The following is a 55,798-nucleotide window of genomic DNA, read 5'->3' as shown; positions in this document are numbered from 1 at the left end:
CGGATAGTCGCCGAATTTCCAGCCCTCGTCGGAAAGGGCGGGCTCGACAACGGAGACCGAAATCACCTCTTCCAGCTTCTTCAACTTCCGGCCAATCAGCGTGCGCGATGCCCAGGGGCAAATCAGCGCGACGTAAAGATGATAGCGGCCGGGCTCAGCGGCAAAACCGCCCTCACCCGTTGGTCCAGCCGAACCGTCAGGTGTCACCCAGTTGCGGAAGCCCGAGGTCTGGCGGACAAAGCCGCCTTTCTTGTCGGTCGCCTGCACCGGATGCCAGTCAGCGGTCCATTTTCCATCCACGAGCATTTGCGGCTCCCCGTTCATCTAAAGATGAAAGCCTTATGGGCCGGGTCACCACCGCTTCACAAGCCGCGCTTCGGTTGACGCACTGTTTCCGATCGGCGGATGGACTCAAAGGCGATTGCGGAAAAACGGGTTCCAGCGCACGGTGCCCAGCCTCACCTTTTCGCGGATCATCGTGAGCAGCCCCGATGCGGCGATGACGCTCAATCCCAGCACCGCCATGGCGTCAGGATATTCGTGGAAGAAGGCCATGCCGATCGCCACGGCCCAGAGGATTTGCGAATAATGCGACGGCGCAATCTGGCTCGCCGGCGCGATACGGGTTGCGACCAGAAGCGTGACCTGCCCCGTTGCCGTGCAAAGCCCGATGAAGGCGAAGGCCAGAAGCTGGTGCAGATCGGGCATGACAAAATCGGGGATGGAGGCAATACCGTTGAAGGTGAGGCCATAGATCAACAGCACGCCCATGATCGAAGTCCGCTTTTCCTTGCCCGCAAGTGAGCGCAAAAGCACGATGGTCATGGCCGCCAGGAACGCGACGCCGATGGCGGCGATATGCCCAAGTTCCAGCGTCTTGAAGCCCGGCCGCACGACGAGGATGACACCGACGATGCCGGCCAGAACCGCCGCCCAGCGCCAGGGGCCGATATTCTCCTTCAGCACGACGGCGGAAAGGACGGTCACGAAGAGCGGTGACAGGAAGATCAGCGCATAGGCTTCCGCCAGCGGAATGGTGGTGAAGGCATAGATGCCTAACATACCAGCGAAGAGGCCGGAAATGGCCCGGCCATGCACGGCGAAAGGCCGGCTCATGCGCCAGAATTCACGCCATCTTTCCTCGCGCGGCTTGCTGAAGAAGATGAAGATGCCGGAAAAGAGGATGCTGAAGAAGCCGATTTCGAAAACGCTGATCTGCGATCCAAGCGACTTGATGGTGGCATCGCCCAAGGAAAAGGTCGCATAAGCGAACAGGCCGAGCAGAAAACCCTTTTGCATTTGAACGTCCCCGAACACCGACCGCAACGCAAAGCTTCCCCCGGTCGCGTGAAGCAACCCGGACGCCCCTTCAAGGGGCAGACAGTCTGGCAGATTTGATCCTCACCCTATGGCTAGACCCGGCTACCTATGAGTGCAAGCCGCAAAACAGGCAAAAATGCGCGATCTCACCGCATCGATGCAATCGGCTGCAAGGTGCGGCAAATTTGTCCCGCCGCGGCCATCACATCACCGTCATGGAAAGAGGTTAGCCGGTGTTGATCGTGGCGCTTGGCGACGGGCATGAAGGCGGCTAAGTATGTCATGGTATTTTTCACCCGCCGATTTCCCCGGCCGGTGTCGCTGCGTTAACATGACCTCGCTAACCGAAAGGAAAAAGAATGCGGATTGTGATGATCGGTTCGGGTTATGTCGGCCTCGTGTCCGGCGCGTGTTTTGCAGATTTCGGCCATGACGTGGTCTGCGTCGACAAGATGCCGGAGAAGATCGAAGCCCTGAAAAACGGCCATATCCCGATCTTCGAGCCGGGTCTCGATGTCATCGTTGCCAACAATGCCAAGGCTGGCCGATTGAGCTTCACGACGGATCTTTCCGCCGCGGTCGCCAATGCCGAGGTCGTCTTCATCGCGGTCGGCACCCCCTCGCGGCGCGGCGATGGCCATGCCGATCTCGGTTATGTCTATGCGGCGGCGAAAGAGATCGCCCATGCACTCGACGGATTTACCGTCATCGTCACCAAATCCACCGTTCCCGTCGGCACCGGTGACGAGGTGGAACGCATCATCCACGAGGAAAACCCCTCGGCCGATTTCGCCGTGGTCTCCAACCCGGAATTCCTGCGCGAAGGTGCCGCCATTGAGGATTTCAAGCGGCCGGACCGCATCGTCGTCGGCCTTTCGGATGAGCGCGCCCGCCCCGTCATGACCGAGGTTTACCGCCCGCTTTATCTCAACCAGTCGCCGCTGCTCTTCACCACCAGACGTGCATCCGAACTCATCAAATATGCCGCCAACGCTTTTCTGGCGATGAAGATCACCTTCATCAACGAGATGGCTGATCTGTGCGAAAAGGTCGGCGCCAATGTGCAGGATGTCTCGCGCGGCATCGGGCTCGATGGCCGTATCGGCCCGAAATTCCTGCATGCCGGCCCCGGTTATGGCGGCTCCTGTTTTCCCAAGGACACGCTGGCGCTCGCCAAGACCGCGCAGGACTATGACGCCCCGGTGCGGCTGATCGAGACCACCATCGCCATCAACGACAACCGCAAGCGCGCCATGGGCCGCAAGGTCATCAACGCGATGGGCGGTGATGTGCGCGGCAAGAAGATTGCCGTGCTTGGCCTCACCTTCAAGCCGAATACCGACGACATGCGCGACAGCCCGGCAATCGCCATCATCCAGACCCTGCAGGATGGCGGCGCGAAAGTGGTCGGTTACGATCCGGAAGGCATGGCGAATGCCCGCCACCTGATGGAAGACATCGACTATGCGGACGGCCCTTACGAGGCAGCGGAAGACGCCGACGCCGTGGTGATCGTGACGGAATGGAACCAGTTCCGCGCGCTCGACCTGCCGCGCCTGAAGGCGATCATGAAAAGCCCTGTTCTGGTGGACCTGCGCAATATCTACCGCACGGATGAAGTCGCCGCGCATGGCTTCATCTATGCCGCAGTCGGTCGTCCGCACGAAGGCGCATAGAGGTTTCGTTTTCTCAATTTCATTAAAAGGTTTTCTGCGCTTCGGTCAGACCGAAAACGCACCAACGGATTCGGGATATAATCATCATGCGTTATCTGGTTACCGGTACGGCTGGCTTCATCGGCTTTTACGTTGCGAAACGGCTGCTGGACGCCGGCCATTTCGTGACCGGCTTCGACGGCATGACGAAATATTACGATGTCAGCCTCAAGGAAAAACGCCACGCCATTCTTTCCCGCTCCAACGGCTTCCGGGCCGAGATCGGCATGCTGGAAGATACGGATGCGCTGAAGCGAGCGGCAGAGGCCGCCGAGCCTGAGATCATCATCCACCTCGCAGCCCAGGCGGGTGTTCGTTACAGCCTTGAAAATCCGCGCGCCTATATCGATTCCAATCTCATCGGCTCGTTCAACATGCTGGAGCTCGCCAGAAGCCTTGATGTCAAGCACCTGATGCTGGCATCGACCTCCTCCATCTACGGCGCCAACGAGAAAATCCCCTTCGCGGAAAGCGACAAGGCCGACGAGCCGATGACGCTTTACGCGGCCACCAAAAAATCGATGGAGCTGATGGCGCACAGCTATGCCCATCTACACAAGCTGCCCACCACCGCCTTCCGTTTCTTCACGGTCTATGGCCCGTGGGGACGGCCGGACATGGCGCCGATCAAATTCGTCGACGCCGTCTCCAACGGCAGAGCGATCGATATTTACGGGCAAGGTAATATGAGCCGCGATTTCACCTATATCGATGACCTCGTGGAAGGCATCGTCCGGCTGAGCACGGTCATCCCTTCCGAGGAAAACCGGGTCACTCAGGAAGGTGTCACCGACACGCTCTCGCACCATGCGCCGTTCCGCATCGTCAATATCGGCGGCGGCCAGCCGGTGGAACTGATGCATTTCGTTGAGACGGTCGAAAAGGCGGTCGGCAGGCCGGCTATCCGCAACATGCTGCCGATGCAGCAGGGCGATGTGCCCCGCACCTTCGCCTCGCCCGATCTTTTGAGAGCCCTGACCGGCTACGTGCCGCAAACCCCGGTCGAGGAGGGCATCAAGGCCCTCGTCGCCTGGTACCGCGAAATGCACCCGGCCGAATTACGGGAATAAGCTCACAGCGTCGCCAGCAGGCGGTTGGAGATGGTGCCGCCGGACGCGCTCTGCATGCTGATCTTGGTTTCCACGGCCTCGATGATCGTGTCGCTGAAATCCATCTCGGTGAGATCGCGGATATTGGAAAGGCCGCCCGGCGAAAACACGTTCACTTCCAGTATCTTGTCACCGACAATGTCGAGCCCGACGAGGAACATGCCGTCCTCCACGAGCTTCGGCCGCACCATCTCGGCAAGCGCCACGATTTCATCCGTCACCTTCACCGCCTCGGCGGTGCCTTTGGCATGGATGTTGGAGCGCAGGTCGCCCTTGGCCGGCACGCGGCGAAGGGCGGCATATTTGCCGTCACGCATCAGCGGCCGGCCATTCATCATGAAGAAGCGGATATCACCATCCTTCGCAGCCGGCAGATAGGCCTGCGCGATCAGATAACCCTCAAGGCTGACCGCCTCGAAAATCTGGTTGAGATTGGCCTCCTTGCTGGAGCCGATCTTGAAGACGTTCTTACCGCCGGAACCCTGCAGCGGCTTGACGATGACGCCCTTGGGGTGGCCATCGGCAAAGGCGCGTATTTCATCGACATTGCGCGAGATGATCGTGGTGGGGCGGACGATTTCAGGAAAGCTCTGGAAATAGAGCTTGTTCTGCGCCAGCGCCAGTCCTTCGGGATCATTCAGCACCACAACGCCGCGCTGTTCGGCAAGCCGCCCGAACAGGATACCCGCATGCACCGCCCACGGTCGCGTTGTCTGGTCGAGCGAGGGGTCGTTGCGCAGCATCAGCGCATCGATTTCCTCCACATCCATGGTGCGCCGCTCCAGCGCCTTGTCCTGAAGGGCGGCATGGAAGCCTTCCGATTTCTTGTATTTTGTCTTCGGCAATACGGTGGCATGGATGGTCAGGCTGTCATCCGCGCGCAGGGTAAAATCCCCTGGTGTCAGATAGACCACCTCATGGCCGCGATTGAGCGCCGCCATGGCAAGCAGGCCGGTCGCGTAGTTCGGCCCCTCGGTTTCGATGGAATTGACGAAAAATGCGATACGCATGAAGCCCCTCCTATAAAGTCGCCAGTTCGGCAATGGATAATCCCGCCCGTATTTTTTCCAGCCGCTCATTGGCCTTGGCGGGCAGCAGAAATGCGGGTCGGACACCCGGCGGACGAAGCAGGCCGCGCAGGGCGAGCTCCTGCATGACAGGAAAATGGGCCGCCGCAATCTTGCCCATCCAGAACGGATCGAGCGCGCCGCCCCTGCGCAGATGGTCCATCACCTCGGCCAACCCGCGCAGATAAATCGCATCCTTGGAGAGACCCCCGCCGCGATAGATGCGCAGCACCATGTTGAAGGCCGCGGCCTCGTCGAAACCGTGTTCGCGGGTCATGATGCGGAAAGTGTCCACGAAAGTCGCACCATCCAGCATGGCGGCGCAGCCGACGACGCGGCCGGCGATCAGCCGCAGGCGCTCGCGCGTCATGCCGCCGGCCAGATGTTCCGCCAGCACCGCCAGCCCTTCCTGCACGCCCTCATAACCGGAAAGGCCGGTGCGGAAGAGCCGCAGCCCCTGAAATGAGCCGTTGAAATAGGTAAGAAGATGCACACCGATCTCATGCGACAGGAGCGCCTCGACACGGCGCTGTTCCATGACAGTATGGCGGGAGATCAAGAGCTTCTCGCCCGTCACCATCAGGCCGGGTGGCAGGTCATCACGGATTTCGACGCGGGCCTTGAATTCCGGCTCCTCGCCCAGATAGGTCTCGACCATTTCGCGCGACTTCCTGGCGACCACGTAACAATCCACCATGGCGATTTCGCCGCTTTCTTGCCTGTGCGGGCAATCCTCAAGCACGCGAAGCGCCAGCGTCAGAAGAGCGGGTTCGACGGCGCCATAGAGGGCGCGTGAAAAATCGGTGAAGGTGCGATGATGCAGGCTCGCCAGCATCGTCAGCTGCAGATCGATCTCCCGCTGTTTCTCCCGGTAGAGATGATAGAGCACCGGGTCTTCAAGATGGTCGAAGACGACGGAATAGAGCTTGCGCTTCTGCTCCTCCACATCCACGCCCAGCGGCCGGTAAAGCAGGCGCGGCGCGTACTGGAAGCTGCCATCGCGAAACTCCTCGAATGCCCGCCGCGCATTGATGGGCGTGACGGAGAGAAGAAAATCGAAGGAGGAGACAATCTCGTCGATCGACCGGTCGGCACGTTTGACCGCATCGACAAAGGCCTTGCGGCCAAGCGCCCGGTGACTGGTGACCTTCAGCGCATCCATGCCGGAGGAAAAAGACGAAAAGGCCTGCAGACCGGCATCGAAGAGATCGGCAATCATCGTCTCGCGCAGACCGGGATAATCCGCACCGGATTCCGGCTGGCGATAGATCGGCGCGAAGCGCACGCTGATGCAGGGAAAATCCAGTCCGGCATTCTGAAACCGGAGGACCGGGTCGGCTTCCGGCTCCGGCCGGGTGATGCGCGGCGTGCGAAAGCGCACTTCGGCATCACAGACCGCCTTGATGAAGACCCGGCGCGCTTTCTGGGTTTCCGGTTCTGACGTCGCCGAGACCGAAACCTCATAATGCGGCAGGAAGGGAGAGTCGTCGGCGAGCAGGATGTCGTGTTCAAGCTCGCCAATATCGAGAACAATAAAGGCGCCGAAACGCTCGCGCATGACCGCGCCGACCGCCTCGATCAGCGGCGCGGCCTCCTGAATGTTCGAAGCGATGAGATAGGAGGCATGGGCGGCGGCGATGTCGCGCGCGGCGAGATCTTTCGTGCCGCCCGTCAGATGCAGGCAGAGGAACGGCAGCGGTCGGTCGATGTGCAAACGGCCGTCTTTTCCGACATCGCGGCGGATGGCCTTGCCGGCTTCCAGGCACAACACCACGTCATCGACCAGATCGGTGATTGGGGATGGCGCGCTGCGGACGGGTGAGAGGTTCATCGCCGCGCCCTCAGACATTCTTCGAGAACCGGCTGGAGCGTTGCGATCGCTTCACGAATATCCGCCACCACGCGCTCATCCGGCTTTCCCGTCCACTCGTCCATGAAGAATTTCTTGAACTCGATTGCAATGGCGCAGCCATTTTCGGCGAAACGCTCGTGGATGAAGCGCGTCTGCTCGCCCTTGCCCTGAAACGCCACATTCTCGCGAACATCGAGACGGCGTCCGCCGATGGTCGCAGACGCGAAATGATGACCGACCGCGCTGACGACATCGCCCCATCGGCTGCGATCCATGGAAAAGGTGCCGATATTGATATCGGGCGCCTCCGCCTGCGCCGTCGCCGGTGCGTCGGCGCCCTGCCGGCGATGATTGTAACTGTGCACATCCAGCACCACGAAAGCACCATGCCGTCGCTCGAGCGTTGAGAGAACGGTTTCAAGCATCGCGTAATAATCGGCGTGGAAATCGAGCGATTGCCGGCTGGCCTGTTCCGGCGGCGTCTGGTTCCAAACCTCCAGCCCCCAGGATTGTTCCGGCTTCAGATAGATCGCCTGATCGGTGGCGCGATTGAGATCGACTTCAAAACGGGAATGGTGAACGACGATCCGGTTCGTCAATCCGGCGACCATCTCGCCGGTAAAGGGATCCTCCTCTCTCAGCCGCTTTTCCGGCGAAAGAGCCATCAGATCGGCTATATCCATGCGGATGAAATGACCGTCATGGATGGCCGTGCCGATAACGGGCGAATTGCCGAAATCGATCGACCAGAAGCCCCTGTTTTCGTTGTTACCCCGGTATTCGCCGTCACTCTGTGTGGCTGCCATGCTGCCTCCCTGCATCGGGGATAAAACAACACGACATGTCCGTTTGTTCCGGTAAAAAATTGCGCACTATTCATTTGTGCCTGGCAATGATGCCGCCCGAAAAAACTGCGGAACCATCCTTTAAAGCTCACGTTGTTCCAGCAGGAGGGCCGCCGTGTCAAACGGACACGATGGTGCCGAAGAACACCGGGATTTTTCCGTTTTCTCCCGGTGGCCAACGAAATGGCAGCCGAGCTTCTTACCCATCCGGCGCCCCTCCGTTCCCGTTTTCCACGCACAAGGAGCTGCGACATGGAAAAGACCGAAACACGCAAACTTGCGGAAGAATATCTGCGGCTCGGCGGCACCCGCAAGGTCATGATCGACGACAACAAGACCTTCGTGCGCCAATGGAAAGCCGAACCGGCGGAAGCCGAGCGATTTTGGCAAACCAACATCGAAAATCTCGATGAGAAGCGCCTCAAGGACGTGGAATTCTTCCTCCCCTCCATGAATTCCGACAAGGACGACTGAACCCAGAAGGAGACAGATATGACTGCCATCAACGCCGCAAAAATCCTCATTCTCGCAACGGACGGATACGAACGTTCCGAGCTGCGGGTGCCGTATGACCAGTTGAAGGCCAAGGGTGCGGACGTGAAGATCGCCTCCATCAAGGAGGGCGAAATCAAGAGCTGGGATAAGAAGAACTGGGGCGACAGCATCACCGTCGATCTCTCGGCCAAGACCGTAAAAACCGAAGATTTTGACGCGCTGGTTCTTCCCGGTGGCCAGATCAACCCGGATATTCTGCGCCATGACGAGGATGCGATGCGGGTGGTTCGCGATTTCGTCAAATCGGGCAAGGTGGTTGCCGCCATCTGCCATGCGCCGTGGCTGCTTGTCGAAGCGGACGCCCTGCGCGGCCGCGACGCCACTTCCTATTGGTCGATCAAGACCGACCTCAAGAATGCCGGCGCCAACTGGAAGGATGAAAAGGTGGTAACGGACAAGGGTATCATCACCTCCCGCAGCCCTGACGATCTCGATGCCTTCGTCGCCAAGATCGTGGAAGAGATTGAGGAAGGCCGTCACGAACGTCGCGCCGCTTAAGACACGAACGACATTCCCGTGCCGCCGGTTTCCGGCGGCACTTTTATTTTGGAGGAAGAATATGAAAAGCAGATTGCTGGCAAGCGGCGCGGAGCGCACCTTCATCCTCGTCATCGATCCCGAGGAAGAAGCCTTCGAGGCCATCAGGCGTTTTGCCAGGGCCGAGAACATCAACGCCGCCTCTGTCACCGCGATCGGCGCCTTCGCCACGGCAACGCTCGCCTTTTTTTGATCTGTCCACGCAGGACTACAAGGAAATACCGGTCACCGAACAGAGCGAGGTCCTGAGCCTGCTTGGCGACATTACGCTTGACGAGAACGACACGCCCAATCCGCACCTGCATGTGGTTCTGGGTTTTGCCGACGGGTCCACAAAAGGCGGCCATTTTCTGAAGGGCGTGGTTCGTCCCACTCTGGAAGTCGTCATTCGCGAAACGCCCGCAGAATTGCGGCGCAGCTATAACAGGGAATTCGGCATCGCCCTTATTGACCCTGCGAAATAAACCCAACGGAACCGGAAAAACGCCATTGCGTTATCCTCCGCACAAGGGGACGGCATGGCGGTTACGGTCAATCAAAAACATGGGGAAGATGACGAGGTCAGGCAGTTCCTGATCGGCCTTGCGCGCGGCACAGCGGGTGCATTGCTGTTTGCCCTGCCCATGCTGATGACCATGGAAATGTGGTTCCTCGGTCTTTACGTCAACTCATGGCGGCTTCTGCTGCTCTGCATCCTCAACCTGCCGCTGCTTCTTCTTCTTGCCCGCCGCATCGGTTTTGAGAATATCAATTCCTGGAGCCAGGCCCTGCGCGACGCGATAACCGCCTATGGGCTGGGCATCGCTGTCAGCGCGGGCGTGCTCCTGCTGTTCGGCGTTCTGAACGACCAGCTCACCGCCTCCAATATCGTCGCCAAGGTCGCGCTGCAATCCGTTCCCGCCAGCATCGGCGCGCTGCTCGGCCGCAGCCAGCTCGGCCAGCATTCCGACGCAGAGGACGAAGAGGAAGGCGAGTATTCCGGCGAGACAGGTTATCTGCACGAGCTTTTCATGATGGTGGTGGGCGCGCTCTTCCTCAACCTCAATGTCGCCCCGACGGAGGAAATGATCCTGATCGCCTACAAGGTGACGCCCTATCACGTTCTGGCCCTTTGTCTGCTGTCGATCGCCATCATGCATGGCTTTGTCTATGCGCTTCACTTCAAGGGCTCGCATCAGCTGCATGAAGGACAGCAATGGTGGCAATCCTTCATCCGCTTCACCCTGCCCGGCTACGTCATCGCCATCGCCATCAGCATCTATACGCTCTGGACCTTCGAGCGCCTCGACCACACCTCGCTGTCGCAGATCATGAATGCCGCCGTCATTCTCGGTGTTCCAGCCTCGATCGGCGCGGCGTCGGCCCGGCTGATCCTGTGAGGACAAGATGACGATATCGAAAAACGGAAAACAGACGGAAAGCGCCGATCCGCATTGGATCGAATGGGTGACGGGAACCATCTGCACCTTGCTCGTCGCCGCGATGCTCGGCTGGATCGCCTATGACATCTATCGCTATGTACCCGAGGATGCCCGCTTCGACATCGCCGTCACCAGCGTGGAGGGGCAGCCCGGGCAATATCGGGTGAAATTCGACATCCGCAACCTCTCCATGACCACCGCAGCGCAGGTGCAGGTGCGCGGCGACCTGCAGCGGAATGACGCCGCGCCGGAAAACGCCGATGTGACCTTCGATTATGTCGCCTCGGAATCGAAGGACAGCGGCACGCTTTTTTTCCGCAGCGATCCCCGCAGCGGAACGCTCACCCTCACTGTCGCCGGTTATACCGAGCCTTGACCCATTCAGGACATCTTCATGACGACACCGGAACTGACGAAAGAACGCGATCTCAGGGATTCAAAACCGGTCTGGGCCGATAGCCCGCGCATCGGCATCCGCAGCGGGCACACACCCGCCGCCGACCATTACGACACGATCGTCGTCGGCGCCGGCATCAGCGGCGCACTCGTATCCCACGCCCTGCAAAGGCCGGGTCAATCCATGCTCATCATCGACCGGCGCGAACCGGTCATGGGCAGCAGCGTGGCAAGCACCGCGATGATACAGCACGAGATCGACACGCCGCTGACGGAACTCAGAAAGATGATCGGCAGGCCCGCGGCCGACAGGGCATGGCAGCGTTCCGCACGCGCCGTCCTGCGTCTGGAGGAAGTCGTCTCCTCGCTTGGCATCTCCTGCAGCATGAAGCGCAAGCAGGCGCTTTATCTCGCCGGAGACGACATGGGATCGCGCGCGTTGAAAGCCGAAGCGGCCGCGCGCGAAGAAGCTGGCATCGAAGCCCGCTTCCTCTCCGCTGCAGAACTGCGAGAGCAATATGGGCTGGACCGGACCGCCGCCATCCTCAGCGATATCTCGGCCTCCGCCAATCCCGCACAGCTGACGGCCGGCCTTTTGCGCCATACGGCCGGCGCAGGCGCCGAAATCGTCTCCCAGCTTGAGATCACCGATCTTAGAAACCTCGGCAACGAGGTTGTCCTCGCCACCGCCGGCGGCAAGATCCTTTCCGCACGCAATGTCGTTTTCTGCACCGGCTATGAATTCCTGAAAATGCTGGAGAGCCCGAAACACCAGATCATTTCCACCTGGGCTCTGGCGAGCAAAAAGCGGCTCGATCTACCCGGCTGGCTGGAGAACCATATCGTCTGGGAAGCGTCCGATCCCTATCTTTACCTGCGCACCGACCGCGAGGGGAGGATGATCGCCGGAGGCGAGGACGAGGAAAACCCCACCGCCTATCTGTCGGAGCGCAAGCTTTCCGCGAAGGCGAAGACGATCAGCTGCAAGATCGAAAGGCTTCTTGGCGTCGATATGGGAGAGCCGGACTATCGCTGGGCCGCGGCCTTCGGCACCACCACCACCGGCCTGCCGCTGATCGGCGCGGTGCCGGGTATGAAAAACGTCTATGCCGTGATGGGTTTCGGCGGCAATGGCATCACCTTCAGCCAGATCGCCGCCGAAATCGTGGCGGCCGCCGTTAATGGCGGCAAGGACCCGGACGCCGATCTCTTCCGTTTCGGCTGATGCCCGTCAATCCTCCTTGATGCCGGTGGCCACCTGCAAGCGCCGGAGCGTCCAAAGGACAACGATACCGGCGCCGGCGGCGACAAGGGCAAGCGGCCACATGCCGAGACCTGCCGAGAGGCCGATTGCCGCCGAAAGCCACATGCTGGCGCCCGTCGTCAGGCCTTTGACATCCCCTCTCGTATAAACGACCACACCCGCTGCGAGAAAGGCGATGCCCGCCGTCACGGCTTCCACCAGACGGATAGGATCGAGCCGCGCGGCCTCATGACCTTCCGCCATCGTCTCCATCATATGAATGGTGATGATGCAGAAGGTGACGGCAGCAAGGCCGATGAGCATGTTGGTGCGCAAACCGGCCGTGTTCTTGTGAAACTCCCGCTCCAGACCGATCAGGCCGCACAGGATGACCGCGCCAAACACGCGCACCAGCAGTACCTCGAAGGGGATGGAAATATTCATGGAAAATTCTTCTGCAAGGCTCTGGGGCACGTCATGTCTCCTCCCGACATTTATTCCCACTAAGTTCGGAAAGGCTGCGTTGGTTCCGCGCAGCAATATAAACGTTGCGCGCAACCGAGCCGGAACCATGGCAGCGGCAAAGGGTTTGTCTCCCGTGCGCATGGGCGCACATCATGCATTTTCACACATGGGAGAAGGACCAATGGCCGAGAAGAAACTCGACGACCTGTTTTACGACACGCTGAAGGACATCTACTACGCCGAAAGGCAGATCCTGAAGGCCCTGCCGAAAATGGCGCGGGCGGCAACCGACCCGAAGCTGAAACAGGCCTTTGAAAAGCACAAGGAAGAAACCCAGGGCCACGTCGAACGCCTGCAGGAAGTGTTCGAGATCATTGGCAAGCGCGCACAGGGCAAGACCTGCGAAGCCATCCAGGGCATTATCGCCGAGGGCGAGGAGATAATGGAGGACTTCAAAGGCACACCCGCGCTTGATGCCGGTCTCGTTTCATCAGCACAGGCGGTCGAACACTATGAGATCGCCCGCTATGGGACCCTGAAGGCCTGGGCGGAAAAGCTGGGCCACACGAAGGCGGTTTCGCTGCTGGATGCCACGCTCAAGGAAGAGGCAAAGACCGACGATGCGCTGACCGCGCTCGCCGAGACTTCGGTCAACGCCGCCGCCCAGAAAAAGGCCGCGTAATACCCTCAACAACAAAAACCGGAATGGTCACCCATTCCGGTTTTTTATGTGTCTTGAAGACTGCAGAGATTACGGCAGGGTATAGGCGATCACATAATCGCCCGGCTTGGTTCCGACGGAACCGTGACCACCTGCAACCATCACCACATATTGCTTGCCGCCCTCCAGCGCATAGGTCATGGGCGTTGCCTGGCCGCCGGCCGGCAGGCGCGCTTCCCATAGCTGCTTGCCGGTGGTGAGGTCATAGGCGCGCAGATAGTTGTCGACGGCAGCACCGAGGAAGGCCACGCCACCCTTGGTGATCATCGGCCCGCCAATACCAGGCACACCCACCTTGAAGGGCAGTGGCAGCGGCGTCATGTCATAGACCGTGCCGTTCTTGTGCTTGTAGGCGATATCGCCGGTACGCAGGTCGGCACCCGTGACATAACCCCATGGCGGGGCCTGGCACGGGATTTTCAGCGGACCGAGGAACGGGCCCATGAACACGCCATAGGGCGCGCCATCATTGCGGTTCAGGCCCTGTTCGCTACCCTTCTCGTCCTGACCCTTCGGCGGAATGTCGGCGCGCGGCACGAGCTGCGAGGTGAAGGCGAGATAGGTCGGCATGCCGAACATGACCTGGCGTTCGGGGTCGACCGCGACGCTGCCCCAGTTGAAGGTGCCGAAATTGCCGGGATAGATGATCGAGCCGGTCAGTGACGGCGGCGTATAGCGGCCCTTGTAGTTCAGCTGATGGAAGCGGATGCGGCAGGCGAGTTGGTCGAACATGGAGACGCCCCACATGTCCTTTTCCTGCAATGGCTCCGGCTTGAACGACAAGGCCGTCGTCGGCTGCGTCGGTGAGGTGAAGTCCTCAGGGATCGCACCGCCCGGCGCCGGCTCCTCCGTGATCGGCAGAAGCGGCTCGCCGGTGCGCCGGTCGAGAACGTAGATATCGCCCTGCTTGGTCGGGCCGACGAGAGCCGGGATGGTCTGACCGTCCTTGGTGATGTCGAGCAGCACTGGCTGGGCCGGCACGTCCATGTCCCAGAGATCGTGATGAACCGTCTGGCGCACCCAGCGATCCTTGCCGGTGTTGATATCGAGCGCGACGATGGAGGAGGAATATTTCTCCACATTCTCGCTGCGGCCCATACCGAGCTGATCGGGCACCTGATTGCCGAGCGGGATATAAACGAGACCGAGGCCTTCATCATAACTGAAGACCGACCAGCTGTTGGGCGAATTGGTGGTGTAGGTTTCACCCGCCGCAATCGGTTCGGTTTTCGCCGGATTGCCGGAATCCCAGTTCCAGACGAGCGCACCGCTATTCACATCGAAAGCGCGGATGACACCGGACTGTTCCTGCGTGGAATAGTTGTCGTTCACCGCGCCGCCGATGATGATCTTGCCCGCCGCGATGACCGGCGGCGAGGTCGAATAATAATAACCGGCGGGATTGTACTTCATGCCCTGCTCAAGATGCAGCACACCCTGATCGGCAAAAGACGTGCAGACCTGACCGGTGGCCGCGTCAAGCGCGATCAGCCGCGCATCCGAGGTCGGCAGGTAGACGCGTTGGGCGCAGGCCGTGCCTTCAGCAGCATTGGGCTCGGCATAATAGGACACGCCGCGGCAGGTCTGGTGCTGGCGGTCCGGATTAAGACCGACATTCGGGTCGTATTTCCACTTTTCCTTGCCGGTGGCGGCATCGATGGCAATCGCCCAATTATGCGGTGTGCAGATATAAAGCGTATTGCCGATCTTGAGCGGCGTCACCTGATACGTGGTTTCCCCCACATCATCAGGCAGCTTCACATCGCCAGTCTGGTAACGCCAGGCCTCCTTGAGCTGCGAGACATTCTCGACATTGACCTGGGTCAGCGGCGAATAACGCTGTCCATAGGGCGTGCGGCCATATTGATGCCAGTCACCGTCAGGCACATTGCCGCCATAGGCGGGCGTCGCCGAGGCGGTTTCCTGCGGCAGGGAACCTGCCGTGTCGTGTGGATCCTGCGCCATGGAATATCCGGCCACGACGATGGAGGCGAGCACGGATAGCGCAAGCGGCCAGGCGTTCGGCCCATAGCGAAGCCCGGTGGGGCTCGCAAAACCGAGCGGCTTCCGGACCCATGGAACCAGAAGCCACAGCCCGATGAGAATGACGATGCCACCGCGCGGGCCAAGCTGCCACCAGTCGAAGCCAACTTCCCAGATAGCCCAGGCGAGCGTGGCGACAATGAAGACGGCATAGACGTGAAGGGCTGCGCGATTGCGCTTGAACAGCAGAACGGCCGTCAACAGGAAGGCCAGTCCGGAAAGCACGTAATAAAAGCTCCCGCCCAGCATGACGAGCTGAGAGCCGAAACCGAACAGCCCAAGACCGATCAGCGTAAGAACAACTGCAGTGACGGTGACTGCCATGAATGAAACCCCCGATTCCTGTCACTTTGCGTGAAATGAAATCGGGCGCAATCTGGTTCCATGGAAATTATCATCATGGCGAAAAAACTTCACGCTAGGGTGGTCACGGGTTTTGCGGCGCCCCTGTCGAATCCTGTGGCGAGGGGTTTGTCTCTGTCGATGACGGTGGTTGCGCGCGGCCATTCGCGGGATTGTTGTCGAAGCTTCCCGATCCGGACGGCTGCTGCGGCACCGGCGCAGTCTCGGTCTGCGGGTTCTGCGGCAGGTTCTGGTCGGGTTCGAAAACGGAATATTCGACGACAGCCCAGACCACCAATGCAAGAAGCACGCTGACGATCAGAATGACAAGGACGGGACGTCCGCGCGATCCCTGCCGCGCACGCGTTGCCGTTTCGCTTTTCGGAGTATCCCGACTGTCGAGATAGCTGGCATTTTCTCTGGCCATGTCTTTCACTCCCTGTAACCCTGTTGATCTAATCCTTGGGGTCAGGGTTTTGTTCCAGATCGCCGGAGAACGACGTTAACCGCACTCGGCCGGCAAACGCGCCCTGTCACAGTCTTCCGCATCCAGCGCGCTGAAGCTTTGTCCAAGGCCGAGCCAGGAAACCGGCAGGCGTGCTTCGCCGTCGTCCGTTTCCGATGGATCGTCTGAGGAGCTGTCAAAATTCGCCGAAGGCGGGGGCGATGGCGGCCTGTGAAATGTGGCGCCGGAAAAGGAGAGGTGTTGTTTTACCGCATGGCGCCATTGGCGACACAGGTCCAGAAAAGCGAGGATTCTCAGTATCATGATTGTCAGGCAATATATTGATAAAAATAACGCGCCCTGTTTGGCACGTCTGGAAGACATGCGCATCCCCATCGCGCCGCAGCCGCAGCGAATGGTCGGATTGTGCCAACAAACCGTCATAAAGTGTCAGAACGGCGCGCGGCCAATCGTCATCAGCGGCCGAGCTGCACGATCCAGCGTGTCCATTCCGCGCTATCCGGCTTCAGAATATCCGACGTGAGGTCACGGTTTTCCGAAGCGAAATGCCGCATCTGACGCGGCGAAAGGCCGAAAGTCTTCTTGAAGACGCGGCTGAAATTTTCCGGATTGGTGAAACCATAGGACGCGGCAACCTCGGCAATCGTCATATGCGCCGATTGTGGTGCCCGCAGGAAATCCATCGCGCGTTCGAGACGTCGGTGGGTGATGCAGGCCGAAAACCCGCCAAGCGGCTCGAAGAGCCGGTAGACGGTGCGTCGCGACACACCGAATTCGCCCATGACCTTTTCCACCGACAGGGCCGGATCGAGAAGGTGACTGTCGATATAACGGCGGATGGATGCCCTGAGCGCCCGCTGCACGCCCTGCGCATTGTCGTGCCCGACATGATTGTTGATGGCGGCCGCAGCCAGTTCCAGAAGCGGCGAGACCGTGGCTGCGCCCTCGCTGGCGTTCATGACGTCGAAATGGCGATAGATGCTCGTCATCGTTTCGCGCAGCAGCGATACCAGCGGCAAACCGGCCGGCAGCACGCGTTCATGATGATTGCCGGAACCGCCAAGCCTGCCTTCCAGCAGCCGGCGCGGCACGACGAGGCTGAGATGATCATGATCCGACGTGGCAGTGGCCAGCGGCTGCGCCATATCGATGAGATAGAGGTCGCCGGGGCCTGCGGTCTCGCCCGAACCGCGCCGCGACATGCTCTTCCCGCTGGCGTAAAATTGCAGAAGAAAACCGTCCATGCCGTCGCGGGCAAGCTTGTGGCGCGATCGGTCGAAATCCTGCGCCGAGGACTGGGTGCGACCGAGCGCAACATTCCCGATGAAAGCGGCGTCCACGCTGGCGAAAAAACCGTCATCCTGCGAGCGGCGCAGGCGGGCATCAAAAAGCACGTTGATCGAATCCCGCCACAACGCCATGGCGTCGCGTTTCGGCACCTGGCGCGTATCGAAGCGCGAACGCGCCAGCGGCGCTTCAAAAGACCCTGTGTTCATCATGCCGCTTTTCCGTGAACACGGCGCTACCCCCACCGTTCCCGAAAACTATACAGGATTGAAATCGCCTAACAATACCGGAAACCAGCGCGATCGTTCGCTTCAGACGCGTGTGCGAAATTTATTTCGCCGTCCAGCCGCCATCGATCGAAATGGTGGTGCCGGTGATGGAGCGCGCCATATCGCCCGCGAGATAAAGCGCCATTTCCGCCACTTCTTCCGGTTGCACGAACCGTCTGGTCGGCTGCGGCGCAAGCATCACCTTCTTCACCACGTCCTCTTCGCTCATGCCGTGCACGCGCGCCTGATCGGCGACCTGGGCGGCGACAAGCGGGGTCCAGACATAACCGGGGCAGATGGCGTTACAGGTAATGCCGAGTTCGGCGACTTCCAGCGCCACGCTTTTCGTCAGACCCACCACCGCATGTTTGGTCGCCACATAAGGCCCCTTGAAGGGCGACGCGCGCAGGCCATGGGCGGAGGCGATGTTGACGATGCGGCCCCAGCCCCTTTCCTTCATGCCCGGCAGGGCCGCGTGGATGGTGTGAAAGGCGCTGTCGAGCGAGATGGCGACGATGCGGGAGAAATCGGCGAAATCGAACTCGTCGATCGGCGCAACCTTCTGGATGCCCGCATTGTTGACGAGGACGTCGATATGACCAAATTCGGCGATGACGGTTTCCGGCAGATGCGCGCTTTCATCATAATTGGCGAGATTGGCGGAAAAATAGACCGGCCTGTGCCGCGCCGCCTGTGCCACCATCTCCAGGGCCTGCGTCGCCTCCTCCGTCGTCTCTATGCCATGCACCGCGACCAGATATCCCGCTTCGGCGAAACGTTTGGCGATGGCGAGCCCGATGCCGCTGGTGGAACCCGTGACGAGCACGGTTTTCGGTTGATCCTCCATCGGCCTAGTCCTTCAGCTGCGGCAGGTTGCGGAAAAGTTCGAGCGCTTCAGGATTGGCAAGCGCATCGGCATTCTTCACCGGCCGGCCATGGATGGTATCGCGAACCGCGATTTCGGAAATCTTGCCCGAACGGGTGCGGGGAATGGCGCTGACGGCAATGATTTTTGCCGGGACATGCCGCGGCGTGGCGCCCGAACGGATGCGGCTGCGGATGGTTTTTTCCAGCTCTTCCGTCAGGGTCGCGCCGCCCTTCATGCGCAGGAAGAGGATGACCCTCTGGTCACCGTCGATATCCTGCCCGACGGCAATCGCCTCCTCCACTTCAGGCACGGTTTCCACTTGCCGGTAGATTTCCGCAGTCCCGATGCGGACCCCGCCGGGATTGAGGGTCGTGTCTGAACGCCCATGGATGACATATCCGCCCGAAGGGCGCATTTCGGCAAAATCGCCATGCGCCCAGATGCCGGGAAAGCGGTCGAAATAGGCGGCCTGATACCGCGAACCGTCCTCGTCGCCCCAGAACTTCACCGGCATGGACAGATGCGCATTGCGGCAGACGAGTTCACCGGCAACGCCGCGAACGGAATGGCCCTCATCATCCAGCGTGTCAATATCCATGCCGAGCATCGCACCCTGCAATTCGCCGCGATGCACGGGCTGCAGCGGATTGCCGCCGAGGAAACACGCGCAGATATCAGTACCGCCGGAAATGGAGGCGAGATGCACGTCAGCCTTCCAGTCGCGATAGATATAATCGAAGGATTGTGGGATGAGCGGCGAGCCGGTGGAAAGGATCGTTCTGAGCGACGAAAGGTCATGGCTTTCACTCGGCTTCAACCCGGCCTTCAGGCAGGCATCGATAAACTTCGCCGATGTGCCGAAAGTGGCGATCCGTTCGGCATCGATGAGATCGATCAGCCGCGCGGATGTTGGATAACCGGGATTGCCGTCATAGGTGACAAGCGTTGCACCGAGCGCCAGACCGGAGACCTGCCAGTTCCACATCATCCAGCCGCAGGTGGTGAAATAGAAGAAACGCTCGCCTTCCTGAATATCGCATTGCAGTTTCAGCTCCTTCATATGCTGAAGAAGCAGGCCGCCGCCGGAATGGGTGATGCATTTCGGCTTGCCTGTTGTACCCGAGGAATAAAGGATCGTCAGCGGCGCCTTGACGGGCAGACGATTGAAGGCAATCTCGCCCGCCGCATAAGGCGCGACGAAATCCTTGAGCGTCACACAGCCGAGATCGGCGAGGCTTTCGGGAACGGCATCGCCGATCAGCACGATCTTTTCAGGAGCCGCACTTTCCGCCACCGCACGGATGGTCGGGCCGACATCGATGCGTTTGCCGGCATAACCATATTCCGACACGGCGATGAGAATTTTCGGGTCGATCTGCGACAGGCGGTCGGAAGCGCCGGCCGGGCCGAAATCCGGCGAGCAGGATGACCAGATGGCTCCAATGGCGCTGACAGCCAGATAGCTGACGATCGCCTCGATATCATGGGTGACGATGGCGCCGACGCGGTCGCCTTCCTTCACGCCCGCATCAACGAGCGCCTGCACCATCAGGGACACTTCGTCGTAAAGCTGTCTGCGGCTGATCTCGCGGCGCGTGCCATCGTCGCGATGGGCGATGATGGCCAGCCGATCGTCGGCATCGCGCAGCAGATTTTCGGCGTAACTGAGCCTTGCGCCCGGATAGAACTCAGCGTCTCGTATAGTCTTGCCGGGTTTGAATGCCGTTTCGCTGCGGGTTCCGATAATGCCGAGCTCGTCCCAAAGCGCATCGTAAAATTCGTTCGGCGCGTCGATCGACCAACGCAGCAGGCCGGCGTAGTCATCAGCCGCCTGCTTGTGCAGCTCTGCAGTTCTGGCCGCGAATGAAAACAGAGCCGAGTACTTCACCCTCTTTTCGGGCGGCGCCCATAAAATGTCGGATGGCGCGACGTCCGTCATGCTTTGCCCCCGCGCAGCATTTCAACGATGGCGGAGAAATCACGCCCGCCGCTCACTTCATCAACGAAATTCTCGTAAAGCGCCGCCGCCGCCGCACCGAGCGGGGTGGTGGCCCCGGCACCGTTCGCGGCCTCCTGCGAAAGCTTCAGATCCTTGAGCATCAAGGCCGCCGCAAATCCCGGCTGGTAATCCTTGTTGGCGGGTGATGTCGGCACCGGTCCCGGCACCGGGCAATAGGTGGTGAGCGACCAGCATTGCCCCGAAGAGGTGGAGGCGACATCGAACAGCGCCTGATGCGAAAGGCCGAGTTTTTCGCCCAGCACGAAGGCTTCGGAAACGGCGATCATGGAAATGCCGAGGATCATGTTGTTGCAGATCTTGGCAGCCTGGCCGTTGCCGCCCTTGCCGCAATGCACGATCTTCTTGCCCATCGCCTCCAGCACCGGCTTCGCCGCAGAGAAGGCCTCCGCTTCGCCGCCGCACATGAAGGTCAGGGTGCCGGCAGCAGCGCCACCCGTGCCCCCGGAGACCGGCGCGTCAACAGAGGGGCAACCGGCGGAAGCGGCCAGTTCATGCGCCTTCAGCGCGCTTTCCATATCCACCGTCGAGCAATCGATGAGCAGCGTGCCGGCAGAGATCTTTTTAACCAGATCGCCATAGGCGGAAACGACATGTTCGCCCTTCGGCAGCATGGTGATGATCACCTCAGCCGCTTCGATGGCCTCGGCGGAATCCGCGGCAACGGGAATGCCCGCCTCTTTCGCCGCCGCGCGGCAGGCGTCGGCAAGATCGTAACCCCTGACGGCATAACCCGCCTTGACGAGATTGGCGGCCATCGGCAGGCCCATATGTCCCAGCCCGAGAAAAGCGACGGTCTTCATCGGTGCGCTCCTTTCAGCGATTATCCGCAAGGATCATGTCGGCGGCCTTTTCGGCAATCATGATCGTCGGCGAATTGGTATTTCCGGATGTGATGCGCGGCATGACGGAGGCGTCGGCAACGCGCAGCCCGGCAAGCCGCCGGAACTTCAGCCGTGCATCGACAACGCTTTCCATATCCGACCCCATGCGCAGCGTGCCGACGGGGTGGAAGATGGTGGTGCCGATATCGCCCGCCGCTTTGGCGAGATCATTGTCATTTTCAAAGGAGGGGCCGGGCCGGTATTCCTCCGGCTTGAAGCGTGCGAAGGCCGGCTGGGCGACGATGCGGCGCGTCAGCCGCATGGCGTCGATCGCCACCTGCCGGTCGCCTTCGGTGGAAAGATAGTTCGGGCGGATTTCCGGCTGCATGGCGAAATCCGGTCCTTTCACATGCACTGAGCCGCGGCTTTCCGGCCGCAGATTGCAGACACTTGCGGTAATGGCGGGAAAAGTGTGAACCGGATCACCAAACTTGTCGAGCGAAACCGGCTGGACATGATATTCCAGATCGGCGGTTTCCTTTTCCGGCGAGGAGCGGGTGAAGACGCCGAGCTGGCTCGGCGCCATCGACATCGGCCCGGAGCGGGTGAGCGCATATTCGAGACCGATCCGCGCCTTGCCGAACAGGGTGGAGGCCCTTTCATTCAACGTCAGGACGCCGGAGACCTTGTAGACCATGCGCAGCTGCAGATGGTCCTGCAGGTTCTCGCCCACACCCTGGACCTCCGCCACCGTATCGATACCGGCAGCCTGCAACACATCGCCACGACCGACACCGGAAAGCTCCAGAATATGCGGCGAGCCGATCGCACCGGCGGACAGCACCGTCTCGCGCCGGGCGCGCATCTTTTTCAAGACGCCGTCATGGTGGAACTCCACGCCCGTCACCCGGCCTTCTTCGATGATGAGACGCTTGACATGCGCCTTGGTCAGAACCGTCAGGTTCTTGCGGCCAAGCGCCGGCTTCAGGAAGGCTTTTGCCGTGTTCCAGCGCCAGCCGGCCCGCTGGTTCACATCGAAATAACCGGCGCCTTCATTGTCGCCCCGGTTGAAATCATCGGTCGCGGGAATGCCGGCTTCTCCTGCTGCCCTCTGGAAGGCGTCAAGCACATCCCAGCGCACGCGCGCCTTCTCCACGCGCCATTCACCGCCGGCAGAGTGCAAGTCGCTTTTGCCGCGATAAAAATCTTCCGATTTCAGGAAATAGGGCAGGATGTCGTTCCACCCCCAGCCCTCGCAACCAAGCTGCCGCCAGAGATCATAGTCCCGCGCCTGCCCGCGCATATAGATCATGCCGTTGATGGAGGAGCAGCCGCCCAGCACCTTGCCGCGCGGATAGATCAGCGAACGGCCGTTAAGCCCCGGCTCTTCCGCCGTCTTGAAACACCAGTCGGTGCGCGGATTGTTGATGCAATAGAGATAACCGACCGGAATATGGATCCAGTGGTAGTTGTCGTTGCCGCCAGCCTCCAGCAGCAGCACGCGGTTGTTCGGATCTTTCGAAAGGCGGTTGGCGAGGACACATCCGGCACTCCCCGCTCCGATGACGATATAGTCATATTCGCCCATGCTTTTCTCCATGCGCCGCCCTTGCCGCACCGTCCCGGACGCGGGGGAAGCCTTTCAAGTGTTTTCAAAAATCTCTAGCCGCGGTGCTGGAAGCCGAGTTTTCTCCCGAGCCACGACGCATAAAATTCGCCGATCAGACCACGCCGGAACACCAGAACGCAGGCCATGAAGACAAGCCCGGTGATGATGGTGACCGGGAAATCCGATGTCGCGAGATAGTTCTGCAGGGTGACAACGAGACCCGCGCCGAAGATAGGGCCGATCATGGTGCCGATGCCGCCGAGCAGCGTCATCAGGATCACCTCGCCCGACATCTGCCAGGTGACGTCGGTCAGCGTCGCGAACTGGAAGACCAGCGCCTTCAGACCGCCCGCAAGACCGGCCAGCGCCGCCGACATGACGAAAGCACCGAGCTTGTAACGCTGCACGCTGTAACCCAGCGAAATGGCGCGCTGCTCGTTTTCACGGATCGACTTCAGGATCATGCCGAAGGGCGAGTTGACGAAACGCCAGATGACCAGAAGTGCCAGGACAAAGGCGGCCAGCACCGTGTAATAAATATTGAGCGGCGCATTGAGATCGAGAAGGCCGAAGAGATGGCCGCGCGGCACGCCCTGCAGACCATCCTCGCCATGGGTAAACGGCGCCTGAAGGCAGAAGAAATAAAACATCTGCGATAGCGCGAGCGTAATCATGGCGAAATAGATGCCCTGACGGCGGATGGCGAAAAAGCCGATGACGAGGCCGAGAAGGGCCGCGCCCGCCATGCCGATGACAAGGCCGATCTCCGGCGTCACGCCCCATTCCTTCACCGAGTAGGCGGTGAAATAGGCCGCGCCGCCGAAAAACGCCGCATGGCCGAAGGACAACAGCCCCGTATAACCGATCAGCAGGTTGAAGGCGCAGGCGAACAGCGCAAAGCACAGAAGCTTCATCAGAAAGATCGGGTAAACGAACATCGGCGCGGCGATGAGGACGGCAAGACCCGCCAGTATGAGAACGGTCTTGATGGTTCCGGCGGTCGCGGAAACTTCCGTCTGCGGTAGCGTGCCGGCAGTGGGGCTATGGGTGGCTTTGGACATATCAGGCGTCCTTTCCGAAAAGTCCGGCGGGGCGGATGAGCAGCACAAAGGCCATGATGACGAAGATGACGATATTGGAGGCTTCCGGGTAGAACACCTTGGTGAGGCCCTCTGCGACGCCCAGCATGTAACCGGTGACGATGGCGCCCATGATCGACCCCATGCCGCCGACCACGACCACCGCGAAGACGACGATGATGAGGTTCGTGCCCATCAACGGCGAGACCTGATAGATGGGCGCGGCGAGAACCCCGGTGAACCCGGCAAGGCCCGCACCCAGCGCGTAGGTCAGCGTCAGGAGAACGGGCACATTGATGCCGAAAGCCTGCACCAGCGTCGGGTTTTCGGTGGCAGCGCGCAGATAGGAGCCAAGACGCGTCTTTTCGATCAAAGCCCAGGTGGCAATGCAGACGATGAGTGAAATCACGACGACGAAAGCGCGGTAATTCGGCAGGAACATGAAGCCGAGATTGGTGCCGCCGGCAAGCTCGCGGGGAACCGAATAGGGCTGGCCCGCCGCGCCATAAAGCCAGCGGAACGTGCCTTCCACCACCAGCGCCAGGCCGAAGGTGAAAAGCAGCCCGTAAAGCGGATCGAGATCATAAAGCCGCGACAGCAGGAAGCGTTCGATGATCGCGCCGAAAAGTGCGACGACAAGCGGCGTGACGATGAGCGCCACCCAGAAAGTGATGCCGAAATACTGAAGGCCGAGAAAGGCCACGAAAGCGCCGAGCATATATTGCGCGCCATGGGCAAAATTGATGACGCGCAGCAGGCCGAAAATGACGGCAAGGCCGAGCGACAGCAGCGCATAAAAGGACCCATTGATGAGGCCCACCAGCAATTGCCCGAGCAGTGCCTGAATTGGAACGCCGAAGATCATTGTCATGGTTAAACCCCCAGCACCTTGTTGAGCTCGCCCATGCGGCCGGAAAGCTCGCCGACCGGAAAATTGCTGACCATCTGGCCGTGATCCATCAGGTAGAAACGGTCAGCGATGCGGCTCGCAAAACGGAAATTCTGTTCGACCAGAACCACGGTCATGCCGCGGCTCTTCAGTTTCTGCAGCACCTCGCCGATGCGCTGCACGATGACGGGGGCAAGTCCCTCGGTCGGTTCGTCAAGCAGCAGCACCTTTACACCGGTGCGCAGGATGCGCGCCATGGCCAGCATCTGCTGCTCGCCGCCGGAAAGCTTGGTGCCGGGGCTGGTGCGGCGTTCGTAAAGATTGGGAAACAGCTCGTAGATTTCATCGAGCGTCATGCCACCGGATGCGACGACGGGCGGTAGCTTCAGATTTTCCTCGACGCTCAGCGTCGCGAAGATGCCGCGCTCTTCCGGCACAAAACCAAGACCGTATTTCGCCGTGCGATGCAGCGGCACCGGCATCAGATCCTTGCCGCCGAGCTTGATGACGCCCTTGCGGTTGCGGATGATGCCCATGATGGTGCGCAGCGTCGTGGTCTTGCCCACGCCGTTGCGCCCGAGAATGGTGATGGTTTCGCCTTCGCCGACCGTTAGATCGACACCGTGCAGGGCCTGGCTTTCGCCGTACCAGGATTTCAGGTTGGAGACTTCGAGCATTGCCGCCATATCAAGCCTCCTCCGTGCCCATGTAAGCCGTGCGCACGCGCGGATCGGCGGAAACGGCGGCATAATCGCCTTCCGCCAGAATTTCCCCCCGCTGCAGCACCGTGACGTGGTGGCAGATATCGGCCACGACCTTCAGATTGTGTTCGACCATCAGCACCGCACGGGTTTTGGCCACCTCGCGGATGAGCTCGGCGACATGCGAGACATCTTCCCCGCCCATACCGGCCATCGGCTCATCAAGCAGCAGCACCTTCGGGTCGAGCGCCAGCGTGGTGGCGATTTCGAGAACGCGCTTGCGGCCGTAAGAAAGATCGGCCGCAAGCGCATGTTTTTCCCGCGTCAGGCCAACCGTTGCGATCAGTTCCTCGGCGCGCGCATTGAGCCTGTCAAGCGACGACAGGGGTAACCAGAATTGCGTTGAAAGGTTGTTGGGCCTTTGCAGCGCCACCCGTACATTCTCCAGAACCGTCAGATGCGGAAACACCGCCGATATCTGGAAGGATCTGACGAGGCCGAGACGCGCCACCTTGTCCGGCGGCGTCCTTGTTATGTCCGTTCCCATGAAGGTGATCGCCCCGCCCGTCGGCTGGAGAAACTTGGTCAACAAATTGAAGACCGTAGTCTTGCCGGCGCCGTTCGGGCCGATCAGCGCATGAACGCGGGCATGATGCACGTCGAGATCGACGTTTTTCACGGCTGCGAATGCACCGAAGGTCTTGGTGAGACCACGCGCCGAAAGAACGACGCGAGGTTCGGCCTGCCCGGCGGGGGCGGGAGCGATCGTCATGAAACTTTCCCCTTTATTGCGTCAGTCTTTTATTGCGTTACCAGCGGGCAACCGCTTTTTGCGGGGTCCATGAAGGCTTCCTTGCCGGGAATGGTGGCGAGCACCTTGTAATAATCCCACGGCTGCTTGCTCTCGTCCGGCTTCTTCACTTCCATGAGATACATGTCGTGGATCATGCGGCCATTGGCGGCCACATGGCCATCCTTCGAGAAGATGTCGTTGACGGGCATTTCCTTCATGGCCTTGGCGACGGCATCAGCATCGTCGGTGCCGGCCTTTTCGATGGCTTTCAGGTAATGCAGCACGGCGGAATAGGTGCCGGCATGCACCATGTTCGGCATGGCGCCGGTGCGTTCCTTGAAGCGTTCGCCGAATTTGCGCGATTCATCGTCGCGGTCCCAATAAAAGCCTTCCGTCAGCGTCAAGCCCTGGGCTGCTTCAAGACCGAGGCCGTGGACTTCGGCGAGCGTGAAGAGAAGGGCCGCAAGCCGCTGGCCGCCGGCGACGATGCCGAATTCGGCCGCCTGCTTGATGGCGTTGGAGGTATCGAGACCGGCATTGGCAAGACCGATGACCTTCGCGCCCGAGGACTGCGCCTGCAGCAGGAAGGAGGAATAATCCGTCGTGGCAAGCGGATGGCGCACGGAGCCCAGCACCTTGCCGCCATTGGCCTTGACGAAATTGGCGGTATTTTCTTCCAGCGAATAACCGAAGGCATAGTCTGCGGTCAGGAAGAACCAGCTGTCGCCGCCCTGCTTCACCAGCGCGCCGCCGGTGCCGACCGCCAGCGAATAGGTGTCATAGGCCCAATGGAAACCATAGGGGCTGCACTGCTTGCCGGTCAGTTCGGTGGTTGCCGCCCCGGTGTTGACGGTGATCTTCTTCTTGTCCTTGGAGAGCGCCTGCACGGCAAGGCCGACCGACGACGAGGTCAGTTCCATGATCGAATCGACCTGTTCGGTATCGTACCATTGGCGGGCGATATTGGAGGCCACATCCGCCTTGTTCTGGTGGTCGGCGGTCACCACCTCAACCGGCGCATTCAGCACCTTGCCGCCAAAATCCTCAACCGCCATCTTCGCGGCTTCATAAGAGTACTTGCCGCCGAAATTGGCGTAGACACCCGACTGGTCGTTCAGGATGCCGATCTTAACCTTGCCGTCTGAAATCTCGGCGGCATAAGCGGCGGTGCCCGCGGCCAGTGCCATGGCCGTGGATAAAAGGATACTCTTGCGCATGACTTCTCCTCCCAGAGATGATTGCGAGCCTCAGATGGGTCTGTGCAATGGTGAACGAAACCGCGTCGGGGGTTTCCATGCCATTGCACCTGATTGGTCACACCGCCCTCCTCAAAGCGATGCATCCTGAGCCTAGACTTCTCGAATTCGGTCGTTGACACAAGAGCTGGGCATCATCAAATTGCGAACAGGAACTGTTCATTTTTGAACAGAACTCTTGATGGGAGACAAATATGGCCACCCCTTTCACCTGGGACGACCTGCAATATTTTCTGGCCGTGGCCCGCACCGGACAGCTCTCCTCGGCGGCGAGAAGCCTGCGCACCAGCCACGCCACCGTCTCCCGCCACATCGACCGGCTGGAATTCTCGCTTAAAACCAAGCTGTTCGAGAGAAACCCGCGTGGTTACGAGCTAACCACGGTCGGGCGGCGGCTGGTCGATACCGTCGAGCGCATCGAGGCGGAAGCGGAAAGATTGCAATCGGATATTTCCGAAAGCGGCAGCCTGCTGCGCGGCGTGGTGCGGCTCAGTGCGCCCGAGGGTTTTTCCAATTTTTTCTTCGTGGAAAGGCTGAAAGACTTCGCCATCACCCATCCTCACATCATGGTGGAGATGGTGACGATCCAGCAGATCATGGCGCTGTCGAGGAAGGAGGCGGATGTGGCGGTCACGCTCGACCCGCCGAAAGCCGGTCCCTACATCAACGAACAGATCATCGATTACACGCTGCATATCTATGCCTCGCGCTCCTATCTCGCCAGCCACCCGAAAATCACCCGGCGCGAGGATTTGCCCGATCATTTCTTTATCGGCTACGTGCAGGACCTGATCTTCTCACCGGGCCTCGATTATATGCGCGACGTGATGCCCGGCCTGCGTCCGGGCTTTCAGTCCTCAAGCATTTTCGCGCAGCTGACGGCAACGCTGAGCGGCAGGGGCCTGTGCATCCTGCCGAATTTCATCGCGGCACGTTTTCCAGACCTGCAGATGGTGCTTGCCGGTGAGGTGGAACTGCGGCGCGGCTACTGGCTGACCAGCCACCACGATCTCGCCAATGTGCCGCGGGTACGCTCTCTGATGGATTTCATCCTCACGACCGCACGCGCGCATGAAAATCTCTTCATCCTGGACCGCAGAACAATCGCCTGACGCGGTCATCGTTCACATTTCGGCGACACCGTGTTTACGGGTGGCCGATTGGAGGATGCGCACGGTTGCCTATATGACTGACAACAACGAAGCCGGTTTGTGACGACCGGCATCCTCCGACATCTGGAAGGTCATCATGAAAAAGATCGGATTCCTCTCCTTCGGCCACTGGACGCCCTCGCCCCAGTCGCAGACCCGCTCGGCTGCGGACACGCTGCTGCAATCGATCGACCTCGCCGTCGCGGCGGAAGAACTGGGAGCCGACGGCGCCTATTTCCGCGTGCATCATTTCGCCCGCCAGCTTGCCTCGCCCTTCCCGCTTCTGGCCGCCGTCGGCGCCCGCACGAAAAAGATCGAAATCGGCACCGGCGTCATCGACATGCGTTATGAAAACCCGTTCTACATGGCCGAGGATGCCGGTTCGGCCGACCTCATCGCCGGCGGACGCCTGCAGCTCGGCATCAGCCGCGGCTCGCCGGAACAGGTGATCGATGGCTGGCGTTATTTCGGTTACCGTCCGGCCGAAGGCCAGAGCGAAGAAGACATGGCGCGTCAGCACACCGAAGTCTTCCTCGAACTTCTGAAGGGCGAAGGTTTCGCTGAGCCGAACCCGCGTCCGATGTTCCCGAACCCGCCCGGCTTGCTGCGGCTGGAACCGCATTCCGAAGGGCTGCGCGAGCGCATCTGGTGGGGTTCGAGTTCCAATGCAACGGCGGTGTGGGCGGCAAAGCTTGGCATGAACCTGCAAAGCTCCACCTTGAAGACGGACGAAACGGGCGAGCCTTTCCATGTCCAGCAGGCGCAGCAGATCCGCACCTTCCGGGAAGCCTGGAAGGAAGCCGGACATGCCCGCGAGCCGCGTGTATCGGTCAGCCGCAGCATCTTCGCCCTCGTCAACGATCGCGACCGGTCGTATTTCGGTTACGGCAACGAAGGTGATGACAAGATCGGCTACATCGACGACAAGACACGTGCGATCTTCGGGCGCAGCTATGCCGCCGAGCCGGAGCAGCTGATTGAACAGCTGAAGGCCGACGAAGCCATCGCCGAGGCCGACACGCTGCTCCTGACCGTGCCGAACCAGCTGGGCGTCGATTACAACGCCCATGTGATCGAGACGATCCTCAAGCAGGTAGCGCCGGCACTCGGCTGGCGCTAAATTTGGAAAAATTGCATCATCCACACTCCGTCACCCCGGACTTGATCCGGGGTCCAGCGCGATCAAGTCTTTGATCGCGAAAGACTCTTTTCACGGCGCAGACGCGCCGTGGCTGGATGCCGGATCTAGTCCGGCATGACGGAGGACGGGCTTTCCCTCCCTTAAAATCCGGGCTGTATACCGCTGCTCATTTTACCGATTTGCCATAGCGGGCAAAGCTTTCAGCCAGAGGCGTGGTGCTGGCGCCGGGGTGTTCCGGGCGCTTGTAAACACCGTCACGGACATGGATCGGTTCTTCGAAATGATCTTTGATCCACGGAATATATTCGAGAATGGTCGATGCCGGGTGCCAGTAGCTCAGATGCACATGCACCTGGCTCATTTCGCCGGCATGCGGCACCACCGGCAGGCGATGGGCGAGCGCGAGATCGGCAACCTGGATATATTCGGTTATGCCGCCGAGCCGGGTCACATCCGGCTGGACATAGGCCACCGCGCCGGCATCGATGAATGAGCGGAACGCATCCACCGTGTAGAGCTGCTCCCCGAGCGCAATCGGAATGGACGTATTGCGCGCCAGCCGCGCGTGGCTCGTCACATCGTCATACCACAACGGCTCCTCGAACCAGTAGATATCCAGATCCTTCGCCGCCGCGCAGAAACGCTGGCAGGTCGGCAAATCCCATTTGCCGTTGCCGTCAATGGCGATGCGAATGGACGAACCGACACGCTTGCGGACGGCGGCAAGGCGGGCGATATCGATAGTCGGATCATCATGCCCGACCTTGATCTTCAGGCGGGTGAAGCCGTCTTCCTCAACCGCCCTCGTGCTGCCCGCCAGCAAATCCTCCAGCGTGAAGGAAAGCCAGCCTATATCGGTATTGTAAGCTTCCACCGCCGCCGTGCGCGCGCCGCCGAGATATTGCCAGAGCGGCACGCCCGCCTTTTTCGCCTTCAGGTCCCAGAGCGCCACGTCGATCGCGGCCAGCGCCAGATGGGTGATGCCGGCGCGGCCAACCCACTGTAGCGAGGGATAACGGGCAAGTTTCGTCCACAGCCTTGAATGGTCCGACGCATCCTCTCCCACCAGCAAGGGCGCATAACAATCGCTGATGCAGGATGTGATCAGCCTGTCGGACGGCAGATGCGCATGGGTGCCGGTGAAACCATAGCCCTCAAGGCCGTCACTGGTGGTGATCTTCGCGCCGACGACGCCCCAATGGGTGATGCTGTGGGTGGAATCGGAAATGGACTCCGAGGTCAGCGGCAGGTGCAGGATGAAAGGTTCGACGGCGGTAATTTTCATGATCGGTCATTCCTCGATGCTGATTGCTTCCGGGGAGGAACAGACGCCACCGCCCCGCGATCAGAGATCGCGCGGATGGCTTTCGGGAATTTGCAGGCCACCCTCCTCCAGCAGCCCGCTTCCGCTGGCAGATAGAGCTAAAGGAAAATCGGCTTTTGTAAAATAAAAAATTTTTTATTTTTAATATTCAGCCATTGCCTGTCCCGCGAAGCTGGGCAATGATGCAGCCATGAACACGCTGGTCAAAATCACGCTCGCCGAACAGGCGCATCAGGAACTGCGCGCACGCATCGTCAGCGGCAGATTGCGCGGCGGCGAACGCCTGTTGCCCAATGAGCTTGCCGCCGATCTCGGCATCAGCCCCACACCGGTGAAAGAAGCCTGCCTGAAACTCGAAGCTGACGGGCTGGTGGTCAATTCCTCCCGGCGCGGCGTGGTGGTGCGCGATTTCACGGTGGAGGATGTGGAAGAACTTTACGCCGCCAGAATGCTGCTCGAAAAAGGCGCGGTGGAAGTGGCTTTCGACGCCGGCCAACTGGATGGAGCGCTGCACGCGGAACTTCTGGAAAGCCTGGCGAAACATCGTGAATTCGCCAAGGGCTCGACGCTGAACGAATTGTCGAAAGCGCTTTTTTACGATCGCAGCTTCCATACGACTCTTGTTTCGGCGGCGCGCATTCCCGTCATTTCCGGCTCGCATGGGCGCATTCTCGACCAGACCCACACGGTTTTCGTCTCGATCCTCGGCGATTACGCCCGCTCGGTCGAGGAACACCAGAATATCGCCGACGCCATTGCCGCCGGCAGCAAGGTCCAGATCATCGATGCCCTGTGGCGGCATCTCGAGCGCAGCCGGCAGAACACGCTGCGCCAGGTCCGGCTGCTCAAAGAGGCCGGCGCCTGATCCATTCAAAAGACAATGGGAGGAACTGACATGCGCGAAAACCCGAGCGTCGCAATTCCATCGGCGCGAGCCGCGACCATCTCGCTCCGTACGGGGATTTCGCGTCGATGACAGACCGGCTTTCCGCTGCAACCCTGCCCCGCCTGCCGCAAACAGTAGCAACACCCGCCTATGACCGTCAGAAGATCACGCCCGGCATCGTGCATCTCGGCGTCGGCGCCTTTCACCGGGCGCATCAGGCGGTTTTCATCGACGATTGCCTCAACCGAGGTGAGACGCAATGGGGCATCGTCGCCACGTCGCTGCGCAGTCCGGAAACACGCGACGCCATCGAACCGCAGGACAATCTCTACACCTTTTGCCTGCGTGATGGCCAAAGCGAGCGCCTGCGCATCATCGGCTCCATTCTGGAAACCATCGTTGCCCCGGAAGACCCCAAACGGCTGGTGGAGCGGATGGCCGATCCGCGCGTTCTCATCGTCACCCTGACCGTGACAGAGAAGGGCTACCTGACCAATCTCGCCTCCCGCAGCCTGCTGCGCGAACACCCTGATATCGTCCATGATCTCGAAAACCCGGACAGGCCACGTTCCATCTTCGGCTTCATCCTTGCGGCCACGCGGCGCAGGCGCAAAGAGGGTTCTCGGCCCCTGACGCTGCTGTCCTGCGACAACCTGCCCGCCAACGGCCATGTGCTGCAAAAGCTGCTGCTGGAATTTGCGGAACTGGCCGATCCGGAGCTGGCCTCCTTCATCGAAGCCAATATCACCTGCCCCTGCTCGATGGTGGATCGGATCGTACCCGCCACCACGGATGCGGACCGGGATGCGATTTCGGTCGCACTCGGCTTGCGTGATGCGTGGCCGGTCGTTGCCGAACCCTATTTCCGTTTCGTCATCGAAGACCGCTTTCCGCATGGAAGGCCGGCGCTCGAGAAATCGGGCGTGGAATTTGTCGGCAATGTCGAACCGTATGAGCATATGAAGCTCAGAATGCTGAACGGTTCCCACAGCGCCATAGCCGCCATCGGCCAGATTGCCGGCCTTGCGACGGTGGCCGATGCCTGGGGTGAAAAGACCGTGCGCGATTTCATCGACGCCTATTGGCGCGAGGTCGGCCGGACGCTGGACCCTGTCGTCGATGGTGCGGAATTCGCAGCCGGCCTGCGGGAACGTTTCGCCAATCCCTCTCTGCAGCACAAGACCATGCAGATCGCCTCCGACGCTTCGCAGAAGGTGCCGCTGCGTATTCTTGCGCCCTTACGCGAATTGCTGGAGGAAAACGCCGGAAGCGGCGCTGTCATTTTTGCCGTGGCCCTCTGGATCAGGTCATGCGCGGACAGGAACGAAAAGGGAGAGCCGATCACGATTCTCGATCCGGCCTTCAGGGAGTGGGATGCGCCGGATCAGCTGGCAATGGCACCGGACGATGTTGTCGACCGCTTTCTCGCGTTCAAACGCACGTTCGGCGATGATCTGCCCGGCAATGAAACCTTCGTCTCGAACCTGAAAGCCGCCTATCGCAACGTCAGGGAACTTGGCGCACTCGCCGCCATCGGCATATTTTTGAAGTCCTGAAAGACGAACAGGCCGGAAATCCGGCCTGTTCTCAACTTTGGCGTCTCGCGTTTAAGCCGTCGCGGCCTGCCGTGCCGCCTTGCGGCGCTCCACGCGGGCGCGGATGGCGTCGGCATCCGTGATCGGTGTCGCGGCAAAAAGCTGGCGCGTATAGGGGTGCTTAGGGTTGGCGAAAAGTTCCTCGCGCGTGCCCTGCTCCACTGCCTCGCCCTTGGAAATGACCAGCACGTCATCGGCGATGTAGCGCACCACGGAAAGATCGTGGCTGACAAAAACATAGGTCAGTTCGAATTCTTCCTGCAGATCTCGGAGCAGGTTCAGCACCTGCGCCTGCACCGAAAGATCGAGCGCGGAGACCGGTTCATCCAGCACCAGCAGCGCCGGGTTCAGCATCAGTGCGCGCGCGATGGCGATACGCTGGCGCTGACCGCCCGAGAACATGTGCGGATAGCGGTTGAAATGCTCAGGACCGAGGCCGACCTTCACCAGCATGGCTTCGGCGCGCTCGCGGCGCTCGGAAGCCGGCATTTTCGTGTTGATGAGCAGCGGCTCCATCAGCACATCACCCACCTTCTGGCGCGGGTTGAGGCTGCCATAGGGGTTCTGGAACACCATCTGCACCTTGGAGCGCATGACCGTATCGGGGCGGCGCTTGGCGATATCGACCGGCTTGCCTTCGATCTTGAGTTCACCGCCGGATGCCGGGTCGATCAGCGCGATGATGCGGGCAAGCGTCGACTTGCCCGAACCGGACTCACCGACGATGGCGAGCGTCTTGCCGCGCTCGACGGCAAAATCGATGCCTTTGAGGGCCTGAACCGTCTTGGCGCCGCCAAAGATGCCGCCGGGAACGTGATAATGGCGTGTAATGCCCTTGCCTTCGACAACGATACTCATTGGACGCCCTCCTTGCCGAAGAAATCGGAAACCGTGGGCAGACGGTCGCCGGTGGCATTTTCCGGCAGGGCCGAAAGCAGTGCCTTGGTATAGGGATGCTGCGGTGCCTCAAACAGGCTTAAGACATCCGCCTCCTCCATCTTGCGGCCCTTATATTGCACGACCACGCGGTCGGCGGTTTCCGCCACAACGCCCATGTCATGGGTGATGAGGATCAACGCCATGCCGTATTCCGCCTGCAGATTCATCAGGAGATCGAGGATCTGCTTCTGGATCGTCACGTCGAGCGCGGTGGTCGGCTCGTCGGCGATCAGCAGGCGCGGCTTGGAGGCGATCGCAATCGCTATCATCACGCGCTGGCACTGGCCACCCGACATCTGGTGCGGATAAGCCTTGAGCTTGGTTTCCGGCTCGGGAATACCCACGGCACGAAACAGTTCCAGAGCCCGGGCACGCGCGGCAGCGCCGCTCATGCCGAGATTGAGGCGCAGAACCTCCTCGATCTGGAAACCGACCGTAAATGACGGGTTGAGCGAGGCGACCGGCTCCTGGAAGATCATGGTGATCTCGCGGCCGATCAGCTTGCGGCGCTCCTGCGGCGACATGGCGAGCAGGTTGATGCCGTCAAAGGTCATCTCATCGGCGGTGATCGTCGCCGTATCGGGCAGAAGCCCCATGACGGCGAGCATCGAAACCGACTTGCCGGAACCGGATTCGCCGACGATCGCCAGCACTTCGTGCTTGTCGACGGAGACATCGATGCCGTCGACGGCCGTGAAGGCGCCGGTGGCGGTGGCGAATTTGACGGTGAGGTTCTTGATTTTCAGCAGGCTCATTGCTCAGCTCCGCTTCAGTTTGGGATCGAGCGCATCGCGCAGGCCGTCACCCATGAGGTTGATGGCGAGCACCGAGATCAGGATCGTCAGGCCCGGAAGGGTGACAACCCACCAGGCGCGCAGGATGAATTCACGCGCTTCCGCCAGCATCGTGCCCCATTCGGAAGCGGGCGGCTGTGCACCCATGCCGAGGAAGCCGAGGGCTGCGGCATCGAGAACCGCAGACGAGAAGGAGAGCGTTGCCTGAACGATCAGCGGCGCAAGGCAGTTCGGCAGGATGGTCTTGAACATCAGCCGTAAATTGCCGGCGCCGGCCACGCGGGCGGCGGTGACATATTCGCGCCGGAGTTCGCTCATGACGGCAGCACGCGTCAGGCGGGCGAAATGCGGCTGGTAGACGATGGCAATGGCAATCATCGCATTGGTGAGCCCCGGCCCGAGGACCGCGACCAGGACCAGCGCCAGAAGCAGTGACGGAAACGCCAGAATGACGTCCATGACGCGCATGATGACGGTATCGACCCAGCCACCGAAAAAGCCGGCGACGAGACCGATAACGATGCCGCCGACAAGGGCGATGGAGACGACAACGACGCCGATGAACAGCGAATATTGTGCGCCATAGATCAGGCGGGACAGCATGTCGCGCCCGACCGCATCGGTGCCGAAGAAGAAGCCGGCACGACCGCCTTCCTGCCAGACCGGCGGGACGAGCAGCGCATCGCGATATTGCTGGGTCGGATCATGCGGCGCGATCAGGGGCGCAAAGACCGCGATGAGGACGAGGAGAATGAAGACGGCAAGGCCGATGACGGCGCCGCGGTTCTGACGGAAGTAGAACCAGAAATCGGCGATCATCCGGCGGCGGATGGCGGCGTCCGAAAGGCGGACGCCGGGGGTGGTGATCACATCGGTCATTTGTGACGGATCCTCGGATTGATGAGGCCATAGGTCAGATCGACAAGCAGGTTGACGACCATTACCAGACCCGCGATCAGGAGCAGGCCGCTCTGCACGACCGGATAGTCGCGGCGCGAGATGGAATCGATCATCCACTTGCCGATGCCCGGCCAGGAAAAGATGGTTTCGGTCAGGATGGCGCCAGCCATCAGCACGCCGATCTGGAGGCCGATGGTGGTGATGACCGGGATCATGGCGTTGCGAAGCGCATGGACGCCGACAACGCGGGCGGGCGACATGCCCTTGGCGCGTGCGGTCCGCACATAGTCCTCGCCCATGACTTCCAGCATGGCCGAGCGCGTCTGGCGGGCAATCACCGCCAGCGGAATGGTGGCAAGCACGACCGACGGCAGGATGAGATGCGAAAAGGCCGACACGAAGGCGCCCTTCTGCCCCGAAATCAGGCTGTCGATCAGCATGAAACCGGTAACGGAGGGGAAGAAATACATCAGCGAAATGCGGCCCGACACCGGCGTCCATTGCAGGATGCCGGAGAACATGATGATCAGCAGCAGGCCCCACCAGAAGATCGGCATGGAGAAGCCGACGAGCGCGGTCGTCATGGAAATCTGGTCGAACCAGGAACCACGACGGATGGCGGCAATGACGCCGACCGGTACGCCGATCAATGTTGCGATGATGATGGCGACGAGACCAAGCTCGACTGTCGCGGGGAAAAGCGACAGGAACTCGGTGAGAACCGGCTTCTTGGTGACCAGCGAATTGCCGAGATCGCCCTGAAGCAGCCGTCCGAGGAAATGAAGATATTGCTGCCAGACGGGCTGGCTGAAGCCGAGCTGTTCGGCAAGCTGCGCATGCCGCTCAGGTGAAATACCGCGCTCGCCCGCCATCAACAGCACGGGATCGCCCGGCAGGACGCGCACGAAGGCGAAGGCGACGAAGGTAATCCCGAGAAATGTCGGAACGAGGTAGAGGAGTTTGCCGAGAATGAACCGGATCATGGTTTTTTCCTGAAAAGACGCGCGGAAGAACAGGGTCCTTCCGCGCGTCCGTTGTTTGGGATTATTCCGCGACGTCGACGTTTTCGAAGGTGAAGTCACCAAGCGGGCTCATGGTGAAGCCGGAAACCTTGGCGGACATCGGAACGAACTGCGTGGAGTGCGCAAGCGTCGCCCACGGAGCCTGTTCCTTGAAGATCACCTGCGCCTGCTCATAAAGCTTTGTGCGCTCGGCAACGTCAGTGGTCTGCTTTGCCTTGGAAAGCAGTTCGGAGAACTCCTTGTTGCACCACTGAGCACGGTTTGCACCGCCTTCACCGGTTGCAGCGCAGGAAAGCAGAACGCCCATGAAGTTATCAGGGTCACCATTGTCGCCGGTCCAGCCGAGGATGACGGCACCGTCGCGGTTCACTTCAGTCGACTTCTTGAGGTATTCACCCCATTCGAAGGAGACGATCTCGGCCTTGACGCCGACCTTCGCGAAATCCGACTGGATCAGCTCGGCGGTGCGGCGGGCGTTCGGCATGTAGGGACGCTGAACCGGCATCGCCCAGATCTTCATCGTCAGATCCTTGACGCCAGCGGCTTCGAGAGCCTTCTTGGCTGCTTCCGGATCGTACGGATCGTCCTTGATGCTGTCGTTGTAGGACCACATTGTCGGCGGGATCGGGTTCTTGGCAACCGTGCCGGCGCCCTGGAACACGGCGTCGATGATCGCCTGCTTGTTCATCGCCATGTTCAGCGCCTTGCGGACTTCCGGCTTGTCGAAAGGCGCAACGGTCGTGTTGTAGGCGAAATAGGCGACGTTCAGACCGGGCTGCTCGTCGAGCTTGAGGTTCTTGTCGGCGCGGATGGTGGCCAGATCAGCCGGAGCCGGATAAGGCATCAGGTGGCATTCGCCGGCCTTCAGCTTCTGCAGGCGAACGGCGGCGTCAGGCGTGATCGCGAAGATCAGATCGTCGATCTTCGGAGCTTCGCCCCAGTAGTCGGCGTTCTTCTGGTAGCGGATGACCGCGTCCTTCTGATAGGCGACGAACTTGAACGGACCGGTGCCGATCGGCAGGTTGTTGAAGTCTTCCTTGGTGCCGGCCTTATCAAGCGTATCGGCATATTCCTTCGACACGATCGAAGCGAAAGGCATCGCGATATTGGCGAGGAAAGGCGCTTCCGGACGGGTCAGCACGAACTTGACGGTGTAATCGTCAACCTTGACGATTTCCTTGATCAGCGACGGCATTTCCATGGAGTTGTAATATTCGTAGGTGATGCCTGCGATATACTGGTTCCACGGGTTCTTCGCGTCGCCCTGGCGGTTGTAGCTGAAGATCACGTCGTCGGCGTTGAAATCGCGGCTCGGCGTGAACTTCTCGTTGGAGTGCCACTTCACACCCTTGCGCAGGTGGAACGTGTATTCGAGGCCATCGCTCGAAACATCCCATTTTTCAGCGAGACCGGGCTCAACTTCGGTCGTGCCCTTCTTGAACTCGGTCAGACGGTTGTAGACCGGATGCGCGGAAGCGTCGAAGGTGCCACCTGCGGTGTAGGGCGACGGATCGAAGCCTTCCGGCGACGCCTCGGAGCAATAAACGAAGGTCTTCGCCATGGCTGGCATGGCGGAAGCCATCGCAAGCGCAGAGGCGATAAGCAAACTGCGGGTCAGCGTTTTCATCTGGTGGTCCTTTCCCTCTTTTTCTGAGTTCCTGCGGCCCCTGGGGGCCTACCTCTTCTGGTCAGCGGCGACGCGGAGACCCGTGTCGCCGTTCGGTCTTTTGCCTCCCGACCAATTACCCGGCGACCGGCTGAAACAGCCGGTCGAGGTTCGTCTCCGGTGGACAGAACCAGCGCGGCCCCGCCTCCGTCATATAAGCAATATCCTCGAGACGGACGCCGCATTCGCCATAAACGCACAGCATCGGCTCGATGGAAAAACACATGCCCGGCTCAAGCGCCGTGGCATTTCCTGCAACGATATAGGGTTCTTCGTGAATATCCAGCCCAAGCCCGTGACCGGTGCGGTGCGGCAGGCCGGGAACCTGATAGTCCGGGCCAAAACCAGCCGCCTTGAGGCTTTCGCGCGCGGCCTTGTCGACATCCTGGCAGGCAGCGCCGAGGCTCGCAGCCGCAAAAGCCGCAGCCTGCGCGTCGCGTTCGGCGTTCCAGAGAAAGCGCTGACGCTCGGTCGGCTCACCGAAAACATAGGTGCGGGTGATATCGGAACGATAGCCATGAAGAATGCCGCCGAGATCGACCAGCACCATGTCACCTTCGTTCAGCGTCTGCGCATAGGGCACGCCATGCGGATAGGCCGTCGCCTCGCCGAACTGCACCGCCACGAAAAGCGGCTTCAGGCCCAGCGCAATATGGGCGGCGTTGACGAAATCGGCCACTTCGGTGGTGGAAATGCCGGGACGCAGGCCTTCGAACACGGCTTTCTGCACACCGTAGCTAGCGTCCATCGCGGTCTGGATGAGAGTGATTTCGGCCGCGGATTTGACCTGCCGCTGGGCAACGATCATCGGCTGGGCGGAAATGATCCGTCCTTCGAGACGCTGCATCAGGGCCGATGCGAAAACAAAGGGTGTTGCGGGATCGATGGCGACAAAATGACCGGGACAGGAAAGTGCGCCAATGCGTCCTGCCATCAGGTCGAAGGGACTTTCATCCTCTTCCCAGACGGCGACCTCACCCGGAATGCGGATGAGCGTCTGAAGCTTAGGCTCCTCGAAGGTCGGGCTGACATAGACCGGCGCACCCTCGGCAGGAACGAGAGCGCCATGAATGCGCTCGGAAAGGCCAAGCGACAGACCGGTATAATAGGTCAGCGACGATGATGCATCGAGCCAGACCGCCTTCACATTTTGCTGGATCATCCGCGCTTGCAGGCCACGTAGCCGCAATCTGAACTCGTCTTCAGCGATCGATGAAACCGCGATCGGCTGAAACCGCTTCAGCGCCTCTTGAAAGTCTGCCATTCTCTCCCCGCCGCTTTCGGGCCGCAGACACAAGCGTGCCGGCAACCTCCCAAGCGTTCTTTTGCTCATGCTTAAACACAGGGCGGGGGCTAGGCAATGGCCCGGCGGGGCGCGCCACCACAAAACTGTGCAAATTCATCTAGACATAACGAAAATGTGATCAACACACGCCCGATTTAAGCCCTCATTGCCTTGACGCAAAAAATCAAAATCCCCCCGGAAATCCAAGGGGAGTTTGCGGCCAGCCTTCAACACGGAGCGGGCACGCCAAAGGACGACGGCGAGAGGCAGTAAAGGAAAAGACGCCCAGAAAAGGAAAAAGCCTGCCGCGGGAGGAGGTGCGGCAGGCTTCAAACTTGATCGGTGATTGGGAGGAGGAGTACCACCGATCCACATCGAGCGACACTGGGAGGAGGAGTGCGTCGCTTCGATGATTTGAATATAGCGGTATCTGTGATTTTTAACAGAGCAAGTCTCGCAATGCAGCATTGCATTTCTGCATAGCTCCAGAATTCCTGCCCGGTTTTTCAGCACTCCCCCAAACCGTGAGAAATCAGCTTTCCCGATAGACCTGGAAACCGGCAAAGGACTGGTTGACCGGCATGAGTTCGAGGCTGTTGATGTTGATATGCTTGGGCTGCGAGGCGACCCAGTGGATAGTGTTGGCAATATCGTCCGCCGTGATCGGATTGACGCCCTTGTAGAGATTATCCGAGGCTTCCTGATTGCCGCCGGTGCGCACCAGCGTGAATTCCGTTTCGCACATGCCCGGTTCGATCGAGGTTACCCTGACGCCCTTGCCATGCAGGTCGGAACGCAGGCCGAGCGAGAATTGCCGCAGGAACGCTTTGGTACCGCCATACACATTGCCGCCCAGATAGGGGTAGTGCGCAGCAACAGACGAAAGGTTGATAACAATACCCTTGCGCTCGATCAGCGTCGGCAGCAGATGGTGGGTGACGTTCAGGAGACCAGTGATGTTGGTGTCCACCATGGTCTGCCAGTCTTTCAACGGTACCTGCGGCGCAGAAGCCGTGCCGAGTGCAAGACCGGCATTGTTGACGAGAATGTCGATATCCCTGAATCCATCAGGCAAGCCGGCCAGCGCCTTTTTTGTCGCCTCCTCGTCGGTAATATCGAAGGCGACGCCATGAAAGGCGGAGCCGAGTTCAGCGGAAAGCGCCTCCAGCCGTTCCGCCCGCCGGCCCGTGCCGATGACCTTCCAGCCTTCCTTGACGAAGCGCTGCGCCGTGGCCTGTCCGAAACCGGATGTCGCGCCGGTGATGAGGATGGTTCCGCTCATGATGATGCCTCCACTGTATCAGTTCGTTCGGGGTCAATCGGTGTCAATAATTTTTCGGCCGCAGCTGCGAGACAGCGTCTATAGGCGTCCAGATCCGTATACAGGGCCTCTTCGGGCGCGTCGCCGACGATGATGATACCGCCGCGCCGCAAAATCCCGCCATGCAGCATGAGATTGTCGACCATGTCGAAATTCTCGATCGACAGCCCGTCCGGTCCGCGATAGCGGCCCGTTTCATCCAGGGTGGCAACGCCGCCATAATGCGCCTTGATACGGGTGAAATGATTGGCCGCGACATTGGTATAGGCGAAAACCGGCTTGCCCAGCGCGCACATGAAGCCCAGCTCGTAGCTCGTTCCCGTATCGGCGGCGATGCCGCGGAACGGCGTGAGATTAGCAATGATCGCGTCCGCTTCCAGCATCATCTGCTCATCGACGGCATTGATGTTGCAACCGTGGCCGATCCTGGTGTCCGCCGGCGGAATCTGCAGATCACCCGGCGAAAGCGGTATGAAACCGGCTTCCCGCGCCAGCGAGGCCTTGAGGTCGAGCATTTCACGCGCATTCGGGAGGAAGACTTCCGGGCCGGCGAGATAGATTTTCTTTGTCATCGGGAATTCATGCGATCTGTCAGGAAAGGATGTTCCGAACCTAACCCGGGCTGTTTCGCAAAGGCAAGCCGAAGGAGGACGGAAACGACCCATAAAACGGTATCGTCCAGACGCTCTTTCCGTTATAGCCGGTGCCATAAACAGGAAATTTCCGGAGCAAGACATGGCAGCCACCATCCGCTATCACGAAGGCGATATTTCCGCCGAAGATGCAGCCCGCTACACCGGTGCTATCGCCATCGACACGGAAACGCTGGGGCTGGTGCCGCGCCGCGACCGTCTCTGCGTCGTCCAGCTTTCGCCGGGCGATGGCACGGCTGACGTCATCCGCATCGCCGCCGGCCAGACGCAGGCCCCGAACCTCGTCCGCATGCTGGCCGATCCCGCCCACCAGAAGATTTTTCACTACGGCCGTTTCGATATCGCCGTTCTGTTCCATACCTTCGGCGTGACGACCACACCGGTCTTCTGCACCAAGATCGCCTCGCGGCTGACCCGTACCTACACGGACCGGCATGGCCTTAAGGACAATCTGAAGGAAATGCTGGAAGTCGACATCTCCAAGGCGCAGCAATCCTCCGACTGGGCGGCCCAGCCCCTGTCGCCCGCCCAGCTCGAATATGCCGCCTCCGACGTGCTCTATCTGCACGCACTGCGTGACAAGCTGACGGCCCGCCTCATCCGCGACGGCCGCCTCGACCATGCCGACGCCTGTTTCGCCTTTCTGCCGACCCGCGCGAAACTCGATCTCCTCGGCTGGGAAGAAACGGATATTTTCGCCCATAGCTGAGCCTTCAGCCGCTTCGTTTAAGCACTGATTTACCAGAACTGCCTATTCTCGGCCGCAACTTTGGGCGGCCGGGAACTTTGAAGATGATCACTCCGCTACAGCAGACGGCGGGCATTGCAGTCAGCGACCTCATGCGCTCGATGGTGGAAGCCATCGAGGACCGCCAGCGCGAAGAGCAGGAAAAGGCGAACGGCGCCCAAAAGGACGATGCGGTCAAGACCAACCCGCAGCCGGACGAAAGCCATCGCGCCGCCAATGAAAAGATAAGCGCCTATCTGTTCGGCATCATGAAACCGGACGCCGATGCTTTCGCCTCACTTGTTTCCCGCTTTTCCTCCGCCCTCGGCATCACACAGGAAGCCGACGAGTCGAGCTTCTCCTTCGCCAAAAGACTTCAGGATGCCCTGACGCTGACGGACAGTTTCGAAAAAACCGATGCGCAGGGAAAAGCCACGAAAATCTCCCTGACATCTTTCGGTGTTTCGGAGGGACAGGTCGTCGAGGTGCTGAATAACGGCGCCACCACCAAGACCGATCCCATGGCCGCCCTCGCCGCCCGCATCGCCAAGGGCGCCGGCCTGACGGGCAACGAAGATAATTTCGGCGATGAGATATCGAAAGCCATCATGGCGATGCGCGCGACTTTGCCGAAAAATGTCAGTGAACTGGAAGAAACCACCGGCCTCAAGCAACTCGGAATCTCCGCCAGACAGATGATCGCCGCCATCGCCAACCCCTATGGCGACGAGGCGCGCGCCGTGAAAGGTGCGCTGGACACGCAGGCACAGGGCACACGCTTCATGACGCGGGAGACCCTGAAAGTCATTCAGCGCCTCGAAGATGTCGCCGATCCCAAAACCAAGGAAGAGTTGCAGGCCGAACGCGGTAAGGAGCGCATTGGCGAAATCAACGATGCCGAAGTGAAGGCCGAGCGGGAAGAGGATATCCAGGCCCTCGATGCGCAGGGCAAGCTTGAAGACGTGCAGGAACTCCAGGACGTCGTGAAGGAGCATATCGATGCTTCCGGCGATGAAAAGACGGTAGACGCCGATCCGCAGGCGTCGGCCGACATATCATCGGAAACCGCCCTGATCTCCGTGCTTGCGGCTGCGCCTGCGGATGAAGCCGAGCCGGCGAAGAACGAAGATGAACCTGCCGAGACAGACGCAGCCACCAATCCGGCCGATGCGGAAGACGACGCCGAAAAACTGCTCGATACGCAGACACTTGTCGAAGAGACCCGCAATGCCATTCTGCCGGTTTCGATCGATGACAATGGCCTTTATGAACTGCTGAAGAAAAAGGCGGCATGATTGCCGCTTCCGAAAGTCACTTGAGCGAAACATGATGTGAGTTCAGACATGACCGATATTTCCGGCCTATCCGGCAGCGTCGTTTACGACAATGAGCCCAATGCGGCGCAGGCCCTGCTGTCCATGGCCGCCCCGCCGCTTGTTCCCGATGACGGGGCCTTCACCGCAGCCGGCGAAGAGGACAATCCCATCGCCCCCATTGAAATGCAGCCAGAGCGAAGCCTTCCCAAGGCAAGCTGGCTGGATGCGATGCCACCGGAGGCTTTTGAGGCCGCAACCAGCGACCCCGATCATATTTCCTCTGTCAATTCCGACGATAACGGCCTTTACCGCATGTTCATCGGCGTCTCACCCTGATTGCGCCCGCACAGGCAATTCTTTGGTTAGCCAAATCTTAATATCTGCAAGCCAAGATTGAACCAGATGATTCTGTATGCGCTGCAACCGACATTTGCGGCCAGAGGCGTATACGGCGCTCCCGCATGAGCGGGCGAGATGACACCTGTCCATCACCGGCGCGGCGATTTTTCAACATTTAAGCCAGATGCGGACCAGAGAGCCAATGGGGATTGGCCCTTTCGCAGCCAGCGGCGGTCACCGATAGAAACGGAGCGCAGCATGTTACCGCCTGTACCGAAAATTGCGGCAACCGATGCCGCCTATGGAACCACGGTCCCGCTGATGCCGCGCGGGCAGGTGAAAGAGACCACACCGCCGCAACCGAGCAATCCCGTCCCTGAAAATAGCGGCAGCCTTTTTGCCCGGGCGGCAATCGCCTCCCTCACCAGCGAATTTCAGCTCTCCCGCAGCACCGCCGTTCTGGCGGAAGCGCTCGGCAAGCTGATGAACCTACCGCGGCGGGATGGCGAAGCGATCCAGACCTATGTGACGCGACTGACAGAGGCGCTCCGCACCCTGCCGGCGCCACAACGTCTGGCGCTTGAACAACAGGTCGGCAAAGCCCTGCAGGGCCTGACACTTTCAATGCTCGCCGAAATCCTGAAACAGCCGACCGGGCCGGATGCTGCCCGCCTCGCGCTGCTGATCGAGCTCTCCCGTTACAAGGGAGCGGATCTGGCAGCAAAGGCGGTGGTCTCTTCCTATCAGCAAAACAATTCCTCCAATCCCACCCCCCTGCAATCGGCCCCGCCGAAACAACAGAACGCGCCGAGCCAGAATGCCGAAGGTCGCCCCTCTCCGGCCGTGACCGCACAGGCGGCAAATTCCTCGACCGCCAGCCGGCTTCTGCCTCTGCTGATCGGCCCGCTCGCCCTCAGTGGCGCAGCGGTGAAAGCCACGGTGGCGGCGCTAACCGCGCAGCTGGACCCTCGGCCCACGCTTTCCACCCCGCCTGCCGACACACATGATACGCCAAGCAATGCCGCAAAGCCGGATGGAAGAGCCGAAAACACGGCACGTCCGCTTCTGCCACAGACCGGCAACGTGACAAAGGAAGTGCCGGCCGAAACCCGCCCGGCAAACCCGCCTCGCGCCGAAACCGGTGAAACGCGCCCTGCCCTGCCGCATCGAGAGATAACGAAGGCGGAGCAGAAAGAGCCCCGCACGGGCTTTAACCCACCGTCCGGTCCGCTCGCGGACGACGCCGAGACCATGAACACCCTGCTGCTTGCCGCCACGGCTGGCAAACTTCCTGCCAAGGGAGCCGGCACACAGCAGCCTCTGCCCGCGCCGCAAAGTGGCGCGCAGCAGCCCTCCGACGATCAGGCCGTGGAAAAACCCGCTCTCGCAACGGCCGCCGCCCGCCCCTCCGGCGAAGAAACGGAAACGGCGACCCATCGTCCCGAAACCCAGCTGCAGCCGCGGACCACGCTGGACCCGGAAGCAAGAATGGCGATGCTGGAGCAATCGGCTTCGCAATCATTGATCGCCGCCGCCCTGGTAAAAGACGGCACGCCGCTGCCGCTCGTCGCCTATCCGCCGGCGGACGAGGACTATGAATCGGAAACCCCGCCGCGGGGAGGCGGCCCCTTTTCCGAAGATGAGGCGGAAGGTGAGACCGAGGCCGGCGCTGAAAACTCCGATGGTCAGGACGATACGGAAGAACGCATTGCTGCTAATGACGCGACAGACGAGCAGGAAAGCACGCCCGCGTCGACTTCCGATGACAGCGCGGAAAATTATTATCTCAAGATGAGCGGCATGCTCTGAGAAGAGCGCCGCTGCCTGCCCGCCGGCGCAGCCTGAAAGCAACAAAAAACCCGCCGGAAAATTCCGGCGGGTTCTTCATTTCAAAGATCTTGGCGATTATTCGCCGCGGTTCTTCAGAGCCGCGCCGAGGATGTCGCCGAGCGAAGCGCCCGAGTCGGAAGAACCGAACTGTGCGACGGCTTCCTTCTCTTCAGCAATTTCCAGAGCCTTGATCGAAAGCATGACCTTGCGGTCCTTCTTCGAGAAGTTGACGACGCGGGCGTCGACAACCTGGCCAACGGAGAAGCGCTCAGGGCGCTGCTCGTCACGGTCACGGGAAAGGTCAGCGCGACGGATGAACGAGGTGAGGTCTTCGTGGTTGACGAGCTTCACTTCGATGCCGCCATCGTTGACGCCGATGACTTCAGCGGAAACGACTGCGTTCTTGCGCAGGTCGCCGGAAGAAGCGGCTTCGCCGACAGCATCCTTGCCGAGCTGCTTGATGCCGAGCGAGATGCGTTCCTTCTCGACGTCAACATCGAGAACGACGGCCTTGACCACGTCACCCTTGTTGAACTCTTCGATGACCTGTTCGCCCGGACGGTTCCAGTCGAGATCCGACAGGTGAACCATGCCGTCAACATCGCCTTCGAGGCCAATGAACAGGCCGAATTCGGTCTTGTTCTTGACTTCGCCTTCAACTTCAGTGCCGGCCGGATGGCTGAAGGCAAATGCCTGCCACGGGTTTTCCAGCGTCTGCTTGAGGCCGAGCGAGATACGGCGCTTGGACGGATCGACTTCGAGAACGACAACGTCAACTTCCTGGCTCGTGGACAGGATCTTGCCGGGATGTACGTTCTTCTTGGTCCAGGACATTTCGGAAATGTGGATCAGGCCTTCGATGCCCGGCTCCAGCTCGACGAATGCACCGTAGTCGGTGATGTTCGTGACCGTACCGGAGATCTTCTTGCCAACCGGGTACTTGGCGGAGATGCCATCCCACGGATCGGACTCGAGCTGCTTCATGCCGAGCGAGATACGGTGGGTTTCCTGGTTGATGCGGATGATCTGAACCTTGACCTGCTGGCCAATGTTGAGGATTTCCGAAGGATGGTTGACGCGGCGCCATGCCATGTCGGTAACGTGCAGCAGGCCGTCGATGCCGCCGAGGTCAACGAACGCACCGTAATCGGTGATGTTCTTGACGACGCCGTCAACAACCTGGCCTTCTTCGAGGTTCTGAACGATTTCAGAACGCTGCTCGGCGCGGGACTCTTCGAGAACCGTACGGCGCGAAACAACGATGTTGCCGCGACGCTTGTCCATCTTGAGGATTTCGAAGGGCTGCGGGTTGTGCATCAGCGGGGTAACGTCGCGGATCGGACGGATGTCGACCTGCGAACGCGGAAGGAAGGCAACAGCGCCGTCCAGATCGACGGTGAAACCACCCTTGACCTGGTTGAAGATAACGCCTTCGACGCGTTCGCCAGCTTCGAACTTGGCTTCGAGCTTGACCCAGCTTTCTTCGCGGCGAGCCTTCTCGCGCGACAGAACGGCTTCGCCGAGAGCGTTTTCGATGCGCTCGACGTAAACTTCGACTTCGTCGCCGACCTTCAGCGTGCCGTCCTTGGACTTCGCGCCGAATTCCTTCAACGGTACGCGGCCTTCAACCTTGAGGCCGACGTCGACGATGGCAACGTCCTTCTCGATTGCCGTTACGATACCCTTGGCAACATAGCCTTCGGCAAGATCGTTAGAGGCAAAGGATTCTTCGAGAAGCGCTGCGAAATCTTCGCGCGTGGGGGTAGATACTGACATGAAATCTCCTGATTGCATCCGCGCTATGGCGAATACAAAAGCGCCGGTGGGCTAGTGTTGTTGATACCCGACCCCATGCCCGCCTTTTCAAAAGGCTTTCCGGCGCAAGGACATGACTTCGGGCAATTCCGGACTAAACGCGGACCGAATTCAAGCGGTTCCGCGAGAAACCTGTTTCTCCAGGGCGGCGTCGATGATCGTCCGCGCGGCCTGAAACGCCGCCTCTATACTCATTTCCGACGTATCTAGCAAGTGCGCGTCTTCAGCCGGCTTCAACGGGCTGTCGGCGCGGCCCATGTCGCGCTCGTCGCGTTTTTTCACCTCAGTGAAGATGGCATCATAATCGCCGCTGCCGCCATTGGCCAGAATTTCGTCGTAACGGCGTCGCGCCCGCACGTCGGCAGAAGCAGTGACGTAAAGTTTCACCGGCGCCTGCGGGCACACCACCGTGCCGATGTCGCGTCCGTCAAGCACCGTGCCCGGCTCCTTCAAGGCAAAACGCTGCTGCGCCTTGACGAGCGCGCGTCTCACCGGCGTCATCACCGCTATTTTGGACGCCGCCTCACCAATATCGTGCCGGGAAAGAACGACGCGATCGAGCCCCGCAAGATCGACTTCCAGCGCCATCTTCTCGGCCACGGCCTCGTCATCGAGCGGCAGGCCGGCATCGAGAAGCGCCTTGGCGGTCGCCCTGTAGGTCAGCCCGGTATCGAGATGGTGGAAACCATAGGTCTCGGCGATCCTGCGTGATAGGGTTCCTTTGCCCGCCGCGGCCGGCCCGTCTATGGCGATCGTGAAGGTCATGAAGCTTTCCGCCTGTGCATCCGTCATTGATATAATAGAGTGTGTCATGCCTCCCTATTTATATCAGCATCCCCGCATAGGGGTTGCGCCGAGGCAGGCGGCACCCGAAGTTTGTCTTTGACACGAAAGAGCGCAACGATTAAGGGGACCGGCTATAAATTTTACCGTCTATGCCGGTTTTACGGCGTACACACCGAAACTCATCCGACAATTTGAGGCTTAGACAGTGGCAAAAGCGGAACTTGGTACCAAGCGCACAGACCCCGATACCGGCAAGAAGTTCTACGATCTGAACCGCGACCCGGTCGTTTCTCCCTACACCGGCAAGTCCTGGCCGCTGTCCTTCTTCGAGGAAAGCACCGCCCAGGCCAAGATGGAGCAGGCTGAAGAAGAGGAAGTGGCGGAAGTCGATACCGAAAACACGGAAGTCGAACTCGTCTCGCTGGAAGATGCCGATGGCGACAACAGCGGCGACGAAATCCCTGATCTGGGTGACGACGATGACGTCGAAATCGACGACGATGACGACACCTTCCTCGAAACCGACGACGAAGATGACGACGACGACATGTCCGGCATCATCGGCGTATCGGGCGACGACGAAGAAGCTTGATTTTACTCGATAATTCGGCCCGACGACAAAAAAATGACGCCGGGCCGTTTTTTATGCTTGCACTCGTCGGAAAGCCGCAGTAGTAAGCCGCCACCGAACGGAACAACAACCGCTTCGGTTCCCGGAACCGGAAGAAATGCCGGAACCCTTATGGGGCTATAGCTCAGCTGGGAGAGCGCTTGCATGGCATGCAAGAGGTCAGCGGTTCGATCCCGCTTAGCTCCACCAAATCTTCTCAGACAATAAATTCTGCTTTCGGCCAACCGGTCCTATTCATCTTTTAGGCCATTTGACGTCATCGCCTATTGCAGCAGCGCCCGCACATCCTGCCCGTTGATACGGCACTCTAGGGAACCCGGCGCACTCACCTCTTCCACCACACGACATTCGAGATATCTGCCGCGCAGCCGGTTCTCCAGCGCCTTGAAGGCGTTGAGGCCGCAGGCGTAACGGCGGCCGTCGGGGCCGGTGCAGACGCGGTTGCGTTCGACCTCCTCCACGCCGGCGAGGCGGAATTCCTGGCCCTTGAAGGTAAAGCGGTTGCTGGAAATCACACGCAGGCGCTGGTCCGCATGCATTTTCAGCGGATAGAGATCGGGCGGCGTCGGAATGCGCTCGTAATTTTGGCTACGGGGATCGACCCGCACCGGCGAGGTGGTCCACAGCAGTTCCGTATTGGCGGCAAGTCCTGCCGGTGCGGAAGTCGCCTCGCCATTGACGAGCGAGGCGATGCGGATGCCGGCTATGCCGAGGCCTATGGCAAGGACGACCTGAAACAGCAAAATTGCGATCTGCCTGACCATGTCACCGCAACATCAAAACAATGAACGACATAAATTAGATCGGCTGTCTTTAGCCGCATATCACATCAATAAAACCTTGCACGCATTAACATCCCGCACGGTGCCCATGGCCATGATCGGAAGCTGGTCGTTATCCAGGATCACCCGTCCGGTTGTCCGCAACCAGCGAAAACCGCCGGATTTGAGCTGAATGCGATATTCCTGATCATAGAACACGCCATTTGTCAGCGAATTGTAAACCGCCTTGGCGACGCGTGCGCGCGAGCCGCTTTCGATCTGCGCAATGAAATCTTCGACCGGAATGCCGCAGGCGGCTTTTTCCGGGGAGAATTCGCGCAGGCGGGCCGCCACGGCATCGAGATAAATCAGGTTCTGCCCGATGTTCCAGGTATAATAACCCACAAGTGTCTCTTCGAGCGATATGTTCTCCAACATCGGCCTTCTACCGTCTGAAATGCTTGTGCGGGTCTGTAACACACCAGACGATAGACGGCTAACCACAAGAATTCATCCTTTTGTCTGATGAGACGCGGTTTTGTAGGCGGCGGATTATCGACAGCCCTTTTCGGCCGCCATGTTGGCGAACCAACCTTCCTGTGCCAAAGAAGGTTGACCCTAGAGCCAACGACCAGAGGAGCCGCCGTGACCATCGGGCTTGCCCATGCCGAACTCATCGCCGTCGTCACCGCCATCACCACGGATGAGCCGCGGGTCATGACCGTTCGCGAAGGCGCAGCACTTCCGTCGGGGCCGTTCGAATTCGGGCACAGAACGCTCCAGAGCGGGTTGCGGGAATGGATCCACGAACAGACCCACCACCCCGTCGGTTATCTCGAACAACTCTACACCTTCGCCGATCGCGACCGTAACAACGACATTTTAGGCGGAAGAACCATCTCCATCGGTTATCTCGGGCTGGTTCGCGAGCAGGAAGCATCAGGCGGCAAACGCGCCCTGTGGCACGGCTGGTACGAATATTTCCCATGGGAAGACCATCGCCAGGGCCGCCCTGGGGTTTTGGACACCATTATCGACAGGCTGCGTGCCTGGGCGGATTCCGATCCCGCCTGCAAAAGCCAGCGCCATTTGCGGGCGGACTTCACCTTCGGCCTAGATGGCGGCGGCTGGAACGAGGAACTGACCCTGCAGCGCTATGAGCTGCTGTATGAAGCCGGGCTGGTCGAGGAAGCGCAGGGCGATCCGCGGGTCAATTTCGGCAGGCCGATGTTTGCCGATCACCGCCGCATTCTCGCCACCGGCATCGCGCGATTGAGGGCCAAGATCAAATACCGGCCGGTGGTGTTCGAATTGATGCCCGACGCCTTCACGCTCCTGCAGCTGCAGCGCGCTATCGAGGCGCTGGCCGGGCTGACGCTGCACAAGCAGAATTTCCGCCGGCTGATTGAACAGCAGCAGCTGGTGGAAGAAACCGGCGACATGGCGACCGAAACCGGCGGCCGCCCGGCAAAGCTTTTCCGCTTCCGCCAGACCGTTCTCGATGAACGCGCCCTCTCAGGTACAAAACTGCCCCTCTCCCGCAATTGACATATGCTCACAATGAGAATATCTCTTTGCCATGGATATACTCAAAGAGAGTATAAATGGGAGAGCACCGTGAACGAACAGATATCCGCCGCAAGCCTTTATGATCGCGTCGCCCGCGTCATTCCCAAGGCCGAATGGATGGGCTTTCAGGACGATGTGGATGCGATCCTCGAGTTGAAGCGCAAGCGAAACGCGGTCATCCTCGCCCATAACTACCAGACACCGGAAATCTTCCACGGCGTCGCCGATATCGTCGGCGACAGCCTTGCCCTTGCCCGCAAGGCGATGGAAGTGGAAGCGGATGTGATCGTTCTCGCCGGCGTGCATTTCATGGCCGAGACGGCAAAGCTGCTCAATCCGCAAAAAACCGTGCTCATTCCGGATATGGGCGCAGGCTGCTCGCTGGCGGACTCCATCACGCCCGAGGATATCGCCCTTCTGCGCAAGGCCTATCCCGGCGTTCCTGTTGTCACCTATGTGAACACGTCTGCCGCTGTAAAGGCGGCGTCCGACATCTGCTGCACGTCAGGCAATGCCCGCCAGGTGGTGGAATCGCTCGGCGTGCCGCGTGTGCTGATGCTGCCGGATGAATATCTGGCAAAGAACGTGGCGAAGGAAACCAATGTCGAACTGATCGCCTGGCGCGGCCATTGCGAGGTGCATGAACTGTTCACCGCCGATGACATCAGAGAACTCAGGGAAAGCCATCCCGGCGTCACCGTGCTGGCGCATCCGGAATGTCCGCCCGATGTCGTGGAGGCCGCGGATTTTTCCGGCTCCACCGCCGTCATGTCCGACTATGTCGGCCGTGAACGCCCCGCCCGCGTGGTGCTTCTGACGGAATGCTCGATGAGCGACAATGTCGCCGTACATCACCCGGATGTCGAATTCATCCGTCCCTGCAATCTCTGCCCGCATATGAAGCGCATCACGCTTGGCAACATCCGCACGGCCCTTGAGGAAAACCGCCACGAAGTGACGGTCGATCCGGCTATCGCCGTCGCCGCCCGCCGCGCCGTGGAAAGGATGCTGGAAGTATGAGCGAACGCCTCCCGTCGCATGCGGGCTGGACGGTCATTGTCGGCAGCGGCATTGCCGGCCTGATGGCGGCGCTGACGCTTGCGCCGCAGCCCGTGCTACTTATCACACGCGGCGTTCTCGGCGGTGAGACGTCCAGCGCCTGGGCGCAGGGCGGTATTGCGGCAAGCCTCGGCCCCGACGATAGTGCAGCGCTCCACCTTGCCGATACGCTCGCAGCGGGCGACGGCCTCTGCGATGCTGAAATGGCCGCAGAGATCGTTTCCGCCGCCCCCGCCGTCATCGAGGCACTGGAGCAGGCGGGGGTGCGCTTTGACCGTGATGCCGCGGGCAGGCTCGTCTTCGGGCTGGAGGCCGCCCATGGCAGAAGGCGCATCCTGCATGCCGAAGGTGACGGTTCGGGCGCGGCCATCGTCACGGCTCTCGCCGCCAGCGTTCTTCGCACACCCTCCATCACCGTTCTGGAAGGCACGGAAGTTCGTCGCCTGCTGACGGAAAACGGCGCCATCGCCGGTCTCGCCTGCATCGGCCCCAAAGGCTGCTTTACGTTGCCGGCCACACAGGTCGTTCTCGCCACCGGCGGCCTCGGCGGGCTTTATGAGGCGACGACCAATCCATCCGGCAATTTCGGACAGGGCATCATGCTCGCCGCCCGCGCCGGCGCCATCCTCGCCGATATGGAATTCGTCCAGTTTCACCCGACGGCGCTTTCCTCGCCACGACGGCCGCTGGCGCTGGTGAGCGAGGCCGTGCGGGGCGAAGGCGCGCTTCTACTTAATGAGAACGGCGAACGTTTCATGGCTGATGTTCCGGGTGCGGAACTTGCCTCGCGCGATATTGTCGCCCGCGCCATCGACCGCGAAATGTTGCGCGGCGGCAGGGTCTTTCTCGATGCCCGCAAGGCGCTCGGCTCGGGCTTTTCCACCCGTTTCCCCTCGATCAACCTGCTCTGCCGGGAGGCAGGGATAGACCCCGCCCGCGAACTCGTGCCGGTCCGCCCGGCGGTGCATTATCATATGGGCGGCGTCGCCACCGATGGCAGAGGCCGAAGCTCGTTGCCGGGCCTTTGGGTTGCCGGCGAAACCGCCTGCACGGGGCTGCATGGCGCAAACAGGCTCGCCAGCAATTCCCTGCTGGAAGCGGCCGCCATGGGCATGCGCGCAGCGGAAGACATTGCCGGCAGGCCGACATATGCAGGACAACAGCCAGCTGATATCGCAACCCTCCCCGTGCCTGACTTCCCGGCAGTCGACCTCTCTCCCGTCCGGCCCATCGTTTCCCGCCATCTCGGTATCGTGCGACATGCGGAAGGACTGACGGGCGCGATCCGTGATCTTCTGCCATTGACTGAGCGGAACGGCCCGGCATCCGATCCCGCCCTTGTTGCGCTTGCCATCGCCGTCTTCGCGGCGCAACGCACGGAATCGCGCGGTGCGCATTTCCGCGACGATTTTCCTGAAAAGGACGCAGCGGCGACAAGGCGCAAGCTGAGCCTTAGCGACGTGATTACCATCGCCCACGAATTTTCCTCTTCCAGCCATTCTTCGGCCAGCCTTGCGCGGAGCGCCTGACATGATCCTTTCTCCCCTGCCACGCCTCATCATCGAGCCGCTCGTGCGCAACGCCCTTTTGGAAGATCTCGGGCTGGCGGGCGATATCACTTCCGCCGCCGTCATTCCCGCCGATCATCGCTCGGTCGTCGTCATGGCGGCGCGCGAACCGGGCGTTATTGCCGGTCTCGATGCGGCGGACCTTGCTTTCCAGCTGGTAGACCCGGCCATCGCGATGAAACGGCATGTGCAGGATGGGGCAACCGTGGCCCCCGGCGATATCATCGCGACGATCGAAGGCCCCTCGCGCGGCCTTCTGACGGCGGAGCGCACGGCGCTGAATTTCCTTGGCCACCTGTCGGGCATCGCCTCCGTCACCGCAAAAATCGTTGCCGCCATTGCCGGCAGCAAAGCCTCGGTCGCCTGCACCCGCAAGACCACGCCGGGGCTGAGAGCCCTGGAAAAATATGCCGTGCGCGCCGGCGGCGGCATGAACCATCGTTTTGCGCTTTATGATGCCGTTCTCATCAAGGACAACCATATCGCCGTGGCCGGCGGCGTGCGCGAGGCCATCCGCCGCGCCCGGCAGGGCGTGGGGCATCTCGTCAAGATCGAGGTGGAAGTCGATACGCTTGCGCAGCTGCGTGACGTCATGGACGAGGGCGTCGATGCGGTTCTCCTCGACAATATGACACCCGAACAGCTGCGCGAGGCCGTAGGGATCGTCGCCGGTCGCGCCATTACCGAAGCGTCCGGCCGCATCAATCCGCAAACGGCCGCGGCCATCGCCGCAACCGGCATCGACCTCATTTCCGTCGGCTGGCTGACCCATAGCGCACCGGTTCTCGATATCGGGTTGGATTTTGAGAGCCAGGGTTGAGTTTGCGATAGCGTGCACGCCGCACGGAACAAAAGTTCTGCGTCATCGTTAGTATCCCGCCTGGGGTCAATTCAAGGCGGGGGGACGTGCGCAAAAAATGCGGGTCCAGTGCCTTCTGACCTCTTTAGAAAGGAAAGGCCTGTTATGGAAGACGCACAAGTTGGCTGGATTGCAGCAATCATCATCGGCGGCGTAGCCGGATGGCTCGCGG

General features: G+C 60.3%; 53 protein-coding genes, 1 tRNA gene and 1 pseudogene (2 of these 55 only partly in view). 24 read left to right on the top strand and 31 right to left on the bottom strand.

Annotated features, from left to right (window positions below; all coding sequences use genetic code 11):
- On the bottom strand, positions 1-306 hold the beginning of the coding sequence (locus MRBLRC7O_RS19920; protein WP_111792999.1) for a glutathione S-transferase family protein. Its footprint begins 663 nt before the window's first position; the window shows 306 of its 969 coding nt (coding positions 1-306); the start codon lies at positions 304-306; its stop codon lies off the left edge, out of view.
- Positions 307-411: 105 nt separating this feature from the next.
- Positions 412-1,299 (bottom strand): DMT family transporter, encoded by an 888-nt coding sequence (locus MRBLRC7O_RS19915; RefSeq protein WP_111792998.1) that lies wholly within the window; start codon positions 1,297-1,299, stop codon positions 412-414.
- A 380-nt stretch (positions 1,300-1,679) separates the two neighbouring features.
- Between MRBLRC7O_RS19915 and MRBLRC7O_RS19910 the strand changes: the two genes are divergently transcribed.
- Both MRBLRC7O_RS19910 and MRBLRC7O_RS19905 read left to right on the top strand, forming a co-directional pair.
- Entirely contained in the window at positions 1,680-2,996 is a 1,317-nt protein-coding gene (locus tag MRBLRC7O_RS19910; protein WP_003508722.1) for a UDP-glucose dehydrogenase family protein, read from the top strand.
- Positions 2,997-3,082: 86 nt separating this feature from the next.
- Entirely contained in the window at positions 3,083-4,105 is a 1,023-nt protein-coding gene (locus MRBLRC7O_RS19905; RefSeq protein WP_087746418.1) for an NAD-dependent epimerase, read from the top strand.
- Positions 4,106-4,107: 2 nt separating this feature from the next.
- Here the strand turns inward: MRBLRC7O_RS19905 and MRBLRC7O_RS19900 are convergent, their stop codons facing one another.
- The 3 genes from MRBLRC7O_RS19900 to MRBLRC7O_RS19890 are packed head-to-tail and all read right to left on the bottom strand — an operon-like array spanning position 4,108 to position 7,869.
- Entirely contained in the window at positions 4,108-5,154 is a 1,047-nt protein-coding gene (locus MRBLRC7O_RS19900) for a glutathione synthase (RefSeq protein WP_003508719.1), read from the bottom strand.
- Between the two features lie 10 nt (positions 5,155-5,164).
- Positions 5,165-7,042, bottom strand: a complete 1,878-nt coding sequence (locus MRBLRC7O_RS19895; RefSeq protein WP_111792995.1) for a flavohemoglobin expression-modulating QEGLA motif protein — start codon at positions 7,040-7,042, stop codon at positions 5,165-5,167.
- Complete coding sequence (locus MRBLRC7O_RS19890; protein ID WP_111793005.1) at positions 7,039-7,869, bottom strand: N-formylglutamate amidohydrolase; 831 nt, start codon at positions 7,867-7,869, stop codon at positions 7,039-7,041. The genes MRBLRC7O_RS19895 and MRBLRC7O_RS19890 overlap by 4 nt, the downstream gene beginning before the upstream one ends.
- 291 nt (positions 7,870-8,160) lie before the next feature.
- On the opposite strand from MRBLRC7O_RS19890, the gene MRBLRC7O_RS19885 reads away from it, so the two are divergent.
- From MRBLRC7O_RS19885 to MRBLRC7O_RS19860, 6 genes and pseudogenes are all read left to right on the top strand, one after another.
- A complete protein-coding gene (locus tag MRBLRC7O_RS19885) occupies positions 8,161-8,382 on the top strand; it encodes a hypothetical protein (protein ID WP_020009963.1) in 222 nt (73 codons plus the stop codon).
- 18 nt (positions 8,383-8,400) lie between these two features.
- Positions 8,401-8,961: a type 1 glutamine amidotransferase domain-containing protein gene (locus tag MRBLRC7O_RS19880; RefSeq protein ID WP_020009964.1), complete on the top strand. Its 561-nt coding sequence runs from the start codon at positions 8,401-8,403 to the stop codon at positions 8,959-8,961.
- A 61-nt stretch (positions 8,962-9,022) separates the two neighbouring features.
- Positions 9,023-9,464, top strand: a pseudogene (locus tag MRBLRC7O_RS19875) (PPC domain-containing DNA-binding protein).
- Positions 9,465-9,518: 54 nt separating this feature from the next.
- Positions 9,519-10,379 carry a TIGR02587 family membrane protein gene (locus MRBLRC7O_RS19870; protein WP_060723402.1) on the top strand — a complete coding sequence of 287 codons (861 nt, stop codon included), beginning with the start codon at positions 9,519-9,521 and terminating at the stop codon, positions 10,377-10,379.
- 7 nt (positions 10,380-10,386) lie between these two features.
- Complete coding sequence (locus tag MRBLRC7O_RS19865) at positions 10,387-10,797, top strand: TIGR02588 family protein (protein WP_060723403.1); 411 nt, start codon at positions 10,387-10,389, stop codon at positions 10,795-10,797.
- Between the two features lie 18 nt (positions 10,798-10,815).
- Complete coding sequence (locus tag MRBLRC7O_RS19860) at positions 10,816-12,042, top strand: NAD(P)/FAD-dependent oxidoreductase (protein WP_111820671.1); 1,227 nt, start codon at positions 10,816-10,818, stop codon at positions 12,040-12,042.
- Between the two features lie 6 nt (positions 12,043-12,048).
- On the opposite strand, the gene MRBLRC7O_RS19855 is transcribed toward MRBLRC7O_RS19860, so the two are convergent.
- Positions 12,049-12,534, bottom strand: a complete 486-nt coding sequence (locus MRBLRC7O_RS19855; RefSeq protein ID WP_003508703.1) for an MgtC/SapB family protein — start codon at positions 12,532-12,534, stop codon at positions 12,049-12,051.
- Positions 12,535-12,706: 172 nt separating this feature from the next.
- On the opposite strand from MRBLRC7O_RS19855, the gene MRBLRC7O_RS19850 reads away from it, so the two are divergent.
- Positions 12,707-13,207 carry a YciE/YciF ferroxidase family protein gene (locus tag MRBLRC7O_RS19850; RefSeq protein ID WP_020009970.1) on the top strand — a complete coding sequence of 167 codons (501 nt, stop codon included), beginning with the start codon at positions 12,707-12,709 and terminating at the stop codon, positions 13,205-13,207.
- Positions 13,208-13,276: 69 nt separating this feature from the next.
- On the opposite strand, the gene MRBLRC7O_RS19845 is transcribed toward MRBLRC7O_RS19850, so the two are convergent.
- The 12 genes from MRBLRC7O_RS19845 to MRBLRC7O_RS19790 form a co-directional block, all read right to left on the bottom strand.
- Positions 13,277-15,613 carry a glucose/quinate/shikimate family membrane-bound PQQ-dependent dehydrogenase gene (locus tag MRBLRC7O_RS19845; protein ID WP_003508700.1) on the bottom strand — a complete coding sequence of 779 codons (2,337 nt, stop codon included), beginning with the start codon at positions 15,611-15,613 and terminating at the stop codon, positions 13,277-13,279.
- Between the two features lie 103 nt (positions 15,614-15,716).
- Positions 15,717-16,058 carry a flagellar basal body-associated FliL family protein gene (locus MRBLRC7O_RS19840; protein ID WP_111784242.1) on the bottom strand — a complete coding sequence of 114 codons (342 nt, stop codon included), beginning with the start codon at positions 16,056-16,058 and terminating at the stop codon, positions 15,717-15,719.
- A 494-nt stretch (positions 16,059-16,552) separates the two neighbouring features.
- Positions 16,553-17,596 carry a helix-turn-helix domain-containing protein gene (locus tag MRBLRC7O_RS19835; protein ID WP_111792989.1) on the bottom strand — a complete coding sequence of 348 codons (1,044 nt, stop codon included), beginning with the start codon at positions 17,594-17,596 and terminating at the stop codon, positions 16,553-16,555.
- Between the two features lie 118 nt (positions 17,597-17,714).
- On the bottom strand, positions 17,715-18,500 hold the full coding sequence (locus tag MRBLRC7O_RS19830) for a 3-hydroxybutyrate dehydrogenase (protein WP_111820670.1): 786 nt from the start codon (positions 18,498-18,500) through the stop codon (positions 17,715-17,717).
- A gap of 4 nt (positions 18,501-18,504) precedes the next feature.
- Positions 18,505-20,460, bottom strand: a complete 1,956-nt coding sequence (locus MRBLRC7O_RS19825) for an acetoacetate--CoA ligase (protein ID WP_111820669.1) — start codon at positions 20,458-20,460, stop codon at positions 18,505-18,507.
- Positions 20,457-21,341 (bottom strand): 3-hydroxyisobutyrate dehydrogenase, encoded by an 885-nt coding sequence (gene mmsB, locus MRBLRC7O_RS19820; protein WP_111820668.1) that lies wholly within the window; start codon positions 21,339-21,341, stop codon positions 20,457-20,459. The genes MRBLRC7O_RS19825 and mmsB overlap by 4 nt, the downstream gene beginning before the upstream one ends.
- A gap of 13 nt (positions 21,342-21,354) precedes the next feature.
- The gene (locus MRBLRC7O_RS19815) at positions 21,355-22,950 is read right to left on the bottom strand and encodes a GMC family oxidoreductase (protein ID WP_060727512.1); all 1,596 of its coding nucleotides are present in this window, start codon (positions 22,948-22,950) and stop codon (positions 21,355-21,357) included.
- Between the two features lie 74 nt (positions 22,951-23,024).
- Positions 23,025-24,032: a branched-chain amino acid ABC transporter permease gene (locus tag MRBLRC7O_RS19810; protein WP_003508689.1), complete on the bottom strand. Its 1,008-nt coding sequence runs from the start codon at positions 24,030-24,032 to the stop codon at positions 23,025-23,027.
- A 1-nt stretch (position 24,033) separates the two neighbouring features.
- Complete coding sequence (locus MRBLRC7O_RS19805; protein WP_026363562.1) at positions 24,034-24,921, bottom strand: branched-chain amino acid ABC transporter permease; 888 nt, start codon at positions 24,919-24,921, stop codon at positions 24,034-24,036.
- A gap of 2 nt (positions 24,922-24,923) precedes the next feature.
- Positions 24,924-25,625: an ABC transporter ATP-binding protein gene (locus MRBLRC7O_RS19800; protein ID WP_020009981.1), complete on the bottom strand. Its 702-nt coding sequence runs from the start codon at positions 25,623-25,625 to the stop codon at positions 24,924-24,926.
- Position 25,626: 1 nt separating this feature from the next.
- Complete coding sequence (locus MRBLRC7O_RS19795; protein WP_003508686.1) at positions 25,627-26,412, bottom strand: ABC transporter ATP-binding protein; 786 nt, start codon at positions 26,410-26,412, stop codon at positions 25,627-25,629.
- A gap of 29 nt (positions 26,413-26,441) precedes the next feature.
- Entirely contained in the window at positions 26,442-27,650 is a 1,209-nt protein-coding gene (locus MRBLRC7O_RS19790) for an ABC transporter substrate-binding protein (RefSeq protein ID WP_003508685.1), read from the bottom strand.
- A gap of 233 nt (positions 27,651-27,883) precedes the next feature.
- Between MRBLRC7O_RS19790 and MRBLRC7O_RS19785 the strand changes: the two genes are divergently transcribed.
- Together MRBLRC7O_RS19785 and MRBLRC7O_RS19780 are read left to right on the top strand one after the other, a co-directional pair.
- Complete coding sequence (locus MRBLRC7O_RS19785; RefSeq protein WP_031234580.1) at positions 27,884-28,801, top strand: LysR family transcriptional regulator; 918 nt, start codon at positions 27,884-27,886, stop codon at positions 28,799-28,801.
- A gap of 136 nt (positions 28,802-28,937) precedes the next feature.
- Entirely contained in the window at positions 28,938-29,960 is a 1,023-nt protein-coding gene (locus MRBLRC7O_RS19780; protein WP_003508682.1) for an LLM class flavin-dependent oxidoreductase, read from the top strand.
- 187 nt (positions 29,961-30,147) lie between these two features.
- Here the strand turns inward: MRBLRC7O_RS19780 and MRBLRC7O_RS19775 are convergent, their stop codons facing one another.
- Positions 30,148-31,266, bottom strand: coding sequence for a mandelate racemase/muconate lactonizing enzyme family protein (locus MRBLRC7O_RS19775; protein WP_111820667.1), 1,119 nt, complete (start codon positions 31,264-31,266; stop codon positions 30,148-30,150).
- 229 nt (positions 31,267-31,495) lie between these two features.
- On the opposite strand from MRBLRC7O_RS19775, the gene MRBLRC7O_RS19770 reads away from it, so the two are divergent.
- The gene (locus MRBLRC7O_RS19770; RefSeq protein ID WP_111820666.1) at positions 31,496-32,170 is read left to right on the top strand and encodes a GntR family transcriptional regulator; all 675 of its coding nucleotides are present in this window, start codon (positions 31,496-31,498) and stop codon (positions 32,168-32,170) included.
- A gap of 107 nt (positions 32,171-32,277) precedes the next feature.
- Positions 32,278-33,747 (top strand): mannitol dehydrogenase family protein, encoded by a 1,470-nt coding sequence (locus tag MRBLRC7O_RS19765; RefSeq protein ID WP_111820665.1) that lies wholly within the window; start codon positions 32,278-32,280, stop codon positions 33,745-33,747.
- A gap of 51 nt (positions 33,748-33,798) precedes the next feature.
- Here the strand turns inward: MRBLRC7O_RS19765 and MRBLRC7O_RS19760 are convergent, their stop codons facing one another.
- The 8 genes from MRBLRC7O_RS19760 to MRBLRC7O_RS19725 form a co-directional block, all read right to left on the bottom strand.
- Positions 33,799-34,644: an ATP-binding cassette domain-containing protein gene (locus tag MRBLRC7O_RS19760; RefSeq protein ID WP_003508678.1), complete on the bottom strand. Its 846-nt coding sequence runs from the start codon at positions 34,642-34,644 to the stop codon at positions 33,799-33,801.
- The gene (locus tag MRBLRC7O_RS19755) at positions 34,641-35,480 is read right to left on the bottom strand and encodes an ABC transporter ATP-binding protein (RefSeq protein ID WP_020009988.1); all 840 of its coding nucleotides are present in this window, start codon (positions 35,478-35,480) and stop codon (positions 34,641-34,643) included. Before MRBLRC7O_RS19755 ends, MRBLRC7O_RS19760 begins: the two co-directional genes overlap by 4 nt.
- A 3-nt stretch (positions 35,481-35,483) precedes the next feature.
- Complete coding sequence (locus MRBLRC7O_RS19750) at positions 35,484-36,398, bottom strand: ABC transporter permease subunit (RefSeq protein ID WP_003508674.1); 915 nt, start codon at positions 36,396-36,398, stop codon at positions 35,484-35,486.
- A complete protein-coding gene (locus MRBLRC7O_RS19745) occupies positions 36,395-37,402 on the bottom strand; it encodes an ABC transporter permease subunit (protein WP_020813550.1) in 1,008 nt (335 codons plus the stop codon). The genes MRBLRC7O_RS19750 and MRBLRC7O_RS19745 overlap by 4 nt, the downstream gene beginning before the upstream one ends.
- A 61-nt stretch (positions 37,403-37,463) precedes the next feature.
- Positions 37,464-39,068, bottom strand: coding sequence for an ABC transporter substrate-binding protein (locus tag MRBLRC7O_RS19740; RefSeq protein ID WP_111820664.1), 1,605 nt, complete (start codon positions 39,066-39,068; stop codon positions 37,464-37,466).
- Positions 39,069-39,183: 115 nt separating this feature from the next.
- Entirely contained in the window at positions 39,184-40,371 is a 1,188-nt protein-coding gene (locus MRBLRC7O_RS19735) for a M24 family metallopeptidase (RefSeq protein ID WP_111820663.1), read from the bottom strand.
- A 553-nt stretch (positions 40,372-40,924) separates the two neighbouring features.
- Complete coding sequence (locus MRBLRC7O_RS19730) at positions 40,925-41,674, bottom strand: SDR family oxidoreductase (RefSeq protein WP_003508670.1); 750 nt, start codon at positions 41,672-41,674, stop codon at positions 40,925-40,927.
- The gene (locus MRBLRC7O_RS19725) at positions 41,671-42,285 is read right to left on the bottom strand and encodes a nucleoside 2-deoxyribosyltransferase (RefSeq protein ID WP_003508668.1); all 615 of its coding nucleotides are present in this window, start codon (positions 42,283-42,285) and stop codon (positions 41,671-41,673) included. Before MRBLRC7O_RS19725 ends, MRBLRC7O_RS19730 begins: the two co-directional genes overlap by 4 nt.
- Before the next feature lie 163 nt (positions 42,286-42,448).
- On the opposite strand from MRBLRC7O_RS19725, the gene MRBLRC7O_RS19720 reads away from it, so the two are divergent.
- The 4 genes from MRBLRC7O_RS19720 (at position 42,449) to MRBLRC7O_RS19705 (ending at position 46,557) form a co-directional block, all read left to right on the top strand.
- A complete protein-coding gene (locus tag MRBLRC7O_RS19720; RefSeq protein ID WP_060723422.1) occupies positions 42,449-43,075 on the top strand; it encodes a ribonuclease D in 627 nt (208 codons plus the stop codon).
- A gap of 83 nt (positions 43,076-43,158) precedes the next feature.
- Positions 43,159-44,388: a hypothetical protein gene (locus MRBLRC7O_RS19715; RefSeq protein WP_367727540.1), complete on the top strand. Its 1,230-nt coding sequence runs from the start codon at positions 43,159-43,161 to the stop codon at positions 44,386-44,388.
- A 48-nt stretch (positions 44,389-44,436) separates the two neighbouring features.
- Positions 44,437-44,745, top strand: a complete 309-nt coding sequence (locus MRBLRC7O_RS19710; protein ID WP_003508655.1) for a hypothetical protein — start codon at positions 44,437-44,439, stop codon at positions 44,743-44,745.
- 261 nt (positions 44,746-45,006) lie between these two features.
- Positions 45,007-46,557: a hypothetical protein gene (locus MRBLRC7O_RS19705; protein ID WP_111820661.1), complete on the top strand. Its 1,551-nt coding sequence runs from the start codon at positions 45,007-45,009 to the stop codon at positions 46,555-46,557.
- Positions 46,558-46,653: 96 nt separating this feature from the next.
- On the opposite strand, the gene rpsA is transcribed toward MRBLRC7O_RS19705, so the two are convergent.
- Entirely contained in the window at positions 46,654-48,354 is a 1,701-nt protein-coding gene (gene rpsA / locus MRBLRC7O_RS19700) for a 30S ribosomal protein S1 (RefSeq protein ID WP_003508653.1), read from the bottom strand.
- Between the two features lie 150 nt (positions 48,355-48,504).
- Positions 48,505-49,185 carry a (d)CMP kinase gene (gene cmk, locus MRBLRC7O_RS19695; RefSeq protein ID WP_162690785.1) on the bottom strand — a complete coding sequence of 227 codons (681 nt, stop codon included), beginning with the start codon at positions 49,183-49,185 and terminating at the stop codon, positions 48,505-48,507.
- Positions 49,186-49,384: 199 nt separating this feature from the next.
- Here cmk and MRBLRC7O_RS19690 point away from each other — a divergent pair, with 199 nt between their 5' ends.
- Both MRBLRC7O_RS19690 and MRBLRC7O_RS19685 read left to right on the top strand, forming a co-directional pair.
- The gene (locus tag MRBLRC7O_RS19690; protein WP_003508651.1) at positions 49,385-49,771 is read left to right on the top strand and encodes a TIGR02300 family protein; all 387 of its coding nucleotides are present in this window, start codon (positions 49,385-49,387) and stop codon (positions 49,769-49,771) included.
- 152 nt (positions 49,772-49,923) lie between these two features.
- A tRNA-Ala gene (locus MRBLRC7O_RS19685) sits at positions 49,924-49,999 on the top strand.
- 74 nt (positions 50,000-50,073) lie between these two features.
- Here the strand turns inward: MRBLRC7O_RS19685 and MRBLRC7O_RS19680 are convergent.
- Both MRBLRC7O_RS19680 and MRBLRC7O_RS19675 read right to left on the bottom strand, forming a co-directional pair.
- Entirely contained in the window at positions 50,074-50,574 is a 501-nt protein-coding gene (locus tag MRBLRC7O_RS19680) for a hypothetical protein (RefSeq protein WP_060727516.1), read from the bottom strand.
- Between the two features lie 60 nt (positions 50,575-50,634).
- Positions 50,635-51,009, bottom strand: coding sequence for a PAS domain-containing protein (locus MRBLRC7O_RS19675; protein ID WP_020010001.1), 375 nt, complete (start codon positions 51,007-51,009; stop codon positions 50,635-50,637).
- 207 nt (positions 51,010-51,216) lie between these two features.
- Between MRBLRC7O_RS19675 and MRBLRC7O_RS19670 the strand changes: the two genes are divergently transcribed.
- The 5 genes from MRBLRC7O_RS19670 to MRBLRC7O_RS19650 all read left to right on the top strand — a co-directional run.
- The gene (locus tag MRBLRC7O_RS19670) at positions 51,217-52,119 is read left to right on the top strand and encodes an NUDIX hydrolase (protein ID WP_060727517.1); all 903 of its coding nucleotides are present in this window, start codon (positions 51,217-51,219) and stop codon (positions 52,117-52,119) included.
- A 69-nt stretch (positions 52,120-52,188) separates the two neighbouring features.
- Positions 52,189-53,160 carry a quinolinate synthase NadA gene (nadA, locus tag MRBLRC7O_RS19665; protein ID WP_003508608.1) on the top strand — a complete coding sequence of 324 codons (972 nt, stop codon included), beginning with the start codon at positions 52,189-52,191 and terminating at the stop codon, positions 53,158-53,160.
- The gene (locus tag MRBLRC7O_RS19660) at positions 53,157-54,728 is read left to right on the top strand and encodes an L-aspartate oxidase (protein ID WP_077998590.1); all 1,572 of its coding nucleotides are present in this window, start codon (positions 53,157-53,159) and stop codon (positions 54,726-54,728) included. Before nadA ends, MRBLRC7O_RS19660 begins: the two co-directional genes overlap by 4 nt.
- Position 54,729: 1 nt before the next feature.
- A complete protein-coding gene (gene nadC / locus MRBLRC7O_RS19655; protein ID WP_060727520.1) occupies positions 54,730-55,587 on the top strand; it encodes a carboxylating nicotinate-nucleotide diphosphorylase in 858 nt (285 codons plus the stop codon).
- Between the two features lie 144 nt (positions 55,588-55,731).
- Positions 55,732-55,798 carry the beginning of a GlsB/YeaQ/YmgE family stress response membrane protein gene (locus MRBLRC7O_RS19650; RefSeq protein ID WP_003508605.1) on the top strand. The gene runs 185 nt beyond the window's last position, so the window shows 67 of its 252 coding nt (coding positions 1-67); it begins with the start codon at positions 55,732-55,734; its stop codon lies beyond the right edge, outside the window.

The sequence above is a fragment of the Agrobacterium radiobacter genome (genome assembly GCF_040801995.1).
In the GTDB taxonomy this organism is placed as follows: domain Bacteria; phylum Pseudomonadota; class Alphaproteobacteria; order Rhizobiales; family Rhizobiaceae; genus Agrobacterium; species Agrobacterium radiobacter.
The sequence above is the reverse complement of the archived record's forward strand: the minus strand, read 5'-3'. Positions and strand labels throughout refer to the sequence as shown.

Excerpts from the sequence above, each read along its gene's own strand:
- MRBLRC7O_RS19810 (WP_003508689.1), bottom strand. The coding sequence starts at position 24,032 with ATGTCCAAAGCCACCCATAGCCCCACTGCCGGCACGCTACCGCAGACG.
- MRBLRC7O_RS19845 (WP_003508700.1), bottom strand. The coding sequence starts at position 15,613 with ATGGCAGTCACCGTCACTGCAGTTGTTCTTACGCTGATCGGTCTTGGG.
- nadC (WP_060727520.1), top strand. The coding sequence starts at position 54,730 with ATGATCCTTTCTCCCCTGCCACGCCTCATCATCGAGCCGCTCGTGCGC.
- MRBLRC7O_RS19890 (WP_111793005.1), bottom strand. The coding sequence starts at position 7,869 with ATGGCAGCCACACAGAGTGACGGCGAATACCGGGGTAACAACGAAAAC.
- MRBLRC7O_RS19780 (WP_003508682.1), top strand. The coding sequence starts at position 28,938 with ATGAAAAAGATCGGATTCCTCTCCTTCGGCCACTGGACGCCCTCGCCC.
- mmsB (WP_111820668.1), bottom strand. The coding sequence starts at position 21,341 with ATGAAGACCGTCGCTTTTCTCGGGCTGGGACATATGGGCCTGCCGATG.
- MRBLRC7O_RS19835 (WP_111792989.1), bottom strand. The coding sequence starts at position 17,596 with ATGATGAACACAGGGTCTTTTGAAGCGCCGCTGGCGCGTTCGCGCTTC.
- MRBLRC7O_RS19720 (WP_060723422.1), top strand. The coding sequence starts at position 42,449 with ATGGCAGCCACCATCCGCTATCACGAAGGCGATATTTCCGCCGAAGAT.
- MRBLRC7O_RS19680 (WP_060727516.1), bottom strand. The coding sequence starts at position 50,574 with ATGGTCAGGCAGATCGCAATTTTGCTGTTTCAGGTCGTCCTTGCCATA.
- MRBLRC7O_RS19755 (WP_020009988.1), bottom strand. The coding sequence starts at position 35,480 with ATGAGCCTGCTGAAAATCAAGAACCTCACCGTCAAATTCGCCACCGCC.
- MRBLRC7O_RS19830 (WP_111820670.1), bottom strand. The coding sequence starts at position 18,500 with ATGGAGGATCAACCGAAAACCGTGCTCGTCACGGGTTCCACCAGCGGC.
- MRBLRC7O_RS19790 (WP_003508685.1), bottom strand. The coding sequence starts at position 27,650 with ATGCGCAAGAGTATCCTTTTATCCACGGCCATGGCACTGGCCGCGGGC.
- rpsA (WP_003508653.1), bottom strand. The coding sequence starts at position 48,354 with ATGTCAGTATCTACCCCCACGCGCGAAGATTTCGCAGCGCTTCTCGAA.
- MRBLRC7O_RS19715 (WP_367727540.1), top strand. The coding sequence starts at position 43,159 with ATGATCACTCCGCTACAGCAGACGGCGGGCATTGCAGTCAGCGACCTC.
- MRBLRC7O_RS19865 (WP_060723403.1), top strand. The coding sequence starts at position 10,387 with ATGACGATATCGAAAAACGGAAAACAGACGGAAAGCGCCGATCCGCAT.
- MRBLRC7O_RS19895 (WP_111792995.1), bottom strand. The coding sequence starts at position 7,042 with ATGAACCTCTCACCCGTCCGCAGCGCGCCATCCCCAATCACCGATCTG.
- MRBLRC7O_RS19885 (WP_020009963.1), top strand. The coding sequence starts at position 8,161 with ATGGAAAAGACCGAAACACGCAAACTTGCGGAAGAATATCTGCGGCTC.
- MRBLRC7O_RS19675 (WP_020010001.1), bottom strand. The coding sequence starts at position 51,009 with ATGTTGGAGAACATATCGCTCGAAGAGACACTTGTGGGTTATTATACC.
- MRBLRC7O_RS19725 (WP_003508668.1), bottom strand. The coding sequence starts at position 42,285 with ATGACAAAGAAAATCTATCTCGCCGGCCCGGAAGTCTTCCTCCCGAAT.
- MRBLRC7O_RS19795 (WP_003508686.1), bottom strand. The coding sequence starts at position 26,412 with ATGACGATCGCTCCCGCCCCCGCCGGGCAGGCCGAACCTCGCGTCGTT.
- MRBLRC7O_RS19870 (WP_060723402.1), top strand. The coding sequence starts at position 9,519 with ATGGCGGTTACGGTCAATCAAAAACATGGGGAAGATGACGAGGTCAGG.
- MRBLRC7O_RS19750 (WP_003508674.1), bottom strand. The coding sequence starts at position 36,398 with ATGACCGATGTGATCACCACCCCCGGCGTCCGCCTTTCGGACGCCGCC.
- MRBLRC7O_RS19740 (WP_111820664.1), bottom strand. The coding sequence starts at position 39,068 with ATGAAAACGCTGACCCGCAGTTTGCTTATCGCCTCTGCGCTTGCGATG.
- MRBLRC7O_RS19660 (WP_077998590.1), top strand. The coding sequence starts at position 53,157 with ATGAGCGAACGCCTCCCGTCGCATGCGGGCTGGACGGTCATTGTCGGC.
- MRBLRC7O_RS19705 (WP_111820661.1), top strand. The coding sequence starts at position 45,007 with ATGTTACCGCCTGTACCGAAAATTGCGGCAACCGATGCCGCCTATGGA.
- MRBLRC7O_RS19825 (WP_111820669.1), bottom strand. The coding sequence starts at position 20,460 with ATGACGGACGTCGCGCCATCCGACATTTTATGGGCGCCGCCCGAAAAG.
- MRBLRC7O_RS19850 (WP_020009970.1), top strand. The coding sequence starts at position 12,707 with ATGGCCGAGAAGAAACTCGACGACCTGTTTTACGACACGCTGAAGGAC.
- MRBLRC7O_RS19860 (WP_111820671.1), top strand. The coding sequence starts at position 10,816 with ATGACGACACCGGAACTGACGAAAGAACGCGATCTCAGGGATTCAAAA.
- MRBLRC7O_RS19915 (WP_111792998.1), bottom strand. The coding sequence starts at position 1,299 with ATGCAAAAGGGTTTTCTGCTCGGCCTGTTCGCTTATGCGACCTTTTCC.
- MRBLRC7O_RS19805 (WP_026363562.1), bottom strand. The coding sequence starts at position 24,921 with ATGACAATGATCTTCGGCGTTCCAATTCAGGCACTGCTCGGGCAATTG.
- MRBLRC7O_RS19905 (WP_087746418.1), top strand. The coding sequence starts at position 3,083 with ATGCGTTATCTGGTTACCGGTACGGCTGGCTTCATCGGCTTTTACGTT.
- MRBLRC7O_RS19815 (WP_060727512.1), bottom strand. The coding sequence starts at position 22,950 with ATGGGCGAATATGACTATATCGTCATCGGAGCGGGGAGTGCCGGATGT.
- cmk (WP_162690785.1), bottom strand. The coding sequence starts at position 49,185 with ATGACGGATGCACAGGCGGAAAGCTTCATGACCTTCACGATCGCCATA.
- MRBLRC7O_RS19765 (WP_111820665.1), top strand. The coding sequence starts at position 32,278 with ATGACAGACCGGCTTTCCGCTGCAACCCTGCCCCGCCTGCCGCAAACA.
- MRBLRC7O_RS19800 (WP_020009981.1), bottom strand. The coding sequence starts at position 25,625 with ATGGCGGCAATGCTCGAAGTCTCCAACCTGAAATCCTGGTACGGCGAA.
- MRBLRC7O_RS19730 (WP_003508670.1), bottom strand. The coding sequence starts at position 41,674 with ATGAGCGGAACCATCCTCATCACCGGCGCGACATCCGGTTTCGGACAG.
- MRBLRC7O_RS19745 (WP_020813550.1), bottom strand. The coding sequence starts at position 37,402 with ATGATCCGGTTCATTCTCGGCAAACTCCTCTACCTCGTTCCGACATTT.
- MRBLRC7O_RS19735 (WP_111820663.1), bottom strand. The coding sequence starts at position 40,371 with ATGGCAGACTTTCAAGAGGCGCTGAAGCGGTTTCAGCCGATCGCGGTT.
- MRBLRC7O_RS19785 (WP_031234580.1), top strand. The coding sequence starts at position 27,884 with ATGGCCACCCCTTTCACCTGGGACGACCTGCAATATTTTCTGGCCGTG.
- MRBLRC7O_RS19775 (WP_111820667.1), bottom strand. The coding sequence starts at position 31,266 with ATGAAAATTACCGCCGTCGAACCTTTCATCCTGCACCTGCCGCTGACC.
- MRBLRC7O_RS19900 (WP_003508719.1), bottom strand. The coding sequence starts at position 5,154 with ATGCGTATCGCATTTTTCGTCAATTCCATCGAAACCGAGGGGCCGAAC.
- MRBLRC7O_RS19710 (WP_003508655.1), top strand. The coding sequence starts at position 44,437 with ATGACCGATATTTCCGGCCTATCCGGCAGCGTCGTTTACGACAATGAG.
- MRBLRC7O_RS19880 (WP_020009964.1), top strand. The coding sequence starts at position 8,401 with ATGACTGCCATCAACGCCGCAAAAATCCTCATTCTCGCAACGGACGGA.
- MRBLRC7O_RS19840 (WP_111784242.1), bottom strand. The coding sequence starts at position 16,058 with ATGGCCAGAGAAAATGCCAGCTATCTCGACAGTCGGGATACTCCGAAA.
- MRBLRC7O_RS19760 (WP_003508678.1), bottom strand. The coding sequence starts at position 34,644 with ATGAGTATCGTTGTCGAAGGCAAGGGCATTACACGCCATTATCACGTT.
- MRBLRC7O_RS19910 (WP_003508722.1), top strand. The coding sequence starts at position 1,680 with ATGCGGATTGTGATGATCGGTTCGGGTTATGTCGGCCTCGTGTCCGGC.
- MRBLRC7O_RS19770 (WP_111820666.1), top strand. The coding sequence starts at position 31,496 with ATGAACACGCTGGTCAAAATCACGCTCGCCGAACAGGCGCATCAGGAA.